We start from the raw sequence: 54,768 nt of genomic DNA, 5'->3' as shown, positions 1-54,768 counted from the left end.
TCCCGCACACCGATCATGATGCCACAACCGGTGCCGCAGAACCGGCAGACCCCTTTGTGCCAGCTATCGACCGGAATGGCCGGCTCGCGACGCCAGAAGCCCTCACATCCGGAAATGGGACCGGTCAGGATCAGCCCGCCGGCCAACGCGCTGAGCCGCTGCAGCAGCTCGCGACGGGTCAGTTTTCCACTTTCCATAGAAAAGGACAGGTTCATCTTGAAAACCTGTCCTCAAGATAGGATTTCTCTCGGCACAAGCGCAAAAATAAGACAAAATAGTATTCAATATTTCATTGAGCATTTTCGCATTCGAATACAAAAATTTCCGGCGGCAGGCCCTGGCGCAGCAGCCGGGCGGTCAGCCGGAGCAGGCGTTGCTGCTCGGGCCAGGGCAGACGGGCGACGGCCTCCTCTTCGTCGAGCCAGGCGAAGGCGTCGTGTTCGTCGTTGAGCACGGGATCGTCGGTCAGCTCGGCGGCAAAAGCCGGAATCAGATTGACGCGATCGTGCTGCCACTCGTAGAAGGCGTTGAGCGAGGGGACCACCCAGAGCCGACGCGGCTGCTGGCCGGTTTCCTCTTCGATCTCACGCAGCGCGGTCTGCCAGGCCGCTTCGCCGCGCCGGATCTTCCCGCCGATCATGCGCCACTGACCGGCGTAGCTGACGCCCGGCGCCCGTCGCAGCAGCAGAAACCGCGGTCGGCCTTCTTCCAGCCGATACGCGTACACATCGACCACCCGTACGACCGTCTCGACCATGCGTCCGTCAGGTTTTTCCAGAAACTCGCCACAGAACCGTGACAACTCGCGCGCCATGGCTTCCGTTATGCAACCCAGAACCGTCTCACCAAACACAGGAATGCCATGAACAAGATTCGCGCCATGGTGCTCGGCCTGCTCGTGTGGGCCGCGCCGACCGCGCTGGCCCAGTCGCAACCGGACCTGAACGCGGTGGCACAGCGGATGGCCGAGCGGCTGCAGCTCTCCGAGGCGACCGCGCAGGCGCTCCGCGAGGCCTTCGCGCGTCACGCCGACCGCTACGAGCAGGGCGGCTTCTTCTGGTACGTGGCCGCCGAGCTGCAACGCCGACTCAACGACGAACAGCGCGCAGAGTTCTGGGAAGAACCGTTGCGCGCCGAGCGGGAACGCCCGGCCCGGCGGAGATGGCGGGAGCGTCAGGATCGACCGGACCGCCGGATGCGCCGCGAACGGCTGCACCGCCGGGATGATCGGCCTCCGGCCCGTCGGGCCGCCTGGATGGTCGCCCGGGGCGCACGGCTGGCCGACTACCTGAACCTGACCGAAGCACAGCGCGATTCGCTGGCCGTGCTCCGGCGCCGCCAGGGCGATGCCATGCGCGAACTGCTCCGCCAGCGGCGCGAAGGCACGCTTTCGGCCGAAGCGTTCCGGGAACAGGCCCGGCAACTCCGCGAGCAGTACCGCGCCCGCTTCCGCCAGCTGCTAACGCCGGAGCAGCAGGAGCGGCTGGACCGACTGGAGGCCATGCCGGAAAACAGTCGGAAGGCCATGCTGGAAGTGCTTCGCCTCACCGACGCGCAGCAGCAACAACTGGCCGCGCTGGCGCTGCAGCCGGGCCCCGACCGCAGGGCGCTGAGCGAAATCCTGACCCCTGAGCAGCAGGAGATCGTCCGCCTACACCACCGGCTGGTCCGGGCCTGGCAGGCTGTGCAGCGAAATGATGGATGACGCTTCGTCTGTCTAAAAAAAACCCGCCGTCGGCCGACGGCGGGTTTTTTTTAGAACCGCATAGGGCGGATGTCTTCACGTCCCAGCGTGATCTCCGCCACGGTCTCCCCTTCTCCGCCGATAAACTCCACTTCGTAGCCTTCGCCCTTACCGTAGACGTGCACGACGGTCCCCACGTCCCCTGCTTCAAGCCCATGCCCGGGGAGGTCCTGCACCAGTACTACACGGTCCAGCTCGCACATCATCATACGATACGCTTCACTCCTTCGGGCGGCGATGCGAAAGCAGCCAGGGCATGAGTGCAAACTCGGCGTAGGCCGGATCCCACGCGTTGTGTCCGACGCCTTCGTACTCGGTGTACTGCACGTCGGCGCCCAGTTCGCGCAGCACCTCCACCATGCGGCGGGAGGCCTCGACCGGCACAACCGGATCGTCGGCCCCGTGGAATACCCAGATGGGCAGGTGCTTGATGCGTTCGGCCACCTTGCGGTACGGATCTTCGGCCGACTGGATTTCCATCTGGCCCGGTGGAAGCTCCCCGAAAAATCCTCGGGCCGTCTCCGGAAACACAATAAACCCGCAGATGGGCACGATGGCCGCGAAGCGATCCGGCCAGTGATAGGCGACGTACCAGGTGCCGTGACCGCCCATCGACAGCCCCGTCAGATAGACCCGCTCGGGATCAACCGAATAGGTGGCCATCACCTCGTCCAGCGCCGCCATGGCCACCTCGGCCTGCTCGCCAAACCAGGCGCGTCCCGGCGGCACCTGCGGAAAGACCACAATGGCCGGAAAGCGTTCGACGTTCATCCGAATGGCCTGCCCGATCCCGACGGCCGTCGGCTTGAAGCCATCGGTACCTCGCTCGCCGGCCCCGTGCAGAAACAGAATCACAGGCCAGGTGCGCTCCGGCGTGTAATCGGGCGGCACAAAGACCTGATAGTGGTGCGTCTGTCCGTTGTACTCCAGCGTGCGCAGCAGAAAGCCGGTCTGCGTCGTGCAGCTGCAATCCTGCGCACGAGCCGGGGGCGCGACCAGGGCGATCAGGAGCAACAAGCTCAGCCCCCATAGCGTTGTGGAAGAGCTATGCATGGGTGTAGCAGGGTTTAGTGAAGACGAACATAAACGGTTAACGTGCAGAATAAGCGCTTCGACTCAGATTCGCAAGAGACCGAACGTTCCCCATGGACTACTACACGCTGGTCATTCTCGGTGCGCTGATCGGCTTTCTGGCGCTGGCGGCGTTGTTGCTGGTGCCGGTGTACCGGTTTCTGCAGCGTGAAGACGAAGCCGCCCGCCGCTTTACGGCCGAATACCTCCGACGTCAGCAGGCTGCGCGTCCGAACGGCGCCGACCACGACAAAGAAACGCCCGAGCCGCCTACTCGACCCTGATCAGGGGGGCCAGCTCCTCGAGCGTCTTCGGCCCGATACCCGGCACGGCCTCCAGCTCCTCAATGCGGCGGAAGGGGCCGTGGGTTTCACGGTATTCGATGATCCGACGGGCCAGGACCGGACCGATGCGCGGCAGGCGTTCCAGCTCTTCGGCCGTGGCCGTGTTGACGTTCAGTGGCTCGGGCTTGAGCACCTGCTGCATGCGCGCCGCCCCTTCCCGAAAGCGTGCGGCTTCCTCGGCCGTCGGCGGCGGCACCGGCTGCTGACGCTGCCACCAGCGATAGGCCAGCCCCGCCAGCAACAGCGCAAGCAATCCCAGCAGCACGCCCGCCTCGGTGCGCGTGAGCGAAAGGTTCGACAGCCAGCGTCGAAGCAGCTTCATGGCTGAATGGCAACAGGTTGTCTTTCAACGTAAAGATAAATCCGGACGTTGGCACGCATCGGTCGTTTTCTCGACACTTTCCGCGCAGGCGTGCGTTTCTGGATAAAGCCATCTGCCACGGCGCATGATCATCCGCACCGAAGCCATCGTCCTCCGCACGCTGCCCTACGGGGAGACGAGCCTGATCGCCTCGCTTTTCACGCGGGCGAAAGGGCGGCTTTCGGTCATGGCGAAAGGGGCGCGGCTGCCGGGCAGTCGGTTCGGCGGCACATTGCAGCCGCCTTCCTGCCTGCAGGTGGTCTTTTATTACCGCCCGACCCGCGAACTTCAGACGCTCAGCGAAAGCAGTTTTGCACAGTATCTGTCCGAGCTGGGTCGCAATCTGGAAAAACTGACACTGAGCCTGCGCATGGTGGAGCTGGTCCATGCGCTACTGCCGCCTGAGGAGCCTATGCCGGAGTTTTTTGAGACGTTCTGGCAGGTGCTGGCCCGGCTCGATGCAGCTCCGACCCGTGCCTGGAACCTGCTGCCGTGGTTTCAGCTCCGGCTGGCCGCCGCGCTGGGCTTTGCGCCCCGGATCGAACGCGCGCTCGTCGAACAGATCGGTCCGGAAGGCGGTGAGCTGGCGCTGGCCAGCGGACAGGTGCGTCCGCGTTCGGCCGACCCGGAGCCGACGCAACCGGCCTCGCGGGCGGCGCTGCGGGCCTTCGCCTTTCTGGCACGGACCGATCCCGACACGGCCCTGCGGCTACACCTGAACCCCTCCCATCGCCACGAACTGCTCCAGCTCACCGAAGCCTACCTGCACCACCACGTTCCCGAAGGCTTTCCCACGCGCAGCGGACGCGTGGCCGAGCGGCTGTTCGAGACGCTGCGGCCGGGATCCTGAGCGCGCACCCTGCAGTCGAAGTGCCGCTCCCGAACCAATCGCTCTGACCGGACCGGCAATGACCCACCTCCCGAGCTGGCGGAAGAACCTGCAGCGGCACAGCGGCTTCTGGCGCGACGGTTACTGGTACGATCTGCACCTGGAGCGCCGCATGCCGCTGGCCCTGGAGATGATCGACGAAATGGTGCTGGCGCTGCCACCTTTGCGCGAGGGCACGCGCGTGTGCGACCTGGCCTGCGGCACCGGCAACGCCGCCGCGGCCGTTGTCTCGGCCTACCCGCTCGTGCATCTGACCCTGATCGACCAGGACCCCGACCTGCTGGCCATCGCCTACGACAAGGTGGCCGACTACTGCCCGGATGCGGTCACAATTCAGGCCACGATCGTACCCGACGGCGAGCCGTTGCCCGGCGGCCCCTACGACGTCGTGCTCGCCTCGCTGGCCCTGCACGTGCTGGTAGGGCACGACTCGGAGCGCAGCGATCCGGCCGAGGTCGAAACCCGCTACGAACTGCTCCTGCAGGGCATCCGGGATACGCTCACGCCCGGCGGTCATCTGATCATCGGCGACCACGTAGGCGTGCTGCCCCTGTACCGCCACCTGAAGGCGCTCGAACGCACCGGGTTCGTCGATGTGGACTGCGCCTGGCGCGTGGACGACTTCTTCGTGATCGGCGGCCGCGTGCCCGACACGCCTTAACCCAGCAGGCGCTTCAGCTCTTCCGGATCCCGGTTGAGCAGGCCCTGCTTGCGGTAGTAGATCATCGTGGTTTCCAGCGTGCCGTGGCGCATGCGGCGCTGCACTTCTTCGATCGACATGCCCTGATTGAGCCAGATCAGCGCAGCCGTGTGCGTCAGGCTATGCGGCGTTACGCCGCGTCGCGTGATGCCGGCTGCCTCCAGGTGCTGCTTGATGCGGCTGCGCACCGAGCGGGTGTTGAGTCGCTGCCCCTCGGAGCGATGCCCGTGCGACACGAAAAGCGGCTCGCTCGGATGCAGCGGCACGCGCGTGTTCAGATAGGCCTGCAGCGCCTCGACCACGGGCGGATCCAGCGGCACCTGCTGGTCTTTGGCCGTATGCCCCTTGCCCTGCACGCGCAGGTACCAGCCCAGCAGCGTCTGGTCCAGGTCGCGCACGTCGGCCCGCACGATCTCCACCTCACTCAATCCCGCAAACAACATCATGTGCACGATGGCCCGATCGCGCAGGCCAATCTGCGAGGTATCCTGATCCAGCACGGCCAGCAGTTGTTCGATCTCCACACGCGTGAGCACCGAACGGGAATGGCTCGACGGTCGCCGATTGCCCTTGACCGTGCGGGCCGGATTTTCCGAAAGCAGCCCGATGTCCACCAGGTACTGGCAGAACCGGCGTAGCGCCGTCAGATAGGTGGAAACCGACACCTGATGCAGCTTCTTCTCACGCATCAGGTACTGCTTGTAGCGCTGCACATCGGCCACCCGAAAGCGAAACTGCCCTCGCTGCGTCGCAAACCAACGCTCGAATTCATGCAGCGCCCGCCGGTAGGTGCCGACCGTCTCCGGGCTTTTGTTTTTCAGATACTCCTGCTGAAAGTCCCGAAGGCGCCGTTGCAGCTCGTTCAGCGTCAGCTTCAATCCCACCTCGGCGCGCCCGTCCTTCGCCTCCCGTTCGGCCATGATCCGTTCCGCCTGGTTCGTAGGTGTCCGTAATAATACGGGACCTGGAGGCGAAGGTCAATAACGGATTTTATGCCGCTTCAACGGTCTGCGCTTTCTGGCGTGTTGGCGCAGGCAAACGGGCCGTCAGCGCGACCGGTACGGCCCGCACCGCACGTGGCACGGCCACCTGAATTTCGGGATCGTCCGGGCGGAAGTTCAGCAGGATTTCCAGCACCTCGGCTTTCGTTTCCTTGTCCATCAGAAGCTGGCGCAACCGGCTGGCGCCCGGAAAGCCCTTGAAATAGCCGCCGTACATGCGGCGCATCTCCAGCACGCCTTTGCGCTCGCCCAGCCACTGGCACTTCAACTCCAGGTGCTCGGCCACCACCCGCACGCGCTCCTCCCACGAGGGCGGTGGCGGAAGTTCGCCGGTTTCCATGTAGATCTTGGCATCCCGGAAAATCCACGGGTTGCCGATCGCCCCGCGCCCGATCATCACGCCATCGACGCCGGTTTCGTCGAACATCTGCTTGACCTTTTCCGGCGTCAGTGCATCGCCGTTGCCGATGATCGGGATCGAGAGACCGAGTTCTTTGAGCCGCCGAAGCCATTCCCAGCGGGCCGTGCCCTTGTACATCTGCGCCCGCGTGCGCGCATGGACGGTAAGCGCCTGCACGCCGCAATCCTCCAGCATTCGGGCCACCTCCAGGATGCGAATCGATTGATCGTCCCAGCCCAGCCGGGTTTTGACCGTCACCGGTCGCGTGGCGACCTCGACGACGGCCTCCGTCAGCGCCCGCATCTTGTTCAGGTCGCGCAGCACGCCGGCTCCGGCATCCTTGCAGACCACCTTGCGCACCGGGCACCCGAAGTTGATGTCGATCACGTCCGGGCCGATCTGATCGACGATGCGGGCGGCCTCGCGCACCTGCTCCAGCTCGCCCCCGAAGATCTGAATGCCGACGGGGCGTTCTTCGTCGTAGATGTCCAGCTTTTTGACCGCGTCCTCGCTCTCGTGCACCAGTCCACCGGATGAGATGAACTCGGTGAACACCATGTCGGCCCCGTAGCGCTTGCACAGCAGCCGGAACGGCGGATCGCTCACGTCCTCCATGGGCGCCAGAAACAGGGGCCGCTCGCCCAGTTCGATCGTCCCGATGCGCATATTTCATCGGTGGTTAGCCTTCGAACGCTCAAAATCGCGGCCTCCTACCGGGAAGCCCGCCTCCTGTTCCGTCTGTAACCGAATCGTCAGATCTTTCGTAGCGTCTCAAAGCAGGTTGCTTTTCTGCAACGTACACGATTTCTTACGCTGCATCACCAACGAAGAACCGACCATGCGTCGTCTGCCTGTACTGCTTTTGCTCGGGGCCACTGCGCTGCTGCTGGCCGGATGTGGCCCGAACCTGATCGAGCGTCTTCAGAACTTCTGGGCGCTCGGCTTCTGCGGCACCGTGATCGTGGTGCTCGACATTCTGGCGCTCATCGAGCTGGCCAACAGTCAGCGTGAGTTTTCCAGCAAGGCGCTCTGGGCACTGCTGATCATCTTCTTCCCGGTCGGTGGTCTGATTCTGTACTACTTCTTCGGCCGATAGTACGCGATGCGCCTGCTGGGAAACCTGCTCTGGCTGGTGCTGGGCGGCCTGCTGGTAGCGCTTGAATACGCGCTGGCCGGACTGCTGCTGTGCCTGACGCTGGTAGGGATCCCGTTCGGCCTGCAGTGTTTCAAGCTGGCCCTGCTGGCGCTTTTTCCGTTCGGCCACACCGTGCGCGAAAAGCCGCCGGCCACCGGCTGCCTGGCGCTGGCCATGAACGTGCTCTGGCTCCTGCTGGGCGGCGTCTGGATCGCGCTCACCCACCTGGCGGCGGCGCTGGTCTGCGCGATCACGATCATCGGGATTCCGTTCGCCCTCCAGCACCTGAAACTGGCCCGCCTGGCGCTGACGCCTTTTGGCTACGAAATCGTTCGCCTGCCATGAACCGACACGCTGCTGTGCTCCGACTCGTTCTGCTTGCCACGCTCCTTGTCGGGTGGCTCACAGGATGCCGTACCACCCGCACGACCCCGGTGGACGACGGCCCCCCTCCGCTGCTGCTGATTTCGATCGACGGCTTCCGCGCCGACTATCTGGATCGCTACGCGCCGCCCACGATGACCGCGCTGGCCCGCAAGGGCGTACGCGCCGAGGCACTCATCCCGGTCTTCCCGTCCCTGACCTTTCCCAATCACTACACGATCGTCACGGGGTTGTACCCGGACCATCACGGAATCGTAGCCAACACGATGTTCGATTCGACGCTGGGATGGTTTCGGTTGAGCGACCGCGATGCCGTGTCCGACGGCCGCTGGTGGCGCGACGGCGAGCCGATCTGGGTGACGGCCGAACGCCAGGGCCTGCGCACGGCCACCTATTTCTGGCCCGGCTCCGAAGCCGAAATCCGCGGCATTCGCCCCACCTACTGGGTGCCCTATGACGGAAGCATTCCCGGCGAGACGCGCGTGCGCCAGGTGCTGGAATGGCTGGACCTGCCCGACTCGCTGCGCCCGCGCTTCCTGACGCTCTACTTCAGCGAAGTGGACCACGCCGGCCACGAACACGGCCCGGATGCGCCAGAGGTGGCCGAAGCGGTGCAGCGCGTGGACGGTTACCTGCGGCTGCTCGTGGACGGCTTGCGGGCACGGGGGCTGCTTGACCGGGTGAATTTGCTCGTCGTCTCGGACCACGGCATGACGGCCACCTCCCGCGAGCGGGTAATCTTTCTGGACGACTACATCGCCCTCGACGACGTGCAGGTAGTCAGCTGGTCGCCGGTGCTCATGCTTACGCCGCGTCCCGGCCGCTTCGAGGCCGTATTACAGGCGCTCCAGCAGGCCCATCCGCACCTGCACGTGTACCGCAAAGCGGAACTCCCGGCGCACCTGCACTTCGGCACGCATCCCCGCATCCCGCCGATCGTCGGGCTGGCCGACGAAGGCTGGACGATCACCACGCGCACGCGCTTCGAACAACAGCCCGACCGCTTCCCGATGGGCATGCACGGCTACGACCCGACGCTGCCCTCGATGCACGGCATCCTGATCGCGCACGGACCGGCCTTCGCCCGCGGCCGGGTCGTTCCTTCCGTCGAAAACATCCACCTCTACGCCCTGATGTGCCGGCTGCTGGACCTCACCCCGGCGCCGAACGACGGATCGCCGGAAGCCACAGAGCTGCTGCTGGCCCTTGAAACAAGTACGCCCTGAGTTTATCTTATAGAAAATCAAACTCTTCTGCTCTTCCCCGATGCAAGGAAGCGCCGGCCTCTATGCACTTGTGGGCGCGGTCCTGCTGCTGACGGGATGTGCCCTGATCGAGCCGGAAGTGTCGATCGAGCGCCCTTCCGAATCCGAATGCGACGAAACGCCGCCCCGGATCGACATGGGCCGCTTTTCCCGGGACACATCGATCCTCTGGGGCGAATGGCGGTGGGTAAAGACGGCCGTTTTCTTCACGGTGAGCGGACCACCGTCCGTCTGGACGTCCTGCTCGGCGGGATACACCGAAACGCTCATCATCCGGCCGGAAGGCATCGTCGAGGTGTACCGCAACGACACGCTGGCCTACCGCGAGACGCTTCGGGAATTTCTGGACACGCCCCTGCTCTGGGGCGTCAATCGGGATTCGCTGATTCTCAACTCGGTGCCTGTTGACGGGCCGATCACCATTTACAGAAAATAGAATTTCCCAGACGTCATGGTGCATGTGAGAACGCAGGGGCGGCCCTCAGTGTCCGCCCTGTCATGTCCGTAGATCGATATTGAGCCATCATGCACCAGTGAATCGGCGATTTCATAATTTTGACAGGCCGATCACACCGCTTCCTTTCCAGACAGGCTGCTATGACAACCTCGCCCGCGCGATACTCGATTCAATCGATGCGGCGGAGGCGGGCAAATTTGAGCACGAGCTTCTTCTGGCCCACTTCAGGGAAGAAGACGATGGCCCGGGCCTGATCGCCCTGTCCCTCCAGCGCCAGCACCTTGCCCTCGCCGAAGATCGCATGCTCCACGCGGGCACCGGGCACGATCTCGCCGGCCCCTTCGTCGTATACCACGCGCCGCGCTGCGGCGGAGCTGCTTCGCTGCTGCAACGGCCGGCGGTAGTAGTGCGGGTCCATCTCCACGTACCGCTCGCTCCGGGGGTGACGGTCCAGCACTTCGCCGCGGCGGAAGGGAAGCCCGGCCTCGGTCACGATCACGTCCGTATCGAGTTCTTCCAGAAAGCGGCTACGGACGCTGGGCTGCTGCTCGCCGTAGCGATAGCGGCTGCGGGCATAGCAGAGAAACAGGTGCCGCTGCGCCCGCGTCACGCCCACGTAAAACAGCCGCCGCTCTTCCTCCAGGTCCTTGCGGTCCTGCGTGGCCTGCGCCAGCGGGAAAAGCCCCTCCTCCAGACCGGTGATGAACACCACGGGAAATTCCAGCCCTTTCGAGGCGTGCAGCGTCATGAGCGTGACGCGGTTGTCTTCGGGCATTTCGTCCAGATCGGTCAGCAGCGCCACTTCCTGCAGGAAGCCGCTCAGCGTGGCCTGCTCGCCGGCCGTGGCCACGTACTCGGCGATGGCGTTCAGCAGCTCCTGCACGTTCTCCCAGCGCGCCAGGGCCTCCGGCGTACCCTCGCGCCGCAACTCCTCAAACAGACCGCTTTCCTGCAGCAGCGAGCGGGCCAGTTCGTCCACCGGCATGGCGTCCATCTTGGCCGCATGGCGGGCGATCAGGAAGTGAAACTCCTGCACGGCCTTCTGCGCGCGCGTCGGGAGCCCAACCTCCTCCACGCGCTCGATGGCCTGCCACAGGCTCAGACCGTGCTGGCGGGCATAGTCCATCAACGCCTCGACCGTACGCTGACCGATCCCGCGCGCCGGGTAGTTGATCACGCGCTGGAGACTGGCCGCATCGTGCGGGTTCACGAGCAGGCGCAGGTAGGCCAGCACGTCTTTGATTTCCTTGCGCTGGTAGAACGACAGCCCGCCCACCACGCGATAGGGAATGCCGCCGCGCCGGAGCGCTTCTTCGAGCGAACGGCTCTGGGCGTTCGTGCGGTAGAGCACGGCAAAATCGCGAAAGGCATAGCCGTAGCGCACGTGCAGGTCCCGGATGCGCTGCTCCACCTTCTGGGCTTCGTCGCGCTCCGAAAGCGCCTCGATCAGCACGATCGGATCGCCCTCCGGGTTTTCGGTCCAGAGCCGCTTTTCGAGCTGATCCCGGTTGTGCCGGATGATCGCCTCGGCCAGTTTCAGGATGCGGCGCGTGGAGCGGTAGTTCTGCTCCAGCCGGATCGTGGTTGCGTCGGGATAGTCTCGCTGAAACGACAGGATGTTGCCGATGTCGGCCCCCCGGAAGGCATAGATCGACTGGGCGTCGTCGCCCACCACGCACAGGTTACGGTGCGCCTCGGCCAGCTTGCGCGCCAGCACGTACTGCGCCCGGTTCGTGTCCTGGTACTCGTCGATGTGCAAATAGCGCCAGCGCTCCTGGTAGCGCTGCAGCACGTCGGGATGCTGCTCGAACAGTTCGATGGGCTTGAGCAACAGGTCGTCGAAATCCAGCGCGTTGGCCCGGCGCAGCGCCTCCTGGTAGGGGCCGTAGAGCTTTGCCGCCTTTTCCTGCACGGGCGAAGCCACCAGACGGGCGTATTCCTCCGGCCCGATCATCTGGTTTTTGGCGCTGGAGATCAGATGACGGATCGTGCGCGGGCTGTACTGGCGCGGATCGATGTGGTAACGCGCCATCAGCTCGCGCAGCAGTCGCTCCGCGTCGTCCGTGTCGTAGATGCTGAAGTCCGGCGTGTAGCCGATGCGGTGCCCTTCGCGGCGCAGGATGCGGGCGAAGATCGCGTGGAAGGTCCCCATCCAGATGTGCCGGGCGGCCTCGGGGCCCACCAGGCGCTCAATGCGCTCCATCATCTCGCGGGCCGCCTTGTTCGTGAAGGTCAAGGCCAGAATCTGGTGCGGTCGGGCCCGTCCGGTGGCAATCAGATAGGCGATCCGATGCGTGAGCGTGCGCGTCTTGCCCGAACCCGGTCCGGCAATGATCAGCACCGGCCCTTCGGTCACCTGCACGGCCTGCCGCTGCACGGGATTGAGTCCCTCCAGAATGCGCGCGGCGGCTTCCGGCAACGGCTCGGGCGTCTCGTTCTCAGCATTCGGGTCGGATTGGAGCAGAAACGTACGCATGGAAACTCGGATGGCTGCCTGATCAGGAGTCCTGAAAGAAAACACATTTTCGGCGAGAATGCCAGCGAGGATTGCGTCAACGACTCGGCGGGAGGCGCAACCCTCGAGCCTCGGGCCAGAAGCGGACGCGACGCGGCGCTTGCGACACGCCCCGGCGAATGAACGCGACAAGTCGCCGGAAGGCCCGCTCGTCGCGCTCGCTCCAGGCGAACCCGTACGCCGCGCGCAGCTCCGGCGGAAGCAGGCCGAGCGTCAGCAGCCGCCAGGGTTTCGTGGGCGGCGCCACCCACGGCGTAGGTGCCAGCACATGTTCGGCCATCTGACGCGCTATGGGGGTCACCTGAAGCACTCCGCTGTCCCGCACGGCCTGCAGATGCGCCGTCAGCGCCGCCCACGAATCCGGAAAGGTGCCCGGCGAAAGCCCCAGCCAGGCTTCCATCGTCCGGGCTTCCCGACAGTAACGGTCGCGCTCCTCAGGCGTCAGGGGCCGAACGAACGTCTCGTAGGCATGGAGCGTCGCCTCGACGGTGGTCACGTGTACCCAGGTGAGCAGCGCCGGATCGTCGGCCCGGTACGTCGTGTCGGCCGGAAACGGCCCCAGCGGCTCGGCCAGCCTGCCCTGCACGCGGCGGTGCGCCTGTCGGATCCAGCGGGCCACCTCGTCGGCCTCCGCCTCGGTGCCGAAGCTCAAGCGCCGCATCGCCTGCACCGTGCGCGTAAAGCGTCGCCAGGCGGCCCGCAGCGAACGGGAAAAGTCCGAGTGCCGCGCCACGGCGACGGCCACCAGCGGATGGGCCAGTTGCCACAATAGCGCCCGCCCCCACCCCAGCACCACCACACGCTCCCGGTTCACCTGCTGCGCAACCGACCGCTCCTCCATCACACACCGCCGTTTCCTTCGGACTGAAGAAAGCCTCGGACCGCCCTCGGTTTCCGGTTCGGCCATGCCCCTGGCGAAGGGCTTCCATTACAGCACGGTTGCATCTTTTCGCAACCTTTCACGAAACCGGTTGCCACACTCAAAATTCATTTGTTCAAACAAACAATCATTCCTTCTCAAAAACCAGTTGTCGTCAGCCATGGAGAAAACACGGGTGCTGGTGCTGTACTACAGCATGTACGGCCACATCGAAGCGCTGGCCCGGGAGGTGGCGGCCGGCGCCGCCGAAGTGGAGGGCGTCGAAGTCGTGGTCAAACGTGTGCCCGAGCTGATTCCGGAAGAACGGGCACGCCAGATCGGAGTCAAGCTGGATCAGGAGGCCCCGATCGCCACGGTGGACGAGCTGCCCGAGTACGACGCGATCATCGTGGGCACGCCCACGCGCTTTGGCAACATGGCGGCGCAGATGCGCAATTTCTGGGATCAGACCGGACCGCTCTGGGCGAAAGGGGCCTTGATCGGCAAGGTGGGCAGCGTGTTCACCGCCACCGCCACGCAGCACGGTGGTCAGGAGAGCACGATTCTTTCGGCGCACACCACGCTGCTGCACCATGGAATGATCGTAGTGGGCGTGCCGTTCAGTTGCGCCGAATTGACTCAGATTGACGAAGTGGCCGGCGGCTCGCCCTACGGGGCCGGCACCATCACCGGCGGCGATGGCAGCCGCATGCCGTCGGAGGTCGAGCGCCGCATTGCCCGCTTCCAGGGACGCTACGTGGCCGAGGTCGCCCGCCAGCTCAAAGTCGGCCGCCTGCAGGCACAGGAAGCCTGAAACTGAAGGGTTCGCCTCTATCCCGCCCGGTCGGCCTGATCGACCGGGCTTTTTTGTCCCGGTCAGAAGCGCTGGACGATGTTTCCCCTTCTTTCCGCCGATCGCTGTATATTGTGCCGTTCGTTTGACCAGACCCGGTTGTCGTCATGCGTACGCGATGGATCCTGTTGCTGTGTGGAGTTCTGCTCGTCGGAAACCTGCAGGCGCAGCCTTCGGCTTTTGCGCCGCTGGACCTCCCTGCTCCTAACACCTACCGCACGGCCTCCGGAGAACCCGGACCGGACTACTGGCAGCAGCGCGTCGATTACCGGATTCGCGCGACGCTCGACACCGCCACGCACCGGATCACGGGCTCCGAGACGATCACCTACACGAACAACGCCCCGGTGGCCCTTCAGGAACTCTGGCTGCAACTGGACCAGAACCTGTTTGCCGCGGGCAGCCTGGGCGACGCGCTCATCGAGCCCGGCTCGCGCTGGCGCGGCGCCTTCGAGGGGGGTGGCTTCCGGATCACCCGCGTCGAGGTGGTGCAGGACGGCCGCCGCTATGCGCCGCACTACCTGATCGACGACACGCGCATGCGCATCGACCTGGACACACCCCTGACCGCCCGGGGCGGTCAGCTCCAACTGGAGATCGACTTCAGCTTCATTGTGCCGGAATACGGCGCCGACCGCATGGGCCGCCTCCGCGTCGAACAGGGCACCGTGTACGAAATCGCCCAGTGGTATCCGCGTCTGTATGTCTTCGACGACGTGAACGGCTGGAACGTGGCGCCCTACCTGGGCCAGGGCGAGTTCTACCTGGAGTACGGCAACTTCGACGTGGAAATCACGGTCCCGCGCAACTTCATCGTGGTGGCCACGGGCGAACTGCTGAACCCCGACGAGGTGTTGACCGAAGCGCAGCGGGTGCGGCTGGCGCAGGCCCGCCAGAGCGCCGAGACGGTACACATCATCCGTCCGGAAGAAGTCGGCCGTCCCGAGACGCGTCCGGCCGGCGAAGGGCCGCTGACCTGGCGCTTCCATGCCGAGAACGTGCGTGACTTTGCCTGGGCGGCCTCGCAGGCGTTTATCTGGGACGCTGCCTCCTGGCAGGACGTGCTCCTGATGTCGGTCTATCCGAAAGAAGGACTCGGCACGCCCGAGCAGCCGGGCTGGGAAGAATCCACCCGCTACGTGCGCCACACCATCGCGCACTATTCGGAAATGTGGTACCCCTACCCCTATCCGGTGGCGATCAACGTGGCGGGCATCGTAGGCGGCATGGAGTATCCGATGATCGTGTTCTGCTCGGTGCGGGCGCGCGGCCAGGGGCTGTTCGGCGTGACCGACCATGAGTTCGGCCACACCTGGTTCCCCATGATCGTGGGCAGCGACGAGCGCCGCTACGCCTGGCAGGACGAGGGCTTCAACACGTTCATCAATTACTACTCCAACCTGGCCTTCTACGGCGAAGAAGCTGCCCGCACGCAGCGTCTGCAGCCCGACTACATCGTCCGGCGCATGCAGGACTCGCTGGTGCACCAGCCGATCATGACCTACCCGGACCAGATCCGGCCGCAGGCGCTGGGCTTCGTGGCCTATCGCAAGCCCGGCTTCGGACTCCGGCTGCTCCGCGAATATGTGCTGGGGCCGGAACGCTTCGACCGCGCCTTCCGCACCTACATCCGCCGCTGGGCCTTCAAACATCCGCAGCCGGCCGATTTCTTCCGCACGATCGAGAACGTGGCGGGCGAAGACCTCGACTGGTTCTGGCGCGGCTGGTTCTATTCGACCGACCTGCTCGACCAGGCCATCGACAGCGTGCGCGTAGCTGAAGGCCAGACGCGCCTCTACCTGCACAACCGCCAGGGGCTGGTCTTCCCTGTCGTCGTCGAAGCCACCTACGCCGACGGCCGAAAGGCCCGCTATCGCTTCCCCGTAGAACTCTGGGCCACCGGCGCCCGCCAGACTGTCGAAATCCCGGGCGAAGCCATGCAGGTGGAGCTGGATCCGGACCATCTGCTGCCCGACATCGACCGCACGAACAATCTCTGGCCTGCATCTACTTCTACCGAATAGCCTTCCGGGGCGGCGCCATGTGGCGCCGCCCCTTTTTACTGTCTGCCCAACCAACCTGACGTCGTGCCATGAGCCTGATTGCCCTGTTGCGGGGGATTCTCGGACTGACCGTCATTCTGGGGCTGGCCTACCTGCTCTCCAGCGACCGTCGCCACATCAACTGGCGCACGGTAGGCGGCGGGCTGCTGCTGCAGATCGTGCTGGCCATCTTCATCCTGAAAGGCCGCGAGATGGGCGCCTGGTTTGCACCGCTGGGCTGGCCCAAGGAGTTTTTCGCCTGGGTCAGCTCGTTCTTCGTGCTCGTGCTCAACTTCACGACCGAAGGCGCCCGCTTCGTGTTCGGCAACCTGGCACTCAGCCCCGGCACCGACGACAGCCTGGGCTTTTTCTTTGCCTTTCAGGTGCTACCCACCATCATCTTTTTCAGCTCGCTGATGGCCGTGCTCTACCACCTGGGCGTCATGCAGCGGATCGTGCAGGCGGTAGCCTGGGTGGTCAGCCGCACGCTGGGCACCAGCGGGGCCGAGTCGCTGTCGGTTTCGGCGAACATCTTCGTCGGACAGACCGAAGCGCCGCTGGTCGTTCGTCCCTATCTGGAAAAGATGACGCGCTCGGAGCTGATGGCTGTGATGACGGGCGGCATGGCGACGATCGCAGGCGGGGTGATGGCGGCCTACATCCAGCTGCTGGGCGATCCCTATGCGCAGGCCCGCGGGCTGGCGCTTGAAGCGGCCCGGCTGCAGTTTGCCGAGCACCTGCTGGGCGCCAGCGTGATGGCGGCGCCGGCCGCGCTGCTACTGGCCAAAATGCTGATTCCGGAGACCGGTCAGCCGCTCACGGCCGGCACCGTGCGGGTGTCGATCGAGCGCACCACACGCAACGTGATCGACGCGGCCGCCGCGGGCGCCTCCGACGGCCTGAAGCTGGCGCTGAACGTCGGTGCCATGCTGATCGCCTTCATCGCGCTCATCGCCATGCTCAACTACTTCCTGGGATGGGCCGGCGGCCTGGTGGGCGTCGAGCTGTCGATGGAGCGGCTGTTCGGCTGGACGCTGGCGCCCGTGGCCTGGCTGATCGGCGTGCCCTGGAGCGACGCGGCGCAGTTCGGCGCGCTCGTGGGGACCAAGCTCGTGGTCAACGAATTCGTGGCCTACCTGAATCTCTCGACGCTCATCGGCCAGAATGCGCTCTCGGACAAGGCCGTTGTAATGGCCACGTTCGCGCTGTGCGGCTTCGCGAACTTCTCCTCGATCGCCATCCAGATCGGCGGGATCGGACCGCTGGCGCCCTCGCGCATCTCGGAGCTGGCCGAACTGGGCCTCCGCGCCGTGCTGGCCGGCACGCTGGCCAACATGATGACGGCCACGATCGCGGGCGTGCTGATCGGCTGATCAGCCCTCGGGAATCCGGTAGCGGATGTTGAAGCGCACCCACGACGGCACGGCGACCCATTCGTCGCCCCGGCGGACGTAGGCCGGCTGCCAGCGCATCTGCGCCGTGGCCTGCATGGCCAGCCGGTCGAGCACCGGATGGACGCTTTCCAGCAACATGATCGCCTGAGGCTGCCCCTCGGCGTCCAGATAGACCTGCATTTCGACCGTGCCGGCCACGCCCTTTTCGATCAGGCTGTCGGGATACACGATGGGCACGTCCTCGCCCAGCCGCGTGATGGGGCGCGGCTCGCGGAAGTAGCGCTGCAGTTTGCGATAGCTTTCCTGACGAAGCCGGTCCACCTCGGCCTCCAGGTCACCGGAGATCGACGCCTGCGCCAGCTCGGGCGCAATGTGCCGGTTGAAAAGCGAATCGACGATCTCGGGATGGACGCGAAACAGCGGCGTCAGGCTGCGTCGCACGGCCTGCACGAGCACCTCGCCGGTGGCGTACGTTCGCGAAATGGAGGCCATCGGCGCCCCTTCCAGTCCCATTGCCGCCAGCGAACTCAGATCGCGAAAAGCCAGCGTCGTATCAACTCCGGTACGCCACCAGCGCCCATCGGTACTGAGCCATCCTGCAGGCGGCTCCAGCGACGGCGACGACTGGCAACCCAGCAGGCCGAGCAATACGGTCAACAGCGACAGGCGAACACGCATCGACATCGGTAAATAACTGGTCTGGTGGAAGGCACTCGGCCTGCAAAGATACGGGCGGCCGATCAGAAGCACAAATGCGCACCGATCAGGATTCGGTGGAGTCGGGTGAAGACGAAGCTTCCGAACGCGTCGCCAGCCGCACGAAGTAGCGGCGGCGGTCCATGGCCACCACGCGCACCCGGCTACCTGCCGCGATGTACTGGCCTTCGGTGGCCGCTTCGATGCGTTCGCCGTCGATCTCGACGATCCCCACAGGCCGCAGCGGCGTCACGGCAATGCCCTCTTTGCCCAGATAGCGGGCGCGGTACTCGCCGGGCCGCTCTGCCGACTCGCTTTTCAGCGAGGTCGCCAGCACGAACTGCCGCCAGGCACCGCTACGCCAGAGCACCAGAAACAGCACACCGCCTGCCACCAGCGTGCCGAACAGCACGGCCAGCCCGGCCAGTAGTCCGGCTGCCGTGAACGCATAGCCCAGCCCGAACAGCACGAGCACCACCCCCAGAATCCCCGCAATGTTCATCCCGGGGATCAGGTACACTTCGGCCACGATCAGCGCCAGGCCGATCAGAATCAACGTGATGGCAAGCAGCAGCTCCAAGGTTCACTCGGCGGTTTGGAACGTTCAGGAAGTCTGGTGTTCTGCTTCGGAAAGCGGGCGGACTTCGATCCGGCTGCCCTGCACGCGCACGACTTCGACGGGCGTGCTGGCCGGGACGAACTGACCAGACGCCACCACGTCGTAGCGCTTGCCCGCGATCTCGACCACGCCGGCCGGCCGCAGCGGGGTTACCGCCCATCCGCGTTTGCCCGTCAGTTGCGCCTCAGTGGCTGCCGCCGTATAGCCCTGCGTGCGCGACAGGCCGGTCCCCAGCACCAGCTCCTGAAAGCGTCGCGTGCGGGGCAGGTAGCGCCCCAGCACCGCAATGCCCACGCCCAGCAGGATCAGCGTGCTCGTCAGCGTGGCAATCGCCCGACCGATCTCGCGCGCCGAGGGGAACGACAGGCCCACGTTGCCGATCAGCGCCGCCAGCAATCCGGCCAGCATGAACAGAATCCCGGCAATCCCGGCAATGCCGAAGCCCGGAATCACCAGCAGCTCCACCAGCAGCAGCCCGACTCCCACCAGAAACAGCACCACCTCCCAGAACTCGACCAGGCCGGAGAGATAGTTCGGGGCGAAAAACAGCAGCGCACCGGCCAGCGCGATCAGGCCGGGAACGCCCACGCCCGGCGTCTGCAATTCGAAATAAAGCCCGCCCAGCATCATCAGCAGAAACAGCGTCTGCAGCACGGGCGAGGCCAGCACGCGCAGCACCCGTTCGGTGCCCGTCTGCGCAAAGGCCACCACCGGATGCGGTCCGTAGCCCAGCACCTGCAATGCTTCGTCCACCGAGGCGGCCAGAGCATCGGCCACACCCAGCTCCAGCGCCTCGCGGGCCGAAAGCGTCAGCACCTTGCCGGCCGGCACCAGCCCTTCGATCGCTACGTCCGGATCGACCATGGCTTCGGCAATGCGGGGATCGCGGCCGTTGGCTTCGGCCGTGGCCCGCATGAGTCCGCGCATGTAGCTCTGGTACTTGTCGGGCGCTGCCTCGCCGGTGGTGCCCTCCACCACCGTCGCCGCCCCCATCGAAGCGCCCGGCGCCATCACGATGCGATCGCAGGCGTAGGCGATCAGCGCCCCGGCCGAGGCCGCGTTGCGGTCGATGAAGGCCACGGTGGGCAGCGGCGTGTCCAGAATGAGCTGGCGGATCTGATCGGCCGCAGCCACCAGCCCGCCGAACGTGTCGATCCGAAACACGATGGCGGCGGCATCGGCCGCTTCGGCCTCGTGGATAGCGCGTTCGATGTACTGCACCAGCACGTTATCGACCATGCCCTCGACGGCCACCACATAGACCGGCCCCTCCGAGGCACGACCGATCGCGGTCGTGCTCAGCAGCGCCAGCAACCCGAAGGCCCTCCGGAAAACGCGTCGCATAGCAGGAAATGGCTGGCTGAAGTCTTCTCCGCCTACGCAAAATTTTTCCGGAAGGTTCAAACGCGTCCCCGGGCCAGTTGATAGATGTGCTTGCGCGAGATTTCCGCTTCCGGAAAATGTCGGCGGATAAACGTTTCGAAGCCGTCACGATTCCAGAATTGCACGTGCCCGGGATCTTCGCTTACGCCCAACCACTGGCCGAGTATGTTCAGCCATTTGAAATAGGGTTCCAGCGGCACCGTGATCACGACGTAGCGTCGCGCCACGCGCTTCAACTCGCGCACGGCCCGATCGGGATCGTCCAGGTGCTCCAGCACCTCGCTGCACACGACCGTGTCGAACGACCGATCCGGGAACGGGAGCCGGTAAATGTCGGCCTGCCGGAACGTCGCCAGCTCCCCGAAATGCGCCCGTGCGTAGGCCAGTGCCGCTTCCGAGAGATCGACGCCCGTAATCTCGGCTTCCGGCAAGCGCCTTTTGAGAAAAGCCGCCACGAATCCCTCGCCACAGCCCACGTCCAGAATGCTCTGGGGCCGCGTCGCCTCGACCAGTCGCCCCAGTTCGTTCAGAAACTGCTGAATATGCCAGCGATAGAGCCGGTTGTCGACCGTGTAGCGCCGCGCGTTGCCGGATACCTGCATGCCGCTCAGGGTTCGATCAGTACGGGTGTGCCCACCACCACAAGCGGCCAGATGGCATCCAGGTCCTCGTTGCGGAGCGCCACGCACCCCTGGGTCCAGGTCACCTGCTGGCCGGTGCCGTCGCCGTGAATTTCGATCCAGCCGCCCAGCGCCGTGTTCATCGGCGGCATGCGAAAGTGCGCCTCGGCCTCAACGATGGCCCGATATTCGGCCTCGCTGATCAGCCCTTCACGCAGGCCGCGCAGCGCGTCGTCGGCCGTCGGGTAGTTCAGCACGAGCGCCCTGTAATACTGGCTCCGGGCATTCTTGGCCGCCACGTAGAAGACGCCTTCTGGCGTGCGCCAGTCGTCTGGACTGGCCACACTACCCCGTCGCGTTTTGTCGGAAAACGGGTTCGTACCCAGATCCACGGGAAAGCTCCGCACCAGCCGCGTGCCCCGGTATACGAACAGACGTCGCTGGCGCTTGGAGACCCGGAGCCAGACGTTCGACAGATCGTGCGCCACCACGTACCCTTCGGCACCGTCCTGCGTGCGCACGCGCCACCAGAGACCGACCCGATCGAGCACGTGCACCGGCTCGCGCCGATGCAACATCAGGTAGGCGCCCTCGCCGGGCTGCGCGTGCAGCAGCGTCTGCTCGGCCGCCACGTAGTAGAGCGTCAGGGCGGAGTCGGGCGCTATCGCCCGCAGGTTCAACGCCAGCAGCATACCGAGCCAGATGCCCATCATGGCCGCGTCAGGTTAACGTGGGTTTTAAAATTAAGGCAAAGCGGGCCAACATGCTACGGAGCCACGGCCTTTCGGCACGCCTCGTTGTGGGCGACGCACCAGCGATAGGCCGCCAGCACGCCTTCGATGTCGGGCGCATCCATCACGTAGGGCACCTGCTGGCGCACCGACTCGGCGGCATTGGCCGGCGCAAACGCGTAGCCGACCAGCGCCAGCGCCCCCAGATCGCCGTTCGAGTCGCCGATGTACGACACCTCGTCCGCTTCGAGTCCCAGCGTTTCCATGAGCCATTGCAGGCCTTCCCGCTTGGTAAAACCACGCGGCACGACGTCGATGGAGATATGCGTGTGAAACACATGGAAGGCCGGAAAATGCGCGGCGACGTACTCTTCGACGATCGGCACGAAGCGCAGAATCTCCTCGGTGTCGGGGCTGACCATGCCGGCCTGTGTGCGCTTGCCGATGTCGAGCATGAGCGACGTGCCCGGAATGCAGCGTTCGACCATCCAGCGACGCAGCGCTTCGACCTGCTCGGCCAGTTCGTCGGTGAAGGCCGGATGCCAGTGGACGACCACCTCGCGCGGATCGAACATCCCGGCGCCTGCCTCGAACAGCACGGGCACCTGCAGCCCCAGCGCCTGCGTTACGGCCTCCACATACGGATAGGGCCGGCCGGAGCAGATCGAGAACGCCGGAAGCACGGGGTGATCGCCGGGCCGTCCAGCCAGACGTGCCTGCCGGGCCAGCTCCTGAAACCGATCCAGGGCAAACGGCCGATAGGGCTCGGCCAGACAGCCATCGATGTCGGAAACGAACAGCCGGATCATAGCGCGTGTTTTCAGTTCAGGGATAGACGACTTTCATCAGAATGCCCACTGGATGCACCTCGGGCCGTTCGGTAGCCTCCGGCAATTGCAGCGCGCTGGCCCGGGCATCGACGTACCGGACTCGCGCGCCCTGCTGGACGGCCAGCTGGAAGGGGACGTCCTGCAGCGTCCCCTCATCACCCACGACGCGCCAGGTCAGACGGCGCTGCGCGGCCTCCCAGTAAACCCGGAGTTCGGGCAGGCGATCGCCGTAGACCCAGTAGTCGAACAGGGCGTCCAGATCCCGGCCGCTGACCTCTTCGAGCACGGCCTTGAAGCCCTCGGTGGAAAGCGGCTTGCCGGCAAAACGCCGGTAGACGGTCTGCAGCGCCCGCCGGAACGTCGCGTCGCCCAGCTTCAACCGGAGCAGGTGCAACACACAGGCGCCCTTGCGGTAGGGTACCCAGGTCAGATGCGCCTCCGGATCCACGTAGCGGCCGGGCACCAGCGCGCCGTGCAGCCGAAGCGCCTCGGGCGTCAGCCGGGCCATGTCCACCCACTGCCGGCGGGCCGCTTCGAGGCCGTCGTACACCTCATAAAACATCGTGGTCAGATACGTGGCCGTGCCCTCCGAAAGCCACAGATCGCGCCATCCCGCGATCGAGACCCGGTTGCCGAACCACTGATGCACCAGTTCGTGCACCTGCACGCCCTCCACATCGCCCATGTCGAACAGATCGGCCCGCAAAAAGGGCGCCGAAGCGTTCTCCATGCCGGCATAGTCGATCGGCACCTGCACGACGGCATAGCTCCGGTACGGGTAAGGCCCCAGCCAGCGGCTCAGCCAGTGCAGTGCATCGGGCGTGCGGCGCAGGCGATAGACCCGATCGCGATCGGACGGAAGCAGGTAGTAATGAATCGGAATCGTATCGTCGGCGACGGAATCGGTTCGCACATAGTCGGCCACGGCGAACGCGAAGCTGTAGGTGGGGGCCGTGGCGTCGAGCTGCCAGCGGAAGCGCACCGCATCGTCGAGCGTGTCGATGCGCACCAGTCGGCCGCTGCCGGCCGCCTGATAGCCACGCGGCACGGTGAGCGTCAGCGCCAGCGTGGCCGGATCCGACGGGTGGTGGACGGCCGGGAGCCACCCGCATCCCCGGTAGGGCCAGGAATCGGTGAACACGACGCGCTGGCCCAGATAAGTGGCCTCATAGAGGCCTTCGGACGGCGTGCCGTGATAGGCAAGCGTGACCTGGGTCTGCAGCTCCCCGTTCAGCGGGACGATCAGACGCTGCCCACGACGAACGGGCGCCACGGCGCGTCCGCCCACTCGGACCGAATCGACTACCAGCGTCCCGAAGCACAGGGGTAGCTCCGTGGCCGCCTGCGTGCGGCGCACCTCCAGCGTTACCTGTCCCTCCAGACGCCGCTTTTCCGGGTCCAGCCGGAGCGCCACGTCGTAGTGCCGCACATCGATCCCGACCGGCGGCAGGTAGGCCGGACGCTTCGGTGCGCTGCACCCGACCCACAGCAAAATCACCAGCCAGGCGCCCCATCTGCCGGGGCGCGTCCGTCCCCTGTGCGCGTGGTTGGTCACGATCCGGCTTCGTTCGACTGCTTCACGCCCAGCGCTTCCGCCAGCGTCTCGATCAGCTCGTCCGAGATGCCCATGCTGCTGAAGCCACCGTCATGGTACAGCGTCTGCATGGTCACCATGCGGGTCAGGTCGCTCAGCAACGTGACCGTGTAGTCGGCACAGCTCTTCGCATCGGCGTTCCCGAGCGGCGCCACCCGCTGCGCGAATTCATACATCGCGTCGAACCCTTCGATGCCCGAGCCGGCCGTGGTGGGCGTGGGACTCTGCGAGATCGCATTGATCCGAATGCGCCGCTTGCCCAGCCGGTAGCCCCACGAGCGCACGATGCTTTCGAGCAGCGCCTTGGCATCACCCATCTCCGAATACTTCGAGAAGGTGCGCTGCGCGCCGATATAGCTCAGCGTCACGATCGACGCGCCGTCGGCCAGCGCCTCCTGCTTGAGGGCGCAGTGAATGATCCGGTGCAGGCTGATGGCGGAAATGTCAAGTGTCTTGATGTACCAGTCGTAGTTCAGGTCTTCATAGGGGCGATTCTTCCGGATGTTGAGCCCCATGCCGATCGAGTGGACGATGAAATCCAACGGCCCGAATGTTTCCCGCGCCTGCTGGAAAAGCGCCATCAGGTCGTCGTTGTTCGTGGCGTCGGCCCAGATGATCGGACTATCGGTCTTTTCGGCCAGTTTTTCCAGCGTGCCCAGCCGTTTAGCTACCGGTGCGTTCGACAGAATGAAGCGTCCTCCTTCGCGATGCACCGCCTCGGCAATCGCCCAGGCAATGCTCTGCTCGTTGAGCGCCCCGAAGATGACGCCTTTTTTGCCTTCCAGCAGACCATAGCTTTTTTCCGCCATAGGACTTCCTTGCGTTTTGTGGACAGGAATGCTCGAAGATAGCACGGCGCAGCCCTCGAAGAAAAGTCGGCGCCACTCAGGCGTAGACGTGGTGCAGCGGCGCGACCAGCTCGCAGAGCGCCTCGTGGATGCGCCCGTTCGTGGCCAGCATCTGGCGGGCAAAGATCGGATCGGGCCGCCCGTGAAAGTCCGTCACCCGTCCTCCGCCTTCTTCGACCAGCAGGATGCCGGCCGCCACATCCCAGGGGCTCAGGCCCGTCTCGAAGAATCCGTCGAAGCGTCCGCAGGCCACCCAGGCTAGATCGACCGAAGCCGCGCCCGGCCGACGCACCCCTCGCGTCGCTCGAATCACACGCCCGAGCGCCTCCAGATATTCTTCCAGATGCACGACTTCCCGGTAGGGAAAGCCTGTCGTGATGAGCGCCTCCCGGAGCGTTTCGGTCTGGCTGACCCGGGCGCGCACCCCGTTGACGTACAGCCCGCCGCCTCGCACCGCAGTGAACAGCTCGTCGTGGGGCACGTCGTAGACGACCCCGACGACCGTCCGGCCTTCATGTTGAAGCGCCAGGCTGATGCCGTAGGGCGGCACGCCATGCGTGAAGTTCGTCGTGCCGTCGATCGGATCGATGATCCATCGAAACGACGCACCTTCCCTGCCGTCCTGCATATCGGACAGATTCTCTTCAGCCAGAATCGCATGCTCGGGGAAATGCCGGCGGATCTGCTCGATCAGAAAGCGCTGTACTTCTTCGTCGGCCTGCGTGACCAGCTCGTTGTAGCCTTTTTCGCGGACGGTCACCCGACCGGCATAGTAGCGAACGATCTGTCCGGCCTCGCGGGCCAGCCGGGCCGCCACCTCACGGGCCTCTTCGTAAAGCGTGTGGGCATCCATCATGCGGAGCCAATCGTCTGCTCTGGTCGTTCTTTCGGCGCTTCGCCTTCTAAACCCCTGGCATGTATGCGTTCCCTCTACTGGGTGGGTTTCCTGTGTGTTTTGAGCCTGAGTTGCCGCCCTTCGGCTTCCGGTCCGCCGGCTGCCCGAACTCCGGGGGCCGAACTGGAAGCTACCACCGTCCGCCAGGCTTTCGAGCAGTTGGCCCGGGACACTTTCCGCCTGACCCGCACGCTGGTGGTGCTGGACAGCAGCGGCCAATTGCTGGGTCGGGAGGTACGCACGGGCCTTTACCGTCCCGATTCCGGATTGCAATGGCTTCGCGTCGACCGGAGCGGCACGTTCCCCACCGGCTCTTTTGATCATGCAATCAGCCGTGCAGAACGCACGCCGCTGGCGGCTACGCAGGCACTCTGGCCCGACCCGCTGCCGTTTCTTCAGCCGCGCCAGCGCGACGCCTACCGCTTTCGGTCGCTTCCCGACACGGTGCTTTTCGGCCGAAGGGTAGCCCGCCTGCACGTGCGGCCCGCCGACCCGGAGCGTACAGGACCGGACGCCTTCCAGGGCCTGCTCTACCTTGATGCCCGGCGGCTCGTCGGTGCCCGTCTGCAGGAAGCACACGCGACGCTCTTCGGTTCGGAGCGTCGCCTCCTGGGCGTGTGGCTGCACCCGCACGACGGTCGGCTGCTCCGGGAGCAGGTGCTCCTGGAGCTCGATCCGCCCGGCCGCCCACCCTATCGATTCTGTCTGGAGACGCGCTACATTTATGGCACGCAGGCGCCAGCCGACAGCCTTCCGCGCCTCCCGGCCTTCTGCCAACATCCGTTCGAGGACCTGATGGCCCTGAAGCCTGACGACCGATGAGCTGGCTGGCACTGGATCTGGGCAACAGTGCGCTGAAGGGCGGGCTGTTCGAAGCGGGTCGCCTGATGCATACGTTCCGCGTGGCCGAGCCGGACGCGGCCGGGCTGAAGGAGCAGCTGACCGCCGTCCTGCGCAACTACCGGCCAACCCGGGCGGCCATGGCGTCGGTGGTGCCTGCCCGCACGCCCGTCGTGCAGGAAGTCGTGCAGCAGCTAACCGGCGTGCGACCGGCCCTGATCGGGCCGGACTGGCACCTGCCCTTCACGCTGGCCTACGAGACCCCGCACACACTGGGCACCGACCGACTGGCGGCCGCCGTCGCCGCCTGGGAGCTTTACGGGCATCCGCAGCGACGCCCCGTACTGGCCCTGCTGGCGGGCACGGCGCTCACGATCGAAGTGATCGACGAACACGGCTGCTATCAGGGGGGCGTGATTGCGCCCGGTCCTTCGCTGATGCAACAGGCCCTGGCCCGGGGCACGGCGCAGCTTCCCGAAGTGCCGCTCGAATGGCCGCCTTCACCTGTCGGACGCTCCACGCGCACGGCCATTCAGGCCGGCCTGCTCTACGGCTTCGTGGAAAGCGCACGGGGACTGTTGCGCCGGGTAGCCGAAACGCTTGCGACTGCGCCCCTCGTCATCCTCAGCGGCGGCTGGGCTTCGCTGTTGCAGACGCACCTGAGCGAACAGGTCGACGTGCACGATCCCCATCTGGTGCTCCGGGGCGTTTACCTCCTGCTGGAGCACAACCCGGACCGCGGCCTACCCTGACGTGGCGTGCTGCTCCAGCAGCGCGGCGATCCGGGCCAGCACCATATCGATGGCCACCTGGTTGTACCCGCCGCCGGGGATGATCACATCGGCCAGGCGCTTCGAGGGCTCGACGAACTCCAGGTGCATGGGCCGCACGGTCCGCTCGTACTGTTCCAGAATGGATTCGATGCTCCGCCCCCGCTCCTGCAGGTCGCGCCGAATACGTCGGATCAGCCGCACATCGTCGGGCGCATCCACGTAGAGCTTGATGTCCATGAGCTCCCGCAGCTCGGGCTCGGCCAGCACGAGAATGCCCTCGACGATGATGACCGGGCGCGGCTCGACGCGGACCGTGTAGGGCTCACGCGTGTGCGTGGTAAAGTTGTAAACGGGCTTTTCGACGGGCCGTCCGGCCAGCAACGCCTCGAGATGCGCGCGCAGCAACGACGTTTCCAGCGCGTCGGGATGATCGAAGTTGACCTGCGTGCGGGCCTCAAAGGGGAGATGGCTCAGGTCGCGATAGTAGGCGTCGTGCTCTAAAACGGCAATCCGATCCGGTCCGAAGGCTTCGACGATGCGGCGCAGCACTGTGGTTTTCCCGGAGCCCGAGCCCCCCGCGATGCCGATCACCACCGGTCGTCCCCTCATCCTGTCAGCCTCGCTTGACCATCACCAGCACGGCCCGGCGGGTGGCCTCGTCGAACTCGCTGGCCTCTTCGTCCAGCACGAACCCTTCCGAATCCCGCCAGGCCTTCAGGCCCTCGATGTCTTCAAGTCCTTCGCGTACGATGAAGTTGACCAGACGGCCGCGCAGCGGTTTGACGCCGTGGGAAACCGGCCGCCGCTGGCCTCCCTCTTCCTGAAAGAACTTGATCTCTACCATCTGGCGGTAGGTGTGGGCGTCTTCCCAGGCCTCCTGGTGGGCGGCCGGAAGCAGATTCCAGACGAAGCGGTCTTTAAGCAGCTCGTTGAGAATGGGGCTGATGTAAGGACGCCAGTAGCGCGACACCTTGCCGATGCCGGGCACCACGGCGTCCATGCGCAGGCGATAGTTCGGAATCAGATCGTCGGGCCGGAGCAGCCCGAACATGCCCGAGAAGATAATCGTGTTTTCCAGGAAGCGGCGCTGCGCGCCGGTGGGCAATCCGGGGAAGTCCAGCGCCTGGTACATCACGCCGGGGCTGTAGCGGTCGAGCGCCGCCATACGGGGCGCCTTGTAGATTTCCAGGTTGACCTGAATGGCTTCTTCCAGCGCCGGTCCCTTCACTCCGAAGATTTTCTCCAGATCGTCCCCGGCCTGAATGGCCTGCTGCACCGCATCGATCAGCCGCCGGCGCTCCGGATTCAACTCGCTGAAGTAGTTGAACGTGTTCGACGCGCGATAGTCGAACATGTCGGGCGCCAGCGGATTGCCGCCGGGTTTTTTGCCTTCGGCCGGAGGAAGCAGAATGGCGAATTCAGGCATGGATCCCGGTAAGCCAGGCGGTACAGGCTTCAGGAGTTTGCGGAGGTCCGTTTACGGCGCAGATCGCCCAGCAACGCGTCGATATCCTGGCGGATGGTTTCGGCCTCGGCGCGGGCACTGGCCACCAGGGCTTCGCCACTGCGGCGCGCTTCACCCGGCCTGGGCGGATGCAGGAGCTGCTCACTCAGCCGCTGGAGCCGTTCGCCCAGGTGCTCCAGCTGATAGGTGAGGCGGCGGCGCATCTGTCCGCCCGTCTCGGGAGCAACCAGCAATCCTACTACAAAGCCAGCCACCCCACCCAGCAGCGCACCCAGTAGTCCGGCGCGAACCACCTCGCCTGTCGTGTACGTCTTTTTCATTCCAATCTGGCGTTGCCTGTGTTCAAATAAACGAAAAGCTACGTCGGAACCCGACCGCAGCTTTTCTTATTAGCGTTTCTTCTTCTTGTGGCGGTTCTTACGAAGCCGCTTTTTCCGCTTGTGCGTGGCGATCTTTTTCCGTTTCCGTTTCCGTCCGCAAGGCATAGGTCACTACGTTCAGGGCTGGTGGTGAAAATGCTATGCTGAGCAGGGTAAACGCTGAGGCTGATGAACCGGTTTCTCCTGCAGTTGACTGGCGTCTGTGAAAAAGCAGCCGTATTTTGGGATCGCCTGCCGTAGTAGCCTGTGCAGAATTGTATGCCCGCACCGTTTCGCTCCCATACCGAGCCGTATGCGTATCTGGAGGCCGGCCCGGCGTCGGCTTCGCCGCCGGTGGTCCTGCTCTACGGGATGCTGGGCGAGCCGTCTAACTGGGAGGCCACGGCCGAAGCGCTGGCCGCAAACGGCTACCGCGTGTGGATTCCCCTGCTTCCGATCTACGAGCTACCCGTTCGTGAAAGCAACCTGCAGGGCCTGGTCGCCTTTCTGGAGCAGTTTCTGGATGCAATGCGATGTGAGCGCGTTGTGCTGGCGGGCAACTCGCTGGGCGGCCATCTGGCACTGCTTTATGCCCTGCGCCATCCGGAGCGCGTGGCGGCGCTGGTGCTGACGGGCGCCTCCGGCATTTACGAAGTCGAGCTGGGCACGTCCACGTTGCGTCGCTACGACCGCGCGTACATCCGGGAACGGGCAGCCCTGACGTTTTACGACCCCCGGCACGCCACCGACGAGCTGGTCGATCGCGTGCAGGCCACGATTCACGACCGCCAGAAGGCGATCCGGCTGATCCGCATGGCCCGTTCGGCCCAGCGGGAAACCGTCACCGATCGTCTCTGCGAGCTCACCATGCCCGTGCTCCTCATCTGGGGACGCAACGACCGGATCACTCCGCCGGAGGTAGCTGAAACCTTCCGAAAACATTTGCCGGCCGCCACGCTGCACTTCATCGACCGGTGCGGCCATGCGCCTATGATAGAGCGGCCGGAGCAGTTCAACGCGCTGCTACTGGCATTTCTGCAGCAACACTGTCCGACTGTTGTTTCGAACGGACGCCCCCGGTCTGCGAAAGCGGACACCTCGGCGCCAGCTCCTTCTGCTCCTACCCCAGATTCGTGAAGCTGAGCGTCTGGCATGTTGCTTGCACAGAATCAAATGTGGCTGCGCGCTCTGCCTCCTGGGTGTTGCATGCCACATTGCGGTGAGCCTCCGCCGATCGGGCAGGTACGAAGGGTGAGCGTACCTGCCCGATGCTTTTATGCGGATCTTCTTGCGCGCGTTTTCGGTATGGCTGCTGGTGCAGCCGACCGATCGCGATGCGCGGGTTTCTTTTCTTCCTCCCGGTGTTGCTCCTGGGCCTTGCGGGGACGGGTTGCAGTCCGCGCCTGGTACCGCTCTACTACGACTACTGCCTGCCCGACACAACCGGCCCCTCGCTGCAGCCGGTAGCGCGGGCGCTGGCCTCGGAAGGCTGGGAGGTGTCGCAGTCGGACTCTTTGCACCTGGAGACCGCACCGCGTTCGCTGCAGCACTGGGGGCTGTATCGGGTGGTGGTGCGTCTGGAGGCCGTACCGGTGGACGGGCGCTTTGTGCGCGTGTTCATCCACCCCTATCGTCACTACATCACGGGCCGCCGCAGCAAGATTCCTTACCTGCCGGCCGGGCTGCGGGCCACGCTATTGCCCCGGTTGCACGCGGCGCTGAAGGCCGAAGGACTGGAACCGGCCGGCACGGCCTTTCAGCGGGACCACGTGCGGCCGCGCTGGTAGGGAACTTTTTGCAGTTTGATCGTATCAAGGCATGCGTTCTTTGATGGGGATGAACTGGATTCGACGGGTGGTAGACGCACGGCAGGCTGCGTGCCGAGCTGCCTGGCATGCTCGTTAATCTCGCCAGGAAAAATAAGTGCGAACGACTACTCGTACGCGATGGCGGCCTAATTAAGCCCGCCATCTGTCTCCCGCGCAGCGCGTCCGCCCGCGCGCGGCGAGGCATCGTCGGAGGCGGACTGGCTGTAGCCGGTGCCGGCTGAACCGGCGCAGCGAGATTCCAATCAGCCTGGGTCCATGCCTGGCCTCGCCGGCCGGCATACGGCATGGACGACAACGAATAGGCCGGCTACGCACGTAGACGCCTGACTGGGCGGCCATCCGGACGCGGGTTCGATTCCCGCCATCTCCACCAGATAGCCCTTGTAAGTTTTTTATTTTTAATCGATTTACAACCAGAATTTTTGTGGGCGCTCAAAAATCCCGCCAGTAGGCGGGATTTTTTTATGCCGTGCGGTTCTCCTGGCGAGTTTCCACAGGCGCTTTCCGGCATACCCTGACACCCCACCTATTGAACAACAGCCCATGCAGCCGAGCACCCTGATTCAGGAACTGGAACAGCTCATCGCCATCCCGAGCCATGAGGATTGCACGCCCATTCTGCACTACCTGGAGAAGCGCCTCGATTTCCTTCGCTGGGAACGTCAGGACGCAGGCAAGCAGGTCGGCGGACGACCGCAGTACAACCTGATTCACCTCGATCCGGCCAAGCCCTTCATTGTCAACACCCATGTGGACACGGTTCCTCCGCTGGGCATGGCAGATCCCTTTCGTCCGCGTCGTGAGGAAGATCGGATCTACGGCCGCGGGGCCGTGGACACAAAAGGTCTCATCGCAGCGCTGACGATCGCGCTGGAAGCTTGCTACCAGACTTACGACCAGATTCCCGTGTCGGTGGCCTTCACGGTGGACGAAGAAAACACGTCAGCGGCCGGTTCGGCCGCGCTGGCCCGCCTGCTGGGACCGGATCACTACGTGCTGGTACTGGAGCCTACCAACGGCTACATCTGCACCCGCCAGGCCGGTGCCCTGGAATTCGAGGTGCGGAGCTATGGCACCCCTCGCCACGCGGCACTCTTTCACCGGGGCCCGCATCCCATTCGCACCCTTATGGCCTATCTACAGGCTGCCGAAAATGCATTGCAACGCCCGCTGAACGTGCTCTCGTTTCAGGGCGGCTGGGATCATTACGCCACCCCTCCGGAGGCCCGGGCTCTGGTGGAAGTGATCATCCCGGCCGATCAGCAATGGGAGCCCGCCGAAGAAGTGCTGCAACAACTGGCCCGGACCATGTTCCGCGACGAGGTGGAATACCGCCGCGTGGACGCCGAAAATCCCCTGGACTTCGGGCACCATGCGGGCGTGACGCTTCTGGAGGAAGCGTACGTGGAAGCTCTGGACCGCCGCCCTCAGTACGACACGATGCCCTCCTGGACCGACGCGGCCAACTTTGCCAGAGCAGGCGCTTCCTGTGTGATTTTCGGCTTCGGCGACCTGGCCCGCGCCCACAGCCCGGATGAGCACATCACCGTGACAGAGCTGATGTCTACGGCTCGGGTCCTTTACAGGCTTTTTACCATTTTAATCCACGCGCCCCAGGGTTTTCCTGAACGCCGGAATCCGATGCGCCGGTAAAAACTCTGAGCTCGCTCGTTCCGCACGCCCACCCATAGCCCGGCCTGCTGCAGGCCCTCCGCGCGGATATGATTCATCGCAGCATCCAGCAAGCGACGGGCAATGCTTCGGCCCCAGTATTCCGGATGCACCGCCAGTTCGTGAATTTCCCCGATCCGACGACCATTCCAGTCCCGCCAGTTGGCATCCACCACAATGAAGCCCACCGGTTGCCCTTCCACTTCGGCCACCAGAAACAGCGTGTGATGACGCTGTAACCACTGCAGATAACGCAGCGCATGCACTTCGTCAGGCTCACCGTACTCGGGAAAATCCCGGTACGCAGCCATGTAGACATCCACCAGCGCCGGAAGGTCGTCAGGCCGGAAAGGACGGAGGACAACCTCATGCTCTGCGGGCATAAACGCGTTCCGTGGTATCAAAAAGACGGGATGGTTTTACCGGAATGTAAACAGCTCCCGTTAAACATTCCGATGTTCCCTGTTATTGCGTGCGGGCACGGATGCGATGCTGTCGACAGGCATCGGAATCACAGAGGTTCAACTGATCGAAGTTTTGCGATATACTCAGGTGGCAGACTGTGTTCTTGCGCTCCTCTGATCAGGTGATCGAGGTAATCGCGTCTCGGCCTGAGCCCTTTTCGGATTTTTTTCTCCGAGGCCACATAGCACTCGGCCTGTACGCTGCCTTGTTCGGTTTCAACCCTGATAGACCGGCGTACGTAGTGATCGGGCACCCCCTCACATCTGTCCAGTTTCCGCAATTCTTCTTCGGTCAGTTTGTAGAGGACTCCGTAGACGGTTTCTGACTCGGCAGGTCGAATGTTTGCATAACCACTGCCATCATTGGCAAGCTTGTCAAATGTCAGGGTATATCCTTCGAGCCATCCTCTTCTCGCCTCTACCTGATTCCTACTTATGCGCTTTTTCAGTCGATCTGAATCCATATTCGAGCCATAAGCAAAATACCATGTCATGATTCATCGAGGTGTCTGGCTGCCTTGTTCGTACTATGAGGGCACCTGGCGCACGAACGTTTCCTCGAGCCAGGCGCGGATCTGATCGCGGACGCGGCGGAAGGCTTCCAGACGGGTGGGTTCGTCCCCTTCGACGGCCGAGGGATCGGGAAAGCTCTGATGCAGGTTGCGTCGCCGCGCCGGTACGTAGGGGCAATGCTCCCGGGCCGAATCGCACACGGTCACCACGTAGTCCATGGACACGTCGCGGTAGGTATCGACGTGCTTCGAGTGGTGGCCGCTCAGGTCGATGCCGATCTCCTGCATGACGCGCACGGCCAGCGGATGCACGCCGCGCGGCTCGGTCCCGGCACTGTAAACTTCGTACCGATCGCCCGCCATGGCCCGCAACAGCCCTTCGGCCATCTGCGAGCGGGCTGAATTGTGCGTGCAGACAAACAGAACGCGCAGTTTTTCCATGAGCTTTTTTCCAGTGTTGTTGTCCTGGCGGGCTCGGACGTTCCGCTTGTAACGTTTTTTTAACCTGTGCACGAAACAAAGGTCCCTTCATCGTATTTTCCTTGCACCGTTCACCTTCATGCCACACGCCATGACGACACAGGAACAACAGGCTCCGGCCATGACCATTACGCTGGAACAGCTCTGCCAGGACCTGGCCAGACAGGTCGCATCGGCGCTCCTGCGCCGGTTTCATCAGATGGGCTGGACGTCGGCCACGCTGCGCGACGCGGAAGCGTTCGTTACCAAGGTGGTGACGGAAGCCTGGCGCACCCCCAAAGAACAGTACGAGCGCACCATCGCGGCCTGCGTGAACCAGGCGCTCGAGCCGGTGCTGAAGCTCCACAAGCGCTCGCGCACCAGCATTTCGCTGGAAGTCCTTCCCCGATAACCTGACCGGCCTCCGCCATGCGTCGCTTTTGCCTGCTCGCCCTGCTCGTCTATCTGATGGGTCCGGCGCTGGCCCGCGCCCAGGACTCGGTAGAAGTCGTGCCCCCGCCGCGCTCGGGAAGCCTGGAGCGTAGTCCGCTGGCACTGGCTGCCACATGGATCGACAGCACCTACGTGAAGATCGTCTATGGCTCACCGCGCAAGCGCGGCCGCGAAATTTTCGGTGCGCTGGTCCCTTACGGGGAAGTCTGGCGTACCGGGGCCAACGAGGCCACCGAAATCACCACGACGGGCGATCTGATCTTCGGCGGCCATCGCCTTCCGGCCGGTACCTACAGCCTCTACACCATTCCCTATCCGGATCGCTGGACGATCATCGTCAACCGGGCGCTGGGCCAGTGGGGCGCCTTCAACTACAACCCGGAACTGGACCTCTTCCGCTTTGACGTGCCCGTGCGCCGGACGGATAAACTCTACGAGGGCTTCACGATCACCTTCGAGGAAGAGGACGGCCAGACCTACCTGTATCTGCGCTGGGATCGTACCGAAGTGCGCATTCCGGTGGCTGCCGCCTCGGAATAAGCCGAAGTTTTAACCACGGCGTAAATTCCGGCCGGTATCGGGAACGATTTCCGGCGGGGATGTCCTATTTTTCCTACCTCTCCTGACGCTTTCCCTGAAACCAAACCCGAATGCAACCGATGGCACAGATCAAGTTTGGCACGGACGGCTGGCGGGCCGTCATTGCAGATGATTTCACGTTTGCGAACCTGGGCCGCGTCGCCCAGGCGACGGTCCGCTGGCTTAAGAAGCGCTACGGCGACCACCCGAAAGTCGTCATCGGCCACGACACGCGCTTTCTGGGGCGCGAGTTCGCCGAGCATGTGGCCCGCATTTTTGCCGCACAGGGCATTTCGGTCCGCATGGCCGACACCTTCACCACCACCCCGGCCGTGAGCTGGGCCACCAAGCACTTCGGTTGCAACGCGGGCATTGTCATCACGGCCAGCCACAACCCGCCCCAATACAACGGCTTCAAGATCAAGGCGGACTTCGGTGGGCCGGCCTCGCCGGAGATGATCGCCGAAGTCGAGCGAGAACTGCCGGACGCCGAGCCACCGGCCGAGCTCCCCGCTTTCGACGATCTGGTCAGTGACGGCCGTATCGAACTGTTCGACCTGAACACGGCCTACCTGAACCTGCTCCGGGAGAAGCTGGACATCGACGGCATCGCCCGCAACCTGAAGGTCGCGCACGACGCGATGTTCGGTGCCGCACAGGGACTGGTCAGCCGCCTGCTGGGCGCCGACCGCGTGGTCGAGCTGCATTGCGACTGGAACCCGGGCTTCCACGGCCAGCCGCCGGAACCCATCGAGCGCAACCTGAAGGAGCTGGCCGAAGTGGTCGTCCGCGAAAAATGCGATCTGGGCATGGCCAACGACGGCGACGCCGACCGCATCGGCCTGTTCGACGAAAACGGCCGCTTCGTGACCTCGCACGAGATTCTGGCCCTGCTGGTCAAGTACCTGCACAAGGAGCAGGGCTTAAAGGGCGACATCATCAAAACGTTCTCGACCACGCACCTGCTCGACAAGATGGGACAGGCCTACGGGCTGCGCGTCGAGACGACGCCCATCGGCTTCAAGCACATTGCCAAGCAGATGGTCGAGCGCGACGTGCTCGTAGGCGGTGAAGAATCGGGCGGCATCGCCGTCAAGGGCCACATCCCCGAACGCGACGGGATCTACATCGGGCTGCTGGTGGCCGAGCTGCTGGTGCGCCGGGGCAAGAAGCTCTCGGAGCTGGTGCAGGAATTGTTCGATGAATTCGGGCCGCACCACTTCTACCGGATCGACCTGCACACGACCGAGGAGAAAAAGCAGGCGGCGCTGGATCATCTGCGCCAGACGGGTGGCCTGAAGGAAGTGGCGGGCGATGCCGTGCGCGAGGTGCAGACGCTTGACGGCTTCAAGCATATCACGGACCGCGGCTGGGTGCTGATCCGGCCTTCGGGCACCGAGCCGCTGTTGCGCGTCTATGCCGAAGCGCCCACGCCCGAACTGGCCGAAGCCTACGTGCACAACGCGATCGAGCAGCTCGGCTTTGCAGAGGTGCCCGCTCACTGAGGCAGCCGCCAGTTGCAAAACGACAACGCCGGGTCCTTCGGGCCCGGCGTTTTGCGTTTCACCGCTGCGGCGTATCGGCAAAACGGCGCCCCAGCTCGGCGCAGAGTTGTTCCAGGTAGCGCTGATCCACTTCGGTGAAGGCGGCCGGTATGTCCGAATCGATGTCCAGCACGGCCAGCAGGCGACCTTCCGGCGTCAGCACCGGTACCACGATCTCCGACTGCGTGGTGGCAGAGCAGGCAATGTGATCGGGAAACTGATGCACGTCGGGCACGAGCTGCGTCTGTCGCATACGGGCGGCGGCGCCACACACACCCCGGCTGAACGGAATGCGCAGGCATCCGTGCGTGCCCTGGTAGGGCCCCACGATGAGCAGATCGTCCGAAACGGCCCGGTAGAAGCCGGTCCAGTGGTAGTAGTCGAAAGCGTGGTGCAGCTCGCAGGCCACGGTCGCCATGGCGGCGATCCAGTCCGTTTCGCCTTCGAGCAATGCGTCGATATGCCGGCGTACGGCCTCGTAGTGCCGGGCGCGCTCCTCGGCACCCGCCGTAACCGGAAGCAGCGTCAGTAACGTCGTGGTTTCGGCCATCATCGATTCCTGGTTGCTCTGAATTTCAGAACTTGTAGAAGCCACTTCAGGCTTCGGGCGTTTTTTCGCGGGCGGCCACCTGGCGGATCAGCTCGCGGGCGCTTTCCAGGGCAGCTTCGGTCACCTCGGCGCCGCTCATGAGCGCGGCCACCTGACGCGCCCGCTCTTCGTCCGAAAGCCGCCGGATGCGCGTCTTGGCGCGGCCGTCTTCGACCACTTTTTCGACCAGAAAGTGCACGTCGCCGAAGGCGGCAATCTGGGGCAGGTGCGTGATGGCAATGATCTGATGGTAGCTGGCCAGGTCATGCAGCCGCTCACCCACCCGGTGCGCAATGGCGCCCGAGATGCCCGTGTCGATCTCGTCGAAGACCAGGATCGGCAGGCGGTCGCTTTTGGCCAGGATCGTCTTGAGCGCGAGCATGATCCGGCTGACTTCGCCACCCGATGCCACGCGCGCCAGCGGTCGGAGCGGTTCGCCCGGGTTGGTCGTGATGTAAAATTCCACCTGGTCCATGCCGGTTGTGAAGGCCGCGTAGCGCTCGGGCTCCCGACCCGGTACGGGGATGACGATCCAGCCCTCGGGGTCGGGCCGATGCGTGAAGCGCACCTCGAAGCGGCTGTCGGGCATACCCAGCACGGCCAGTTCGCTGACGATGGCCTGTTCGATGCGCTCGGCCACCTCACGCCGCTTGGCCGAAAGGCGCTGCGCCGCCATCGAAAGCGCCTGCATGGCTTCGGCCAGCCGGCGATCCAGCCGCTCCAACGCGCCCTCGAAGTCCACGGCCAGCTCGTACTTGCGGCCGATCTCGGCGCGATGGGCCAGCACGGCCTCCAGCGTACCGCCGTACTTGCGCTTGAGCAACTCCAGCTCGACCAGCCGCGCGCGGATTTCTTCCAGCCGCTCCGGGTTGAACTCGATTCGCGCGTTGTAGTCCTGCAAAAACTTGGCGATCTCAGCCACGCTGATCTGCGCCGAACGGATCTCCTGGAGCGCCTCCTCGAAGCTCCGGTCGATCCGTACCAGGTCCTGCAGCTCGTTCCGGGCCAGCACGAGCTGATCGTGCACGGCGTTTTCCGACTCGTAGAGCAGTTCGTAAAGGCGTGCCGTGGCCTCGTAGAGCTGCTCGGCGTTTTCGAGGATGCGCAGCTCGGCTTCGAGCGCCTCCTCCTCGCCTTCCTGTGGATTGACCCGGTCGATTTCCTCGATCTCGAACGCGTAGCGCTCTTTCTGCTCCTGCAGCTCGCGGCGACGGGCCATGAGCGCCTCGCGTTCCCGGATCAGGCGGGCCACCTCTTCGTAGTGGCGCCGGTAGGTGTCGCGGAGTCCGCCCAGGCTGCCGAAGTTGTCGAGCAGTTCCAGGTGCGTTTCGGTGCGGAGCAGGCTCTGATGTTCGTGCTGGCCGTGCAGGTCGATGAGCTGCGCCGCCACCTCACGAAGGAGCTGGACGGTGGCCGGCGTGTCGTTGATAAAGGCGCGGCTCTGGCCGGGCAGGATCTCGCGGCGCACGATGAGCTGGGGCATCGGGTCGATGGCACTCGCCTCGAGCAGCGCCCGGATGCGGGGCGTGTCGGCCTCGTCGAAGACGCCTTCCACGACGGCCTTGCGGGCGCCGCTGCGGATCATTTCCGTATCGGCCCGCTCGCCCAGAATCATCTTGAGCGCGCCGATCAGAATGGACTTCCCCGCGCCGGTCTCGCCGGTGAGGATGTTGAGTCCGCTGCCGAATTCAACCTCAAGTTCCTCGATCAGCGCGTAGTCCCGGATGTAAAGCGTCCGCAGCATAGCCCACGCCGCACGTGGCGGTCAGCTCAGCGGTTGCGTCCGCAGCAGTGCTTGTACTTTTTGCCGCTGCCACAGGGACAGGGATCGTTGCGACCGATCTTTTCGCCCACGACCACCGGCTGTTCTTTGACCGTGGGATCGCGCCGCGCGGCCGAGTCGGCCGGCGACTGCGCCCGCACGTGCACGCCGTAGGAATCAACGCTTTCGTGCTGCACCCGCGCACGTGACGGGTCCAGGCGCCGACGCGGCGCGCTCGCCGGTGCGGCCGGACGCGTCTCCACCAGCGGCCCGGCCCGGAAGATGAACGAGATCGCGTCGCGGTTGATCTTGTCGAGCGTCTGCTGGAAGAGCTTGAAACCCTCGACCTTGTACTCGACGAGCGGGTCGCGCTGTCCGAAGGCCCGCAGGTTGATGCCCTCCTTGAGTTCGTCCAGCTCACGCAGGTGTTCGGTCCAGTGCTCGTCGATGAAGTGCAGCAGCGCGGCCCGTTCCAGCGCGTTGTTGATCTCCTGGCCGCGCGTGCGCAGCGCTTCGTCCACGCGGGCAACGGCCCGGAGCACGCGGCGGCCGTCGGTGAAGTCCACCACGACCCGGTCGGGCTTCTGCTCCAGCCCGTCCTGGTTCAGGAAGGCCTGCAGCCGCTCGTAGAAAGGCTCGGCCAGCATCTGGCGCTTGCGGCGGTAGAAGTCGAGGGCGGCCTGGTAGAGCCGGTCGAAGACGCCGTCGTCGCCCAGGCGGGCGAACTCTTCCGGCGTCATCTCGAAGTCGAAGGCGAACGTGCGCAGCACCTCGTCGCGCAGCCCCTCCAGGTCGCCTTCTTTGTAGTGCCGCTCGACGATCTGGCCGAGCACGTCGCGCAGCATTTCGAGCACATCGTGGCTGATACGCTCGCCCGTGAGCGCGTGCCGGCGGCGGCTGTAGATGACGCGGCGCTGCGCGTCGAGCACGTCGTCGAATTCGAGCTGCCGCTTGCGAATGGCGAAGTTGTTCTGCTCGACCTTCTTCTGCGCCCGCTCGATGCTCTTGGTCACCCACGGATGCGTGATGACCTCGCCCTCTTCCATCTTGAGTCGGTCCATAATACGGGCGATGCGGTCGGAGCCGAACAGGCGCATCAGGTCGTCTTCGAGCGAGACGTAAAACTGGCTTTCGCCCGGATCGCCCTGGCGCCCGGCGCGGCCCCGGAGCTGCAGGTCGATACGGCGGCTTTCGTGGCGCTCGGTGCCGATGATGGCCAGTCCGCCCAGTTCCTTGACGCCCGGCCCGAGCTTGATGTCGGTACCGCGACCGGCCATGTTCGTGGCGATCGTCACGGCGCCCTTCTGACCAGCCTGTGCCACGATCAGCGCTTCCTGCTTGGCCCGATCCCGGCGGGCGTTCAGCACGTTGTGCGGGATGCCCTCGCGCTTGAGCATGCGGCTGAGCATCTCCGACACTTCGACCGACGTGGTGCCCACCAGCACGGGCTGCCCCTTCCTGTGGTACTCCTTGATCTTCTGGATGACCGCGTTGTACTTCTCGCGCTTGGTGCGGAAGACCAGGTCCTCGTGATCGACGCGAATGACGGGCTTGTGCGTGGGGATGACGATGACGTCCAGGCCGTAGATCTTGTAGAACTCTTCCGCCTCGGTGATGGCCGTACCCGTCATGCCGGCCAGCTTGTGGTACATGCGGAAGTAGTTCTGCAGCGTGATCGTGGCGTAGGTCTGCGTGGCCGCCTGCACCTTGACGCCCTCTTTCGCCTCGATGGCCTGGTGCAGTCCATCGGAATAGCGGCGACCGGGCAGCACACGGCCCGTGTGCTCGTCGACGATCAGGACCTTGCCGTCCTGGACGATATACTCGACGTCACGCTCATAAAGCGTGTAAGCACGCAGCAGCTGCTCGACGGCATGCAGGCGCTCGGCCCGCTCGGCGTACCGGTTGTACAGCTCCCGCTTCTGCTCCTCCAGTTCCTTGTGCAGCAGGCGCCGATCGTTTTCCAGCTTGTTCTGGCGCTTCTCTTCGGAAAGGTCGGTGCGCTGCGCCAGTTCTTCTTCCAGCCTGCGGAGCTTTTCCCGGTATTCCTGCTCAAGCCGGGCCGTCTCCTCACCCAGGTCAGGCAAGACGAACATGTCGCGGTCTTGGCCGGCGATGCGGGCGATCTCGTCGAGACCCTTTTCGGTAAGTTCGATGGTGTGGTTCTTTTCGTCGAGCGCGAAGTAGAGCACTTCGTCGACGAAGGGCATGTTCTTGGCGTTGTCCTGCAGGTAGAAGGCTTCGGTGCGCTGCAGGAGCGTCTCGACGCCCGGCTCGGTCTTGAGCTTCATGAAGCGCTTGTTGCGCGGAAAGCCTCGCGCAGCCCGAAGCAGTGCCAGTCCGGCCTCCTCTTCCAGTTCGCTGGCCCGTTTGCGATCGCCGGCTTCCAGCGCTTTATCCCGCTCCTTCAGCTTCTGCTCGGCTTCGGCCACGAGCTGCGCCACCAGCCGCTGCTGCAGGTAGACGAGTTTTTCGATGACCGGCTTGAGCTCGGTGAAGCGCTCGTCGCCCGACTGGGGCACCGGACCCGAGATGATCAGCGGCGTGCGCGCCTCGTCGATGAGCACCGAGTCGACCTCGTCGACGATCGCGTAGTGGTGGCCGCGTTGCACGAGCTGGTCCGGATCGATCACGAAGGAGTGGTCGCGCAGGTAGTCGAACCCGAACTCGTTGTTCGTACCGTAGGTGATGTCGGCCTGATAGGCGCGGCGCCGCCCTTCGGAATGCGGCTCGTACTTGTCGATGACATCGACGGTCAGGCCCAGAAACTCATAGATCGGCCCCATCCACTCGGCATCGCGCTGTGCCAGGTAGGGGTTGACCGTCACGACGTGCACGCCGCGACCGGCCAGCGCGTTCAGGTAAACGGGCATGACGGCCACAAGCGTCTTCCCCTCGCCCGTCTTCATCTCGGCGATCTTGCCCTGATGCAGCACGATGCCGCCGAGGATCTGCACGTCGTAGGGGACCATGTCCCAGACGATCTTCTGCCCGCCGGCCATCCACTCCTTGCCCAGCATACGGCGGCAGGCTTCCTTCACGACGGCAAACGCCTCGGGCAACAGCTCATCGAGCTTACGCTCGACGCGCTCCAGCCATTCTTTTTCGAGGTCGTCCAGCTCTTCGTAGAGCCGCTCGCGCTCTTCGGGCGAGAGTTCTTCGACCTCGGCGTGGCCGTCGCCGCTGATGTCGTGCACTTCCCCCCGCAGGCGCGCCTCGATGTCGGCCTTACGCGCCTCGATGTCGGCCACGGCCTCTTTGATGCGTCGCTTGAACTCGTCGGTCTTGGCGCGCAGCTCTTCGTCGCTGAGCGCCTTGAACTGCTCGGCGTACTCGTTGACTTTATGGACAATGGGCCAGAGTTTCCGCAGCTCCCGCTCGTTGCGATCCCCGAACAGCTTTTTCAGAAAGTCAAACATGGCAATTCGCGACTCCGGATATTTACACGCAAGAACCGCGGCATCGAAATGCGACACCGCGGATAGCCGTACCGCTTAAATCGGTACCGGCAGTCTCACGCCGCCCGGAGCGGTCCGTTCCCGCCCGCGATCTCCACAGAACAGCCCTCACCACCGCGCCTACCAGCGGGGATGCTCCTCGATGGGCATCGTGCTGTACATCAGGTGCAGCAACAGACCGGACAGGTCCCAGTAGTTGGCCCGCTGCTGCTCGATGGCCGAGCGGAAACGCCAGTCGTCGAAGACGTCGTCGCACAGGTAATCGGTCGCCCGCACGAACGTAGGCCGCCCGTCGATGTAGAGCCCGACCTGCCGATGGAGCGTGACCTCCCGGAAGGTGCAGAGCCCTTTATCGCTCCGCATCTGGCGCACGGTCACCTCACCCCAGGGCGTGTCGCTTTTCCATACGTGCAGGCCGTTTTCCGACTCCTGCGCCTTGCGCGACCCGACGCATCCGCCGAGCAGCAGCGCCAGCCCGACAATCACCCACCGCATGCGTCCGAAGGTCTGGTCGAAGGTTCATTGCTTTTATGAAGTTACTGAAAAATAGGTCCCGCATGCGGTGGGCCGAGCCGCTCATTCTTCTACCGGATGGAAACGAATGGCTGTGCCGCCGCCCGGCGCCAGGCGCAGCGTCAGCACGGTCGAGGCATCGACGATCTGGCGGGTGATTTCGATCGCCAGCGGATTCGTGCGCCAGTCGGCATCCGGGGCGTCGCGGTAGATTTCCGCCACGTATTTGCGGCCGGGCTCCAGAAACGAGAGCGAGGCCTGCAACGTGCGGCCGTACTCGTCGGTGATGCTGCCCAGATACCAGTCGTCGCTGTGGCGGTCCTTGCGAACGATCGTCACGTAGTCGCCGATGCGGGCGTGCAGCACGCGCGTGTCCTCCCAGTCGACGGGCACATCTTTGATGAGCTGGAAGGCGTCGGGCCGCGCCTCGTAGTGCTCCGGCAGGTCGGCTGCCATCTGAAGCGGGCTGTAGATGACCACGTAGAGCGCCAGCTGCTTGGCCAGTGTCGTGTTGACCCGATTGTTGGGACGGTCTTCGATGAGGATGTCGAAGATGCCCGGTGTGAAGTCCATCGGTCCGGCCAGCAGCCGCGTAAAGGGGAGGATCGTCGTGTGCTCGGGCGGATTGCCGCCGTCCGCGCTCCAGGCGTTGTACTCCTGGCCGCGGGCGCCTTCACGGCTGACCATGTTCGGATAGGTGCGGCGCTCACCCGTGTCTTTGACCGGCTCGTGCGCATTGATGGCGATCTGGTAGCGGGCGGCCGTTTCAAGTACGCGCCGATGATGGCGCACCATGAACTGGCCGTGGTGCCACTCGCGATGCTCTCGGCCCTGCTCGTCGATCCAGACGCAGTTGCGGCCATGGGCCACATAGCCCGTCTTCACCATGTGAATGCCCAGCCGCCGGTAGAAAGCGAAGGCGTCTTCCATCTGGCGCTCGTAGTTCGTGATGTGACAGGCCGTCTCGTGGTGGCCGATGAGCTGGACGCCTTTTTCGCGGGCGTAGCGGGCGACCTCTTCGATGTCGAAGTCCGGATAGGGCTCAGTAAAGCGAAACTTGTCGCCGTTCTGCGTCCAGTCGCCGTCCCAGCCGACATTCCAGCCCTCAATCAGCACGGCATCGAACCCGTGACGGGCGGCAAAGTCGATGTAGCGCTTGGCGTTTTCGGTGGTGGCCCCGTGACGCGGGCCGGAGCCCCACGTAGAACGGCCGATGTGCATTTCCCACCAGATGCCCACGTACTTGGCCGGCCGCACCCACGAAACGTCGCCCAGGCGGTTGGGCGGATTCAGGTTCAGGATCGTGTAGTTGGTGATCAGCTCGCCCGCGTCGTCGCCCACGAGCAGCACGCGCCAGGGCGATCGGAACGGCGTCTGCGCCTTGACGCGCGTGCCGTCGGACCAGGGCACCAGGTCCACCTCCAGCGTGAGCGAATCTTTCGGCGCCAGCGTCATCGTGGCGTAGTCCTCCACGTCCGCCTCGTGGAAGCTCAGAAACCACCCGTCGGCCGTCTCCATCGTGACGGGCGTATGGACCGTGTCGAGCTGGCTGACGGGCGTATGGCGGTACAGATACTCGTAGCGGTTTGGATGGTAGGCCGGAATCCACCAGGCCATATGGTCGCCCGCCAGCCGGAACTCGGTCAATTCGTCCATGATGACGAACCGGTCCAGATTCGGCTGCGCCGGCCATTCGTAGCGGAAGCCCACGCCTTCGTCGAAGACACGGAAGACGATGTCCATGCGCCGGGGCCGCTCGGAAGTCTCTTCAAGCTGCAGCCGGAGTTCGTGGTAGTGGCTCCGGATGTCTTTCTTTTCGCCCCATGGCTGCGTCCAGATCGTATCAACCGTATCGCGCGCGACGCCGATGAGCCGGAACGGTCCGACCAGCGGTGGCTGCTCCTGCAACTCAAAGCCCATGCGTGAAGGAAGAATGAGCGGCAGGCCGAAGCGATCGATCCGGTAGGTGGGTCGTCCGTCTTCAAGCGTGAAGCTTACCACGAGTGAGCCGTCCGGCGAGGCTACCGAAGCCGTCTGGGCCCGGACGCCTGCAGCCAGGCTCACGATCAGCAGCAAAACCGGCAAAAACCGTCGCATAACCCTCTCTGTGTTAGCGCTTACATTCCGGTTGCTTCAATATAACGGGTTTTCGGCCGCTCGTCAATGCAAAAGCGGCGCCGGCGATTTGCAGCGGGCCGTCTTATTCCGTAAGTTCCGGCACCTCATACTTGCACCGAGCCGCCCTATGTTCATCGGACATTTCGGACTGGGCTTGGCCGCCCGTCGCGCGGCCCCACGTCCGTCGCTGGGCACGCTGCTGCTGGCCGCTCAGTTTGTCGATCTGCTCTGGCCAACGATGTTGCTGCTCGGACTGGAACAGGTTGCCATCGAGCCGGGCGCCACGCGCATGACCCCACTGCATTTCGTTGCCTATCCGTACACGCACAGCCTGCTGGCCGTGGTGGGCTGGGGCTTCCTCTTTGGCGCCGTATATGCCTGGATGCGCCAAGACCGCCGGGGCGCGGTCGTTCTGGGCCTGCTGGTGGTCAGCCACTGGGTACTGGACCTGCTCGTCCACCGCCCGGATCTACCGCTGTACCCCGGTGGTCCTCGGGTCGGTCTGGGCCTATGGAACCTGCCCGCCGTAGCCCTGCCGCTGGAACTGTTGCTGTACGTTGCCGGCGTCTGGCTCTACGTGGCTGCCACTCGTGCCCGCGATCGCACTGGACGGTGGGCTTTCTGGAGCCTGGTGGGCTTTCTCCTACTGGTGCATCTGAACAACCTGACGGGACCGCCACCTCCCGATCCGGTAGCCCTGGCCTGGTTTGCCCAGCTTCAGTGGCTGTTCATTCCCTGGGCCTACTGGATCGATGCGCATCGCGACAACCGACCATGACCGACCTGCTGATCGGCACACGATCGCTGGCGGCCTGGGAGCCGATTTTCGAGGAACTGTTGCAACGGGCCTGGGCGGACGCGTCGGATCCGGCGCACGATCTGGAGCACGTGCGGCGTGTGGTCCGGTGGGCGCGGCGTCTGGCGCTGGCCGAAGGGGCCGACCTCGCCGTGGTGCTTCCGGCCGCCTGGCTGCACGATTGCGTGCTCGTGCCCAAGGACCATCCGGAGCGTCCGCTCGCCTCCCGGAAAGCCGCCGACCGGGCCGTGGCGTTACTGCGCGAAGCCAACTACCCGGAAAACCTGCTGCCTGCCATCCATCACGCGATCGAAGCACACAGCTTCTCGGCCGGCATTCCGCCCCGGACGCTCGAGGCCCGCGTCGTGCAGGACGCCGACCGGCTCGACGCGCTCGGCGCCATCGGACTGGCCCGGATGCTCATGCTGGGCGGTGCCACCGGACGGCCGCTCTATGATCCGGCCGAACCCGTTCCCCGCAACCGCCCGCCCGACGACCGGCGCTACGTGCTCGACCACCTGTTCACCAAACTGCTGCACCTGGCCGATCGGATGCAGACCGAGGCGGGCCGACGCGAAGCACAGCGCCGCACCGTGTTTTTACAGGCTTTTCTCGAAGCGCTGCGGCGCGAACTGGATCAGGCCGAAGCGGCCTCGGCACGGGGCAGTGCCTGACCGGTCTCGGCGTCAAAAAGGTGAATGCGGGCGGGGTCAATGTGCAGATGCACCGTCTGTTCGGGCTCCGGACGCGCGGCGGCATCGACCTGCGCCACGACGGTCGTCTGCCCCACCCGCACGTACAGGTGCGCTACGGCGCCCAGCACCTCGACGGTCTCCACCTGGCCCTGCATGGTGGCCTCATCGGAAGCAGCCAGCGTTACGTGCTCGGGCCGCACGCCCAGCGTCACGCGCTGTCCGGGCCGGGCATTCGGCCACTCGGCTTCAACGAGCGGGATCTGCACGCGTCCACCTTCGCCCACGAACCGGAGTCCGTCCAGATGCTCCAGTCGCCCTTCGATGAAATTCATGGGCGGACTTCCGATGAAGCCGGCCACGAAGCGGTTGGCCGGCCGGTGGTAAACTTCCAGTGGCGTGCCGATCTGCTGCACGCGCCCCTGGTTGAGCACCACGATGCGCTGGCCGAGCGTCATGGCTTCTACCTGGTCGTGCGTCACGTAGAGCATGGTGCGGCCCAGTTCCCGGTGCAATCGGGCCAGCTCGGCCCGCATCTCCACCCGCAGGCGGGCGTCCAGGTTCGACAGGGGCTCGTCGAACAGAAACACGCGCGGTTCGCGCACGATGGCGCGTCCGACGGCCACGCGCTGGCGCTGCCCGCCCGAAAGCTGGTGCGGCCGCCGGTCCAGCAGGTGCTCCAGCTCCAGCACGCGGGCGGCTGCCCGCACGCGACGGTCGATCTCGGCCTTCGGCACCCGGCGCAGCTTCAGCCCGAAGGCCATGTTTTCGTAGACCGTCATGTGCGGGTAGAGCGCATAGTTCTGGAAGACCATGGCAATGTCCCGATCGCGCGGCGGCACATCGTTGACCACCTGGTTACCGATACGGATCGTGCCCCGCGAGACGGTCTCCAGTCCGGCCACCAGGCGCAGCAGCGTGGTCTTGCCACAGCCCGAAGGGCCGAGCAACACCAGAAATTCCCCTTCGGCCGCTTCGAACGTCACATCGGCCACGGCCACATAGCCGTTGTCGTAAATCTTCCAGACCTGCTCCAGACTGACCCCGTTCGACGACATCGTTTCATGCATTTTTGTCGCCTGCTTACGTTGCGCTATCGTACTTTTGTGTATCCTAAAGCTACGCATGCTGATGTTTCGGCTGGGACTTATCGGATATGGCGGCTTTGGCCGCTTTCTGCATCACGCCTGGCAATCGCTCCCGGATGTTCACGTAGTGGCCGTGGCCGATCCCGCACTGGACACGCCCCCACCCGGTGTGCGCGGCGTGCGTAGCTGGGAAGCGTTGCTGGCCGATCCCGAAATCGACGGCGTAGCGATTGCCACACCACCCCACACGCATGCTGCCATTGCCTGCGCGGCCATGGAGGCCGGCAAACATGTGTTGATTGAAAAGCCTCCGGCGCTTACACCCATCGAAGCGCAGCGTCTCCGGGAAACCCAGGCCCGCACCGGACGCGTCGCCCTGGTGGACTTCGTGCTGCGCTATACGCCGCTGGTTGCCCTGATGCAACGCTGGAGTCAGACGCGCCTCTTCGGACCGTTGCGGCGCGTAATTGTGGAAAATTATGCGCAGGATGCCACGCTGCCCCCGGAGCACTGGTTCTGGGATCCGACGCAATCCGGCGGCATCCTGGTGGAGCATGGCATTCACTTCATCGACCTGGTAAACGCGTGCACGGTGGCCGCTCCCGTACATGTGGCTGGCTATGGCGTACGTCGCAGTACTCACCAGATGGATCGTGTGCTGGCCACTGTGGTCTACGAAGATGGACTGGTGGCTACCCACTACCACGCCTTCGCCGGACCGGGTTTCTTCGAGCACACATCGATCCGGTTCGTTTTCGACCTGGCCCGCGTCGAGCTGATAGGCTGGATTCCCCGAGTGGGTCGTCTGGTTGCGCTCGTATCGCCCGAAACCGAAACTCATCTGCAGGAATTGCCCGGCCTGCAGGTGGTGCAACGCGTGCCAGTAGTAGATCTGCCCGACGAGTCGCGCCCCGAAGGCTGGGGGCTCACGGTCGCCGAAGCCGAAGGCCGCTCGCGTGTCCGCGTCGGTACGCACACCTATCACATCGATACGTTTATCGAAGCCACATTTGCCCTGGCGGCCTCCAAGGCCGAAGTCTACCGGGAAGGCCTTCGGGCCGTGCTGCGGGATTTCGTGCAGGCCGCCACGCAACCCGACCATCGTCCTCAGATCTTGCTGGATGAAGCCCTGCAAAGCCTGCACGTGGCACTGCGGGCCGCCGAACAGGCCCACCGACAGGCCGTGGACGGCTCATAGCGGGGCGTAAAGCCGCCGTTTGTCCATTCGGTCGAACCATTCGATCAGGGGATAGACCGTCGGCACGGCCAGCAGGCGATGCCCGAAGCCCAGCAGCCGTACCAGCACCATGTTGATGGGCGTCACGCGGGTTGCTTCGAGCGCTTCCAGGTCGATCGTGACACCCCGCTGCTCGGCCAGCCGGGCAATGTAGGCGTTTACTTCTTCCCGGGCCGCTTCCTGAAAAGCGGCTTCCGGGTCGTCCGGTCGGCGACGATCCAGCAGTCGGTAGACTCGCCAGCAGGGGGCCGATTTCGGCAAGCAGGACTCGGCGAACGGCCCCAGTACGGCTCCCGGGGCGGCGGTGACGGCTACGGCGCCGACAGGGCCCAGCGTCGGTGCCAGCCGGTAGCCGGTGGTATCGACCGGGGTGCTGTCCGCCTTGCAGCTTTCCGGCATCTGCATCCAGCGCTGCTGCAGGCGTGTGGCCGCCTCCTTCGTGCTCAGCGTAGCCCGGCACAGGTTGACCAGCCAGAGCTGGCCACGCCAGGCTTCCCGCAACGAATCGACCAGCACCTTACGCATACCCCGCGCCAGGTAGGCCTTTCGCCACATCGTCAGGTCCTGCTGCACGTCGAGCCGGCGATCAAGCCCTCGTGCATACCCTTCCTCCAGCAGAAATTCTTCCGCGATGATCTCCCAGAGCAACGCACGCAACCGGTAGGGCACCGACTGTCGCTCGCTTCGGAGTTCAAATCCCCGAAATGAAAGTCGGTCCAGCACGTAACCCAGCGTGCGCGTAAACGTGGGAGCTTCGATCAGCGGGGCATCAAGCACGTCGTCCAGTTCCAGACGGAGCGCCTCCCGGTCGCTTTCGAGCAGGGCCACCGGATAGCGGGGACGATTCCGGCGTTCCTGCTGCACCTGTCGCAGCGTAAGCTGGGTTCGGATCGCGTCAGCCAGCCGATAAAACAGCGTATCGTTGACCTGCGCGGTTTTGCCCGCCCCGAAGCGTCGCATGAAATTCTTAAAGCGGGCACGTTCGCGCCGCTCCTGCAGGATGCGTCCGGCCTCGTAGCGGGCCTGTTGCCAGGCGTCGGGCGTAATCAGCGCGGGCGTAGCCCGATCCCGGAGCTGCACCAGATAGTACAGGCTATCGACCGACACCGGCGGGCCTGCCTGGCCGGGCGTCGCTCCGGCATACAGGAAGGTTTCCAGCGGCTCGTAAAGCTCGCCCCAGCGGGCCGTCCTGAGCTGCCCGGCCTGCCCCAGTGCCTGCTGGAGCGAATCGAAAGCGGCGATCGGATCGGACGCCTGCTGCACCTGTCGGTAGACATGCCAGGCCCGAGCCGAATCGCCAATGGTCAGGTAGGCAAAAGTTACCGGCGCCAGCCGAAGTCGCGCAACCGAGTCGATCTCGGCCTCCGTCAGCCGGATCGGCTCCTGCACTTCGGTCCGGTAGAGGGCATCGAGCACCAGCATACGCTCGATTTCCTCCAGAATCGGCCGCACAGGCCGCTCCTGATCGAGCCCGCGCCGCTCGCCTTCGTGAGCCAGCAACTCCTCGGCGATCAGTGCCAGCAGAAAGGCATGCTTCGGCACGATGCTGACCCCGCTTCGCTCCTTGCCGATCCAGACGGCGTTCTCGTAGCGTTTGAGAAACGTGGCCCGGTCGATGACGGTCGCTCCCACGCGGGCCAGCGGCACCCGCTCCTCCTGTGCCCGGATCGTCGCTGGGACCAGCATTGCAAGGCCAAATGCTATGCAGGTAAGGTATCTCATGCGCCGTTCTGCTCCAGGGCCTGCACCAGCGAATCCAGCGGCACCGAAGCGCCAAAGATCCGGCTGTCGGCACCGGCGTACGGAATGATCACCTGTCCTTCCCAGACGTAGCCGGCACAGGTAAAGAGCACGTTGTCCACGCCCAGTTCCGGATCGCCGTGCAACTCGCCCGCAGCGGCGGGACGCATCAGCGGCTCGATGCGTCCGACCACCGGCGCCTCCCTCCGCGAGAAGTCCAGCAGAGCCGCCGCCAGATCGTACTCGCGCGTTCCCTCGTGGGTGTAGTGTCCCTGATGGTAGATCATCAGGAATCGTCCGTCGCCCAGTGCGATCGGCGGTCCGCCGGCCCCGATCCAGGAGCGGGCAAACTCCCGGTAGGGATAGCTCGGCATCAGCATACCCCGCGTGTACCAGGGGCCGGTCACCGCATCGGCCTCGGCCAGGTGGATCGTCATGGCGTCCGGTCCGGCCATCGGGCGATGCAGTAGCAGCCAGCGTCCGTCGACCGGCTCCGGAAACAGCGCGGCATTTTTGTTGTCCACGCGGTTCAGATCGCCTTCCAGGGGGCCGTGCAGCGTCCACTCCAGAAAGTCCTGCGTCGAAGCCAGGCATATCTGCACAGCCCGCTCAGCGTCCGGGTCGCCGGGTGCTTCCGTGTAATAGCCCGTGTAAAAAAGGTAGAAGGTATCGCCCACGCGCGTGCAGCGCGGATCTTCGACGCCCAGGTTGTGGAAGTCGGCCGCCGCATCGATCACAGGGTACGGAAAGCGATGAATCAGTTCCAGTGTGGGCGTCATCAGGGCCAGCCCCAGTCGCGAGGGAGCGTGGTTGCGTTCTGGATCGAAGGCACCCTGCGCCCGGTAGAGCAGCACCACTACGCCGCCGGCTGCTTCGATGCACCGGCGCTTCTCCGGAGAAAGCGCCCAGCGGTCGGCCAGCCACGCCCATTCCTCGGGTTCGGTAATCAGCACGGCGGCCGGATTCAACACCACGCGCGATTCCCATGCGTTCTGTGGATTCGGTTCCAGCACCGGACGACCATCATGCAGGCGAGCAGGCTGTACGGGAGGTACCGCTGTAATCGTACGAACCGATAAGGAATCGACCATAGTACTACCGGTCTTGGCACTTCAGGAAGACACACGAACCGAGCAGGCGCGAAGGTGGGCGAGCACGTCGGAAAGCGATGCCCGCGCCAGGCCGATCGTCCGATCGGCCGCCCCGTAGTAAACCAGCAGTTCGTCGTCGATCACCACGGCCCCTTCCGGGAAGACCACGTTCGGCACATCGCCTTCGCGTTCGAATGGAAGCTCGGGCTCCAGCACAGGCTCCGGCGTGCGGGCGATCACCCGACGCGGATCGTCCAGATCCAGCAGCGCCATGCCCATGCGGTACACATGCTGCGCATCCACGCCGTGATAGATGAGCAGCCAGCCCTCCGGGGTCTCGATCGGCGTGGGACCGGCCCCGATCTTTTTGGCCTCCCAGGGGAATTCGGGCCGGAGCACGACGTGCTCGTCCAGCGTGGCCAGATGTCGTTCCCACAGCGCCTTCGGCGGGTGGAAAAGCTGCTCCAGGTCGTCGAAGTAGATGAGCTGGATGGACGGCACGATACGGTGCAGCATGGCGATGCGCCCGCGAATGCGCCGGGGAAAAATGACGGCGTCTTTGTCCGTCGTGTCCGGTCCCACGATGCCGTGCTTTGTAACCGACTGAAAATCCCGGGTCGAAGCCAGTCCGATGCGCACGCAACCCGGTCGGGCAAAAGCGGGCGCCCCCAGCGCCGTGTAGGTGATCAGGTACAGGTCGTCGATGCGGCTGATGCGGGGGTCTTCGACGCCGAAGTGATCGTAGGGCGCGTCGGGCCGGATCAACGGTTCGGACCGGACGGAAAAGTGCACACCGTCGGTGCTTTCGGCATAGCCGATGTACGACACATACGGCTCGAATCCCCATTCCGGTTCGCCCGGACGCGTATCGGTAAGTCGAATGCGCCGGTAACCGGCCGGCACGCCGCGCACAAGCAGGTGCACGCGCGCGCCGTCGTACCAGGCGCCCGGATTGAACACGGCCCCCGACGCCCACGAAAGCTCCGGCACCGGCGTCAGGATGGGCTCCGGATGACGTCGAAACAACGTAACGGCTTCGAAATCCTGTGGCATAAGCCCTTTCGTTTTTAGTGGTGAACGGGTTCGGTGGTTACTTCTCGGAGAAACCGCGCCAGCGCCTCCCCTTCCAGCAGCGCCAGCCGCTCCGCGCTCAGGTTGAGCACGACGGCCACCGAGCGCGTCGCATTTTTCTCCTGCACGTTGAAGATGCGGTAGGCGTAGCGCGTCCCTTCGTGCGTGACCTCGACAGGCGGGGCGCCCCGTGCATAGAGCCAGCGCCGGGCCGGCTCGTGCCGGCTCACCTCCAGCATCGTGTAGAGCGCCTCGATGGTCGATTCGGCCCCGGCATTGCGATTGACCGTACCCGGTCCCGTGATGCCGTCGTAGCCGCGCCCGGTGGCCGGGTCGTACATGGGCACGCCCGCCTCGTTGTTGCCCGTCAGCCAGCTTGCAGCCAGCCCCGCCATCGTGGCGTAGCGCACGTCGCCGGTCCGCTCGTAGAGTCGGATCAGCCCGACGGCCACACAGCGCACGGCATAGGCAATCTGTTCGTAGCGCTGCACCTGCGTCGAGTCGTCCAGTGACATGGCATACATCCAGCCGTAGACGAGCAGCCGCGGGTAGAAGTGCTCGGCCTCGTAGATGGCCGATTCCAGATAGCCGGCCTCGGCCAGCGCCTGCGTCTGCGCATTGCCCCACCCGTGCCAGGTGTCGATCCAGGACGCATGGGCGCCGTAGGGGTGGCGCGCCATCGATCCGTACTGCATGAGCGCCATCCCCTCGGCCAGTTGCCGGATCATGCGGGCCAGCGAAGTGTCGGGAGCGGCCTTCTGGAGCCGAACCAGCCCCAGCAGCAGCTCGCTGGAAGCGTCCGATCCGTAGCGGTACACCAGCCATTCCGGTACGGTGCGTCCGCCGACGCGCCGCGTGCGCGGATAGTGCACCAGCCAGGTGCGGTCCAGGTGGACCAGCGCCCGACGCGCCGCCGCAGCCGCCTGCGCCGCCATTCGTGGATTGGCCCGACGCAGCACGTCGGCCGCCGTCCCCAGCGCCCACACGGCCCGTCCGGCCCACCAACCGAACGGCTCGGCCCGGCTGTTCTGGTGCGTCGTGTTGATGTCGAGTCGGTTCGAGTAAACAAAGTTGTAGAACAGCCCGTCGGCCCGTTGCATGTAGAGCACAAAGCGTAGCAGCTTTTCGGCCGTACGCCGCACTGCCTCGTCGCCCGTCAGTTCGTAGAGTCGCAGGTAGAGCACGGCCGCCCGGGCCACGTCGTCCACGCAGGCGGTTCCTTCGTCGGGGTCGTCCACCCAGTGGTAGTCCGGCGCTTCGGCGTAGATGTGCACGATGCGCAGCACCGAGTCGCCCCGCACCACGTCTTCGCTCAGGTGCTCCAGATGGGCCAGGTTGATGGGCAACGCGTCCGGGACGGGACGGCTTTCCGGCGCGGTCAGGCAACCGGCCGCCGCCAGCACAAAAAAGCCCGGGATGACCCACAGAAGCCGTCGCATGAGCATCTCCTTATCCTTTCAATCCACCGGTAGCAAAACTCTGGATGAAGTAGCGCTGGAAGAACAGGTAGGCCAGCACGATGGGCAACGCCAGCAGGAAGGCCGCCGCCAGTTGCGGACCGAGCTGGCCTTCAGCGCCGCCGCCCACGGCAAAGAGTGCCACCAGTTGCGGGAGCGTCATCCACTGCACCTCGCGCACCACGATAATGGGCCAGAGCACCTCGTTCCAGCTCCCGATGAACGTGAGCAGCCCCACCGTCACCAGCGCCGGCACCGACAGCGGCCAGATGATCGTAAACAGAATGCGCAGTTCGCCGCAACCGTCGATCCGGGCCGCATCGATCAGATCGCGCGGAATCGTCAGAAAACTCTGGCGCAGAATCAGCACGCCCGTGGCGTTCATCATGAACGGCACGATCAGCCCGAGCAGCGAGTCGGTCCACCCCAGCCGCACCACCAGCGTGTAGAGCGGAATCAGCAGCAGCAGGAACGGCACCATCATCGTGAACAGAATGATCGAAAAGACCGTCTCGCGGCCGCGCCAGTGCAGCTTGGCCAGCGCATAGGCGGCCATCGACGTAAAGACGAGCACCGAA

Annotated in this window: 57 protein-coding genes and 1 other RNA gene (2 of these 58 cut by a window edge); 23 read left to right on the top strand and 35 right to left on the bottom strand. The window is 64.6% G+C overall.

Annotated features, from left to right (window positions below):
- Positions 1-197 carry the 5' end (the start) of a molybdopterin oxidoreductase family protein gene (locus GYH26_RS02135; RefSeq protein WP_242006557.1) on the bottom strand. It extends 2,074 nt beyond the left edge of the window, so the window shows 197 of its 2,271 coding nt (coding positions 1-197); its start codon is at positions 195-197; the stop codon falls past the left edge of the window.
- A gap of 92 nt (positions 198-289) precedes the next feature.
- Positions 290-814 (bottom strand): NUDIX hydrolase, encoded by a 525-nt coding sequence (locus GYH26_RS02130; RefSeq protein ID WP_012842928.1) that lies wholly within the window; start codon positions 812-814, stop codon positions 290-292.
- Positions 815-862: 48 nt separating this feature from the next.
- Here GYH26_RS02130 and GYH26_RS02125 point away from each other — a divergent pair, with 48 nt between their 5' ends.
- Positions 863-1,705 (top strand): Spy/CpxP family protein refolding chaperone, encoded by an 843-nt coding sequence (locus tag GYH26_RS02125; protein WP_161540300.1) that lies wholly within the window; start codon positions 863-865, stop codon positions 1,703-1,705.
- A gap of 50 nt (positions 1,706-1,755) precedes the next feature.
- On the opposite strand, the gene GYH26_RS02120 is transcribed toward GYH26_RS02125, so the two are convergent.
- Positions 1,756-1,953: a DUF4926 domain-containing protein gene (locus GYH26_RS02120; RefSeq protein WP_242006555.1), complete on the bottom strand. Its 198-nt coding sequence runs from the start codon at positions 1,951-1,953 to the stop codon at positions 1,756-1,758.
- Positions 1,954-1,963: 10 nt separating this feature from the next.
- Positions 1,964-2,797: a prolyl oligopeptidase family serine peptidase gene (locus tag GYH26_RS02115; protein WP_161540299.1), complete on the bottom strand. Its 834-nt coding sequence runs from the start codon at positions 2,795-2,797 to the stop codon at positions 1,964-1,966.
- A 92-nt stretch (positions 2,798-2,889) separates the two neighbouring features.
- Between GYH26_RS02115 and GYH26_RS02110 the strand changes: the two genes are divergently transcribed.
- A complete protein-coding gene (locus tag GYH26_RS02110; protein ID WP_161540298.1) occupies positions 2,890-3,099 on the top strand; it encodes a hypothetical protein in 210 nt (69 codons plus the stop codon).
- Here GYH26_RS02110 and GYH26_RS02105 read toward each other — a convergent pair.
- The gene (locus GYH26_RS02105; protein ID WP_161540297.1) at positions 3,086-3,481 is read right to left on the bottom strand and encodes a ComEA family DNA-binding protein; all 396 of its coding nucleotides are present in this window, start codon (positions 3,479-3,481) and stop codon (positions 3,086-3,088) included. The genes GYH26_RS02110 and GYH26_RS02105 overlap by 14 nt on opposite strands.
- A 124-nt stretch (positions 3,482-3,605) precedes the next feature.
- Between GYH26_RS02105 and recO the strand changes: the two genes are divergently transcribed.
- Both recO and GYH26_RS02095 read left to right on the top strand, forming a co-directional pair.
- Positions 3,606-4,370, top strand: a complete 765-nt coding sequence (recO, locus tag GYH26_RS02100; RefSeq protein ID WP_161540296.1) for a DNA repair protein RecO — start codon at positions 3,606-3,608, stop codon at positions 4,368-4,370.
- Between the two features lie 58 nt (positions 4,371-4,428).
- Complete coding sequence (locus GYH26_RS02095) at positions 4,429-5,070, top strand: class I SAM-dependent methyltransferase (RefSeq protein ID WP_161540295.1); 642 nt, start codon at positions 4,429-4,431, stop codon at positions 5,068-5,070.
- Here the strand turns inward: GYH26_RS02095 and GYH26_RS02090 are convergent.
- Together GYH26_RS02090 and dusB are read right to left on the bottom strand one after the other, a co-directional pair.
- The gene (locus GYH26_RS02090; protein ID WP_161540294.1) at positions 5,067-6,029 is read right to left on the bottom strand and encodes a tyrosine-type recombinase/integrase; all 963 of its coding nucleotides are present in this window, start codon (positions 6,027-6,029) and stop codon (positions 5,067-5,069) included. The genes GYH26_RS02095 and GYH26_RS02090 overlap by 4 nt on opposite strands.
- Before the next feature lie 70 nt (positions 6,030-6,099).
- A complete protein-coding gene (gene dusB, locus GYH26_RS02085; protein WP_161540293.1) occupies positions 6,100-7,176 on the bottom strand; it encodes a tRNA dihydrouridine synthase DusB in 1,077 nt (358 codons plus the stop codon).
- Between the two features lie 172 nt (positions 7,177-7,348).
- Here dusB and GYH26_RS02080 point away from each other — a divergent pair, with 172 nt between their 5' ends.
- From GYH26_RS02080 to GYH26_RS02065, 4 genes are read left to right on the top strand one after another with little or no spacing between them, the layout of a single operon-like run.
- Positions 7,349-7,606, top strand: coding sequence for a PLD nuclease N-terminal domain-containing protein (locus GYH26_RS02080; protein WP_161540292.1), 258 nt, complete (start codon positions 7,349-7,351; stop codon positions 7,604-7,606).
- A gap of 6 nt (positions 7,607-7,612) precedes the next feature.
- Complete coding sequence (locus GYH26_RS02075; RefSeq protein WP_161540291.1) at positions 7,613-7,990, top strand: YccF domain-containing protein; 378 nt, start codon at positions 7,613-7,615, stop codon at positions 7,988-7,990.
- Complete coding sequence (locus tag GYH26_RS02070; RefSeq protein ID WP_161540290.1) at positions 7,987-9,255, top strand: ectonucleotide pyrophosphatase/phosphodiesterase; 1,269 nt, start codon at positions 7,987-7,989, stop codon at positions 9,253-9,255. Before GYH26_RS02075 ends, GYH26_RS02070 begins: the two co-directional genes overlap by 4 nt.
- A 40-nt stretch (positions 9,256-9,295) precedes the next feature.
- Positions 9,296-9,730, top strand: a complete 435-nt coding sequence (locus tag GYH26_RS02065; protein WP_161540289.1) for a hypothetical protein — start codon at positions 9,296-9,298, stop codon at positions 9,728-9,730.
- Positions 9,731-9,920: 190 nt separating this feature from the next.
- Here the strand turns inward: GYH26_RS02065 and GYH26_RS02060 are convergent, their stop codons facing one another.
- Positions 9,921-12,227, bottom strand: coding sequence for an ATP-dependent helicase (locus GYH26_RS02060; RefSeq protein ID WP_161540288.1), 2,307 nt, complete (start codon positions 12,225-12,227; stop codon positions 9,921-9,923).
- Positions 12,228-12,303: 76 nt separating this feature from the next.
- Positions 12,304-13,107, bottom strand: a complete 804-nt coding sequence (locus GYH26_RS02055) for an oxygenase MpaB family protein (RefSeq protein WP_161540287.1) — start codon at positions 13,105-13,107, stop codon at positions 12,304-12,306.
- A gap of 199 nt (positions 13,108-13,306) precedes the next feature.
- Here GYH26_RS02055 and wrbA point away from each other — a divergent pair, with 199 nt between their 5' ends.
- The 3 genes from wrbA to GYH26_RS02040 all read left to right on the top strand — a co-directional run bounded on the left by wrbA (position 13,307) and on the right by GYH26_RS02040 (position 17,393).
- Positions 13,307-13,939 carry an NAD(P)H:quinone oxidoreductase gene (gene wrbA / locus GYH26_RS02050; protein WP_161540286.1) on the top strand — a complete coding sequence of 211 codons (633 nt, stop codon included), beginning with the start codon at positions 13,307-13,309 and terminating at the stop codon, positions 13,937-13,939.
- Between the two features lie 146 nt (positions 13,940-14,085).
- Positions 14,086-16,002, top strand: a complete 1,917-nt coding sequence (locus GYH26_RS02045) for a M1 family metallopeptidase (protein ID WP_161540285.1) — start codon at positions 14,086-14,088, stop codon at positions 16,000-16,002.
- A 68-nt stretch (positions 16,003-16,070) separates the two neighbouring features.
- The gene (locus GYH26_RS02040; protein WP_161540284.1) at positions 16,071-17,393 is read left to right on the top strand and encodes a NupC/NupG family nucleoside CNT transporter; all 1,323 of its coding nucleotides are present in this window, start codon (positions 16,071-16,073) and stop codon (positions 17,391-17,393) included.
- On the opposite strand, the gene GYH26_RS02035 is transcribed toward GYH26_RS02040, so the two are convergent.
- The 9 genes from GYH26_RS02035 to GYH26_RS01995 all read right to left on the bottom strand — a co-directional run bounded on the left by GYH26_RS02035 (position 17,394) and on the right by GYH26_RS01995 (position 25,591).
- On the bottom strand, positions 17,394-18,098 hold the full coding sequence (locus GYH26_RS02035; protein ID WP_242006553.1) for a TonB family protein: 705 nt from the start codon (positions 18,096-18,098) through the stop codon (positions 17,394-17,396). It lies immediately after the preceding gene.
- A gap of 79 nt (positions 18,099-18,177) precedes the next feature.
- A complete protein-coding gene (locus GYH26_RS02030) occupies positions 18,178-18,690 on the bottom strand; it encodes an NfeD family protein (protein ID WP_161540283.1) in 513 nt (170 codons plus the stop codon).
- Between the two features lie 24 nt (positions 18,691-18,714).
- Entirely contained in the window at positions 18,715-20,073 is a 1,359-nt protein-coding gene (locus GYH26_RS02025; protein ID WP_161540282.1) for an NfeD family protein, read from the bottom strand.
- Between the two features lie 56 nt (positions 20,074-20,129).
- Positions 20,130-20,714: a class I SAM-dependent methyltransferase gene (locus GYH26_RS02020; RefSeq protein ID WP_161540281.1), complete on the bottom strand. Its 585-nt coding sequence runs from the start codon at positions 20,712-20,714 to the stop codon at positions 20,130-20,132.
- Between the two features lie 5 nt (positions 20,715-20,719).
- A complete protein-coding gene (locus GYH26_RS02015; RefSeq protein WP_161540280.1) occupies positions 20,720-21,445 on the bottom strand; it encodes a L,D-transpeptidase family protein in 726 nt (241 codons plus the stop codon).
- Between the two features lie 53 nt (positions 21,446-21,498).
- Positions 21,499-22,272, bottom strand: coding sequence for an HAD family hydrolase (locus GYH26_RS02010; RefSeq protein WP_161540279.1), 774 nt, complete (start codon positions 22,270-22,272; stop codon positions 21,499-21,501).
- Between the two features lie 16 nt (positions 22,273-22,288).
- Positions 22,289-23,791: a M1 family metallopeptidase gene (locus GYH26_RS02005; protein WP_242006550.1), complete on the bottom strand. Its 1,503-nt coding sequence runs from the start codon at positions 23,789-23,791 to the stop codon at positions 22,289-22,291.
- A gap of 53 nt (positions 23,792-23,844) precedes the next feature.
- Complete coding sequence (locus tag GYH26_RS02000) at positions 23,845-24,696, bottom strand: enoyl-ACP reductase FabI (protein ID WP_161540277.1); 852 nt, start codon at positions 24,694-24,696, stop codon at positions 23,845-23,847.
- A gap of 76 nt (positions 24,697-24,772) precedes the next feature.
- Complete coding sequence (locus tag GYH26_RS01995) at positions 24,773-25,591, bottom strand: inositol monophosphatase family protein (RefSeq protein ID WP_161540276.1); 819 nt, start codon at positions 25,589-25,591, stop codon at positions 24,773-24,775.
- A 63-nt stretch (positions 25,592-25,654) separates the two neighbouring features.
- On the opposite strand from GYH26_RS01995, the gene GYH26_RS01990 reads away from it, so the two are divergent.
- Both GYH26_RS01990 and GYH26_RS01985 read left to right on the top strand, forming a co-directional pair.
- Entirely contained in the window at positions 25,655-26,452 is a 798-nt protein-coding gene (locus GYH26_RS01990) for a hypothetical protein (protein ID WP_161540275.1), read from the top strand.
- Positions 26,449-27,222 (top strand): type III pantothenate kinase, encoded by a 774-nt coding sequence (locus GYH26_RS01985; RefSeq protein ID WP_161540274.1) that lies wholly within the window; start codon positions 26,449-26,451, stop codon positions 27,220-27,222. Before GYH26_RS01990 ends, GYH26_RS01985 begins: the two co-directional genes overlap by 4 nt.
- Here GYH26_RS01985 and udk read toward each other — a convergent pair.
- Genes udk through GYH26_RS01970 form a run of 3 tightly spaced genes read right to left on the bottom strand, consistent with a single transcriptional unit; the run spans position 27,214 to position 29,028 of the window.
- Complete coding sequence (gene udk / locus GYH26_RS01980; protein WP_161540273.1) at positions 27,214-27,852, bottom strand: uridine kinase; 639 nt, start codon at positions 27,850-27,852, stop codon at positions 27,214-27,216. The two genes, GYH26_RS01985 and udk, sit on opposite strands and share 9 nt — an antisense overlap.
- Positions 27,853-27,856: 4 nt before the next feature.
- Positions 27,857-28,669 carry a YaaA family protein gene (locus GYH26_RS01975; RefSeq protein WP_012842897.1) on the bottom strand — a complete coding sequence of 271 codons (813 nt, stop codon included), beginning with the start codon at positions 28,667-28,669 and terminating at the stop codon, positions 27,857-27,859.
- 29 nt (positions 28,670-28,698) lie between these two features.
- A complete protein-coding gene (locus GYH26_RS01970; protein ID WP_012842896.1) occupies positions 28,699-29,028 on the bottom strand; it encodes a YtxH domain-containing protein in 330 nt (109 codons plus the stop codon).
- A gap of 318 nt (positions 29,029-29,346) precedes the next feature.
- Here GYH26_RS01970 and GYH26_RS01965 point away from each other — a divergent pair, with 318 nt between their 5' ends.
- From GYH26_RS01965 to GYH26_RS01950, 4 genes are all read left to right on the top strand, one after another.
- On the top strand, positions 29,347-30,204 hold the full coding sequence (locus GYH26_RS01965) for an alpha/beta fold hydrolase (protein ID WP_161540272.1): 858 nt from the start codon (positions 29,347-29,349) through the stop codon (positions 30,202-30,204).
- Positions 30,205-30,401: 197 nt separating this feature from the next.
- On the top strand, positions 30,402-30,854 hold the full coding sequence (locus GYH26_RS01960; protein WP_161540271.1) for a hypothetical protein: 453 nt from the start codon (positions 30,402-30,404) through the stop codon (positions 30,852-30,854).
- Between the two features lie 45 nt (positions 30,855-30,899).
- Positions 30,900-31,269: a transfer-messenger RNA gene (gene ssrA, locus GYH26_RS01955) on the top strand.
- Positions 31,270-31,439: 170 nt separating this feature from the next.
- Positions 31,440-32,549 carry a M20 family metallopeptidase gene (locus GYH26_RS01950; RefSeq protein ID WP_161540270.1) on the top strand — a complete coding sequence of 370 codons (1,110 nt, stop codon included), beginning with the start codon at positions 31,440-31,442 and terminating at the stop codon, positions 32,547-32,549.
- Here the strand turns inward: GYH26_RS01950 and GYH26_RS01945 are convergent.
- From GYH26_RS01945 to GYH26_RS01935, 3 genes are all read right to left on the bottom strand, one after another.
- Complete coding sequence (locus GYH26_RS01945) at positions 32,477-32,950, bottom strand: GNAT family N-acetyltransferase (RefSeq protein WP_161540269.1); 474 nt, start codon at positions 32,948-32,950, stop codon at positions 32,477-32,479. The genes GYH26_RS01950 and GYH26_RS01945 overlap by 73 nt on opposite strands.
- 128 nt (positions 32,951-33,078) lie before the next feature.
- Entirely contained in the window at positions 33,079-33,525 is a 447-nt protein-coding gene (locus GYH26_RS01940) for a gamma-glutamylcyclotransferase family protein (RefSeq protein ID WP_161540268.1), read from the bottom strand.
- A gap of 33 nt (positions 33,526-33,558) precedes the next feature.
- The gene (locus GYH26_RS01935; RefSeq protein WP_161540267.1) at positions 33,559-33,984 is read right to left on the bottom strand and encodes an arsenate reductase ArsC; all 426 of its coding nucleotides are present in this window, start codon (positions 33,982-33,984) and stop codon (positions 33,559-33,561) included.
- Positions 33,985-34,114: 130 nt separating this feature from the next.
- Here GYH26_RS01935 and GYH26_RS01930 point away from each other — a divergent pair, with 130 nt between their 5' ends.
- The 3 genes from GYH26_RS01930 (at position 34,115) to GYH26_RS01920 (ending at position 36,539) form a co-directional block, all read left to right on the top strand.
- Positions 34,115-34,414 carry a hypothetical protein gene (locus GYH26_RS01930; protein WP_012842890.1) on the top strand — a complete coding sequence of 100 codons (300 nt, stop codon included), beginning with the start codon at positions 34,115-34,117 and terminating at the stop codon, positions 34,412-34,414.
- Between the two features lie 17 nt (positions 34,415-34,431).
- A complete protein-coding gene (locus tag GYH26_RS01925) occupies positions 34,432-34,995 on the top strand; it encodes a DUF2911 domain-containing protein (protein ID WP_161540266.1) in 564 nt (187 codons plus the stop codon).
- Positions 34,996-35,114: 119 nt separating this feature from the next.
- Positions 35,115-36,539, top strand: coding sequence for a phosphoglucomutase/phosphomannomutase family protein (locus GYH26_RS01920; protein ID WP_161540265.1), 1,425 nt, complete (start codon positions 35,115-35,117; stop codon positions 36,537-36,539).
- Positions 36,540-36,597: 58 nt separating this feature from the next.
- Here GYH26_RS01920 and GYH26_RS01915 read toward each other — a convergent pair whose 3' ends face one another.
- The 5 genes from GYH26_RS01915 to GYH26_RS01895 form a co-directional block, all read right to left on the bottom strand.
- A complete protein-coding gene (locus GYH26_RS01915) occupies positions 36,598-37,128 on the bottom strand; it encodes a GAF domain-containing protein (protein ID WP_242006548.1) in 531 nt (176 codons plus the stop codon).
- 46 nt (positions 37,129-37,174) lie between these two features.
- On the bottom strand, positions 37,175-38,911 hold the full coding sequence (gene recN, locus GYH26_RS01910; RefSeq protein ID WP_161540264.1) for a DNA repair protein RecN: 1,737 nt from the start codon (positions 38,909-38,911) through the stop codon (positions 37,175-37,177).
- Between the two features lie 26 nt (positions 38,912-38,937).
- Positions 38,938-42,348 (bottom strand): preprotein translocase subunit SecA, encoded by a 3,411-nt coding sequence (gene secA / locus GYH26_RS01905; protein ID WP_161540263.1) that lies wholly within the window; start codon positions 42,346-42,348, stop codon positions 38,938-38,940.
- A 159-nt stretch (positions 42,349-42,507) separates the two neighbouring features.
- Entirely contained in the window at positions 42,508-42,882 is a 375-nt protein-coding gene (locus tag GYH26_RS01900; RefSeq protein WP_012842884.1) for a hypothetical protein, read from the bottom strand.
- An 81-nt stretch (positions 42,883-42,963) separates the two neighbouring features.
- The gene (locus GYH26_RS01895) at positions 42,964-44,997 is read right to left on the bottom strand and encodes a glycoside hydrolase family 97 protein (protein WP_161540262.1); all 2,034 of its coding nucleotides are present in this window, start codon (positions 44,995-44,997) and stop codon (positions 42,964-42,966) included.
- Positions 44,998-45,145: 148 nt separating this feature from the next.
- Here GYH26_RS01895 and GYH26_RS01890 point away from each other — a divergent pair, with 148 nt between their 5' ends.
- A complete protein-coding gene (locus tag GYH26_RS01890; protein WP_161540261.1) occupies positions 45,146-45,796 on the top strand; it encodes a hypothetical protein in 651 nt (216 codons plus the stop codon).
- Positions 45,793-46,488: an HD domain-containing protein gene (locus GYH26_RS01885; RefSeq protein ID WP_161540260.1), complete on the top strand. Its 696-nt coding sequence runs from the start codon at positions 45,793-45,795 to the stop codon at positions 46,486-46,488. Before GYH26_RS01890 ends, GYH26_RS01885 begins: the two co-directional genes overlap by 4 nt.
- On the opposite strand, the gene GYH26_RS01880 is transcribed toward GYH26_RS01885, so the two are convergent.
- On the bottom strand, positions 46,452-47,564 hold the full coding sequence (locus tag GYH26_RS01880) for an ABC transporter ATP-binding protein (protein WP_174238063.1): 1,113 nt from the start codon (positions 47,562-47,564) through the stop codon (positions 46,452-46,454). The genes GYH26_RS01885 and GYH26_RS01880 overlap by 37 nt on opposite strands.
- A gap of 67 nt (positions 47,565-47,631) precedes the next feature.
- Here GYH26_RS01880 and GYH26_RS01875 point away from each other — a divergent pair, with 67 nt between their 5' ends.
- The gene (locus GYH26_RS01875; protein ID WP_014066072.1) at positions 47,632-48,792 is read left to right on the top strand and encodes a Gfo/Idh/MocA family protein; all 1,161 of its coding nucleotides are present in this window, start codon (positions 47,632-47,634) and stop codon (positions 48,790-48,792) included.
- Here the strand turns inward: GYH26_RS01875 and GYH26_RS01870 are convergent.
- The 5 genes from GYH26_RS01870 to GYH26_RS01850 form a co-directional block, all read right to left on the bottom strand.
- Complete coding sequence (locus GYH26_RS01870) at positions 48,787-50,517, bottom strand: hypothetical protein (RefSeq protein WP_242006547.1); 1,731 nt, start codon at positions 50,515-50,517, stop codon at positions 48,787-48,789. The genes GYH26_RS01875 and GYH26_RS01870 overlap by 6 nt on opposite strands.
- A gap of 32 nt (positions 50,518-50,549) precedes the next feature.
- The gene (locus GYH26_RS01865) at positions 50,550-51,584 is read right to left on the bottom strand and encodes a glycoside hydrolase family 130 protein (protein WP_242006546.1); all 1,035 of its coding nucleotides are present in this window, start codon (positions 51,582-51,584) and stop codon (positions 50,550-50,552) included.
- A gap of 99 nt (positions 51,585-51,683) precedes the next feature.
- Positions 51,684-52,715, bottom strand: a complete 1,032-nt coding sequence (locus tag GYH26_RS01860; RefSeq protein ID WP_161540256.1) for a glycoside hydrolase family 130 protein — start codon at positions 52,713-52,715, stop codon at positions 51,684-51,686.
- Positions 52,716-52,729: 14 nt separating this feature from the next.
- A complete protein-coding gene (locus GYH26_RS01855) occupies positions 52,730-54,172 on the bottom strand; it encodes a hypothetical protein (RefSeq protein ID WP_161540255.1) in 1,443 nt (480 codons plus the stop codon).
- A gap of 10 nt (positions 54,173-54,182) precedes the next feature.
- A protein-coding gene (locus tag GYH26_RS01850; RefSeq protein WP_054683179.1) for a carbohydrate ABC transporter permease crosses the window boundary here: on the bottom strand, positions 54,183-54,768 show its 3' portion. It continues 224 nt past the right edge of the window; only the last 586 of its 810 coding nucleotides appear in the window; the start codon falls outside the window, past its right edge; its stop codon occupies positions 54,183-54,185.

The organism is Rhodothermus marinus, from assembly GCF_009936275.1.
GTDB lineage: Bacteria > Bacteroidota > Rhodothermia > Rhodothermales > Rhodothermaceae > Rhodothermus > Rhodothermus marinus_A.
This window is presented reverse-complemented; position numbering and strand designations above follow the sequence as displayed.

Excerpts from the sequence above, each read along its gene's own strand:
- GYH26_RS02130 (WP_012842928.1), bottom strand. The coding sequence starts at position 814 with ATGGCGCGCGAGTTGTCACGGTTCTGTGGCGAGTTTCTGGAAAAACCT.
- GYH26_RS02125 (WP_161540300.1), top strand. The coding sequence starts at position 863 with ATGAACAAGATTCGCGCCATGGTGCTCGGCCTGCTCGTGTGGGCCGCG.
- GYH26_RS02120 (WP_242006555.1), bottom strand. The coding sequence starts at position 1,953 with ATGATGATGTGCGAGCTGGACCGTGTAGTACTGGTGCAGGACCTCCCC.
- GYH26_RS02115 (WP_161540299.1), bottom strand. The coding sequence starts at position 2,797 with ATGCATAGCTCTTCCACAACGCTATGGGGGCTGAGCTTGTTGCTCCTG.
- GYH26_RS02110 (WP_161540298.1), top strand. The coding sequence starts at position 2,890 with ATGGACTACTACACGCTGGTCATTCTCGGTGCGCTGATCGGCTTTCTG.
- GYH26_RS02105 (WP_161540297.1), bottom strand. The coding sequence starts at position 3,481 with ATGAAGCTGCTTCGACGCTGGCTGTCGAACCTTTCGCTCACGCGCACC.
- recO (WP_161540296.1), top strand. The coding sequence starts at position 3,606 with ATGATCATCCGCACCGAAGCCATCGTCCTCCGCACGCTGCCCTACGGG.
- GYH26_RS02095 (WP_161540295.1), top strand. The coding sequence starts at position 4,429 with ATGACCCACCTCCCGAGCTGGCGGAAGAACCTGCAGCGGCACAGCGGC.
- GYH26_RS02090 (WP_161540294.1), bottom strand. The coding sequence starts at position 6,029 with ATGGCCGAACGGGAGGCGAAGGACGGGCGCGCCGAGGTGGGATTGAAG.
- dusB (WP_161540293.1), bottom strand. The coding sequence starts at position 7,176 with ATGCGCATCGGGACGATCGAACTGGGCGAGCGGCCCCTGTTTCTGGCG.
- GYH26_RS02080 (WP_161540292.1), top strand. The coding sequence starts at position 7,349 with ATGCGTCGTCTGCCTGTACTGCTTTTGCTCGGGGCCACTGCGCTGCTG.
- GYH26_RS02075 (WP_161540291.1), top strand. The coding sequence starts at position 7,613 with ATGCGCCTGCTGGGAAACCTGCTCTGGCTGGTGCTGGGCGGCCTGCTG.
- GYH26_RS02070 (WP_161540290.1), top strand. The coding sequence starts at position 7,987 with ATGAACCGACACGCTGCTGTGCTCCGACTCGTTCTGCTTGCCACGCTC.
- GYH26_RS02065 (WP_161540289.1), top strand. The coding sequence starts at position 9,296 with ATGCAAGGAAGCGCCGGCCTCTATGCACTTGTGGGCGCGGTCCTGCTG.
- GYH26_RS02060 (WP_161540288.1), bottom strand. The coding sequence starts at position 12,227 with ATGCGTACGTTTCTGCTCCAATCCGACCCGAATGCTGAGAACGAGACG.
- GYH26_RS02055 (WP_161540287.1), bottom strand. The coding sequence starts at position 13,107 with ATGGAGGAGCGGTCGGTTGCGCAGCAGGTGAACCGGGAGCGTGTGGTG.
- wrbA (WP_161540286.1), top strand. The coding sequence starts at position 13,307 with ATGGAGAAAACACGGGTGCTGGTGCTGTACTACAGCATGTACGGCCAC.
- GYH26_RS02045 (WP_161540285.1), top strand. The coding sequence starts at position 14,086 with ATGCGTACGCGATGGATCCTGTTGCTGTGTGGAGTTCTGCTCGTCGGA.
- GYH26_RS02040 (WP_161540284.1), top strand. The coding sequence starts at position 16,071 with ATGAGCCTGATTGCCCTGTTGCGGGGGATTCTCGGACTGACCGTCATT.
- GYH26_RS02035 (WP_242006553.1), bottom strand. The coding sequence starts at position 18,098 with ATGTCGATGCGTGTTCGCCTGTCGCTGTTGACCGTATTGCTCGGCCTG.
- GYH26_RS02025 (WP_161540282.1), bottom strand. The coding sequence starts at position 20,073 with ATGCGACGCGTTTTCCGGAGGGCCTTCGGGTTGCTGGCGCTGCTGAGC.
- GYH26_RS02020 (WP_161540281.1), bottom strand. The coding sequence starts at position 20,714 with ATGCAGGTATCCGGCAACGCGCGGCGCTACACGGTCGACAACCGGCTC.
- GYH26_RS02015 (WP_161540280.1), bottom strand. The coding sequence starts at position 21,445 with ATGATGGGCATCTGGCTCGGTATGCTGCTGGCGTTGAACCTGCGGGCG.
- GYH26_RS02010 (WP_161540279.1), bottom strand. The coding sequence starts at position 22,272 with ATGATCCGGCTGTTCGTTTCCGACATCGATGGCTGTCTGGCCGAGCCC.
- GYH26_RS02000 (WP_161540277.1), bottom strand. The coding sequence starts at position 24,696 with ATGGCGGAAAAAAGCTATGGTCTGCTGGAAGGCAAAAAAGGCGTCATC.
- GYH26_RS01995 (WP_161540276.1), bottom strand. The coding sequence starts at position 25,591 with ATGATGGATGCCCACACGCTTTACGAAGAGGCCCGTGAGGTGGCGGCC.
- GYH26_RS01990 (WP_161540275.1), top strand. The coding sequence starts at position 25,655 with ATGCGTTCCCTCTACTGGGTGGGTTTCCTGTGTGTTTTGAGCCTGAGT.
- GYH26_RS01985 (WP_161540274.1), top strand. The coding sequence starts at position 26,449 with ATGAGCTGGCTGGCACTGGATCTGGGCAACAGTGCGCTGAAGGGCGGG.
- udk (WP_161540273.1), bottom strand. The coding sequence starts at position 27,852 with ATGAGGGGACGACCGGTGGTGATCGGCATCGCGGGGGGCTCGGGCTCC.
- GYH26_RS01975 (WP_012842897.1), bottom strand. The coding sequence starts at position 28,669 with ATGCCTGAATTCGCCATTCTGCTTCCTCCGGCCGAAGGCAAAAAACCC.
- GYH26_RS01970 (WP_012842896.1), bottom strand. The coding sequence starts at position 29,028 with ATGAAAAAGACGTACACGACAGGCGAGGTGGTTCGCGCCGGACTACTG.
- GYH26_RS01965 (WP_161540272.1), top strand. The coding sequence starts at position 29,347 with ATGCCCGCACCGTTTCGCTCCCATACCGAGCCGTATGCGTATCTGGAG.
- GYH26_RS01960 (WP_161540271.1), top strand. The coding sequence starts at position 30,402 with ATGCGCGGGTTTCTTTTCTTCCTCCCGGTGTTGCTCCTGGGCCTTGCG.
- GYH26_RS01950 (WP_161540270.1), top strand. The coding sequence starts at position 31,440 with ATGCAGCCGAGCACCCTGATTCAGGAACTGGAACAGCTCATCGCCATC.
- GYH26_RS01945 (WP_161540269.1), bottom strand. The coding sequence starts at position 32,950 with ATGCCCGCAGAGCATGAGGTTGTCCTCCGTCCTTTCCGGCCTGACGAC.
- GYH26_RS01940 (WP_161540268.1), bottom strand. The coding sequence starts at position 33,525 with ATGACATGGTATTTTGCTTATGGCTCGAATATGGATTCAGATCGACTG.
- GYH26_RS01935 (WP_161540267.1), bottom strand. The coding sequence starts at position 33,984 with ATGGAAAAACTGCGCGTTCTGTTTGTCTGCACGCACAATTCAGCCCGC.
- GYH26_RS01930 (WP_012842890.1), top strand. The coding sequence starts at position 34,115 with ATGACGACACAGGAACAACAGGCTCCGGCCATGACCATTACGCTGGAA.
- GYH26_RS01925 (WP_161540266.1), top strand. The coding sequence starts at position 34,432 with ATGCGTCGCTTTTGCCTGCTCGCCCTGCTCGTCTATCTGATGGGTCCG.
- GYH26_RS01920 (WP_161540265.1), top strand. The coding sequence starts at position 35,115 with ATGGCACAGATCAAGTTTGGCACGGACGGCTGGCGGGCCGTCATTGCA.
- GYH26_RS01915 (WP_242006548.1), bottom strand. The coding sequence starts at position 37,128 with ATGGCCGAAACCACGACGTTACTGACGCTGCTTCCGGTTACGGCGGGT.
- recN (WP_161540264.1), bottom strand. The coding sequence starts at position 38,911 with ATGCTGCGGACGCTTTACATCCGGGACTACGCGCTGATCGAGGAACTT.
- secA (WP_161540263.1), bottom strand. The coding sequence starts at position 42,348 with ATGTTTGACTTTCTGAAAAAGCTGTTCGGGGATCGCAACGAGCGGGAG.
- GYH26_RS01900 (WP_012842884.1), bottom strand. The coding sequence starts at position 42,882 with ATGCGGTGGGTGATTGTCGGGCTGGCGCTGCTGCTCGGCGGATGCGTC.
- GYH26_RS01895 (WP_161540262.1), bottom strand. The coding sequence starts at position 44,997 with ATGCGACGGTTTTTGCCGGTTTTGCTGCTGATCGTGAGCCTGGCTGCA.
- GYH26_RS01890 (WP_161540261.1), top strand. The coding sequence starts at position 45,146 with ATGTTCATCGGACATTTCGGACTGGGCTTGGCCGCCCGTCGCGCGGCC.
- GYH26_RS01885 (WP_161540260.1), top strand. The coding sequence starts at position 45,793 with ATGACCGACCTGCTGATCGGCACACGATCGCTGGCGGCCTGGGAGCCG.
- GYH26_RS01880 (WP_174238063.1), bottom strand. The coding sequence starts at position 47,564 with ATGTCGTCGAACGGGGTCAGTCTGGAGCAGGTCTGGAAGATTTACGAC.
- GYH26_RS01875 (WP_014066072.1), top strand. The coding sequence starts at position 47,632 with ATGCTGATGTTTCGGCTGGGACTTATCGGATATGGCGGCTTTGGCCGC.
- GYH26_RS01870 (WP_242006547.1), bottom strand. The coding sequence starts at position 50,517 with ATGCTGGTCCCAGCGACGATCCGGGCACAGGAGGAGCGGGTGCCGCTG.
- GYH26_RS01860 (WP_161540256.1), bottom strand. The coding sequence starts at position 52,715 with ATGCCACAGGATTTCGAAGCCGTTACGTTGTTTCGACGTCATCCGGAG.
- GYH26_RS01855 (WP_161540255.1), bottom strand. The coding sequence starts at position 54,172 with ATGCGACGGCTTCTGTGGGTCATCCCGGGCTTTTTTGTGCTGGCGGCG.